The following is a 57,671-nucleotide window of genomic DNA, read 5'->3' as shown; positions in this document are numbered from 1 at the left end:
TTTCTACAAGGGTGGCCGGATTATAGAAGGCATAAAGAACGAACTGGTAGAAGAATAAAACCATGAACGCCTTCAAGGGCATTTTTTATTGCCTTTTTCTTGTCTTACCGGCTTTTAGCTGCACAACTACCGGAAGCACTTTAAGTATCAGCAGACCGTCTTTTCTGGCGGACACTTCTTTAAACGATACAGATACCGTCACAATCACCGCAGCAGGTGACATCATGATTGGTTCTGCATATCCCTCAAAAACGAATCTACCCCCACATGATGGCAGGAACAGTTTCAAACATGTGGCTGAATTTTTAAGCGGCGACATCCTGTTCGGAAATCTTGAAGGTTGTTTTCTGGACACAGGCAAGTCATCCAAATGCAAAGACACAACCGGTAAAAGCTGTTTTGCGTTCAGGATGCCCGAACGATATGCATCCATCATTAAAGACGCTGGTTTCAATCTCCTGAGTATTGCCAACAACCATGTCGGCGATTTCGAAAACGCCGGAAGACGACGCACAGCGCAACTGCTGGATTCCCTTGGGATCAAGTACGCCGGACAAGTTTCCTCTCCGTATGCGCTTTTTGAAAAAGACAGCATCCGTTATGCCTTCTGTGCCTTCGCACCCAATGAAAATACTCTTTCCATCAACCAGCCCGATAGTGCCAGGGCACTGGTCGCTCGTTTGAAGGAGCAGGCGGATATTGTCATCGTTTCTTTCCACGGTGGTGCCGAAGGATCGAAATATGAACACGTACCCAGGCAAGACGAACTCTTTTTCAAGGAGAACCGGGGCAACGTCTATGCCTTCGCGCACAGTGTCATTGACGCCGGCGCAGATGTAGTCCTCGGGCATGGGCCTCATGTAACCAGGGCTGTCGAAGTTTACAAAAACCGCTTTATCGCCTATAGTCTTGGCAACTTCTGTACTTACGGCATGTTCAATCTCTCGGGCCCCAGCGGTATAGCACCTTTACTTCAGTTAAAAATAAACCGCCGGGGAGAATTTATCTGTGCCGATGTTGTCTCTGTGAAACAAACAAAAACAGCTGGTCTGCGCCCTGATCCGGAGATGCAGGCTTTCAAGAAACTCAGGTTCCTGACGGATACAGATTTCCCCGGCCACAGGCTCCGGTTTGAGCCGGGAGGACGCATCCGCCTGCTGGCAGACTGATCATTCCGCGTCCCTTGTATTCTTGACCAGGCCTATTCCCGAGAAGAAGAAAATAATGCCGATGATACCAATTACCAGCAGTTCCCTGGTCTGTACCGACTGGCTTACAAAGCTGTAGCCAGCATAAATTAGTCCGACAATTCCTAAAATAGTCAGGATTGTCCCAAAAGTCCGTTTAACATTCATAGTTATAGATTTAAAAGACCAATGCAATAAGTATGCCTGCACTTATTTAATCCGGTGTTAACCATTATCCATGTGAATCTTTGTATATTCAGGGGGACAAACAAGCTCACCTAAAAAACATCAATTTATGGCATTCTACATTTTTCTCTTTATTGTACTCGTTATTTTGCTTAGTTCCTTCGTAACGGTAAAACAGGGTACCATCGCAGTCATTACCGTATTTGGAAAATACCGCAGGTTACTCCGGCCAGGATTAAGCCTGAGAGTACCGCTTATCGAAGTGATCCACTCCCGGATATCTATACAGAACCGCTCCGTAGAACTTTCTTTTCAGGCTGTAACCCAGGACCAGGCCAATGTTTACTTCAAAGCCATGCTTCTTTATTCGGTGATCAACCATGATGAGGAAACCATTAAAAACGTCGCTTTTAAATTTGTTGACGCAACTAACCTGATGCAGGCGCTGATCCGGACGATTGAAGGCTCAATCCGGGCTTATGTTGCAACGCAAAAACAGGCAAACGTACTTGCACAAAGAAATGAGATCGTGGAACATGTCAAGCACCAGATAGACCAGGTACTGGAGAGCTGGGGATATCACTTACAGGACCTTCAGCTTAACGACATCACCTTTGACGAAGAGATCATGCGTTCAATGAGCCGGGTCGTCGCCTCACACAACCTGAAAGCAGCGGCTGAGAACGAGGGGCAAGCCTTGCTTATTACGAAGACCAAAGCTGCAGAAGCAGATGGTAACGCCATCAAGATTGCTGCAGCAGCAGAGCGGGAAGCCGCTCAGCTCAGGGGTCAGGGCATCGCACTTTTCAGGTCAGAAGTTGCACACGGCATGACCAAAGCTGCACAGGAAATGGAACAGGCAAACCTTGACATTTCTGTCATCCTCTTCACGATGTGGACAGAATCCATCAAGCAGTTTGCAGAAAACAGTGAAGGTAATGTCATCTTTTTGGATGGGTCTACAGAAGGAATGAACAAGACCATGAAAGAAATGATGGCTATGCAGACGCAAAAGAAAAGTCCTGGTCAATAAGACCAGGACTTCAGTAAATCCTTAAAGGCGGCCTGCCGCTGCTTTATTGCTTAAGCTGCATAAAATCAGCCATAACATGCAGACTCTCGTCCTCTACAAAGTCAAAGCTCTCCTCCTTGGTAATCTTCTCGCCTTTCTTAACTGCCGGCAAGCCCCGCTCTGCACGCAGCAGATTCGTTCGCTCAAGGTTCTTTGCTTCCAGGCTGTCACGCTCCGCCTTTAACTTTGCCATATTGAGCGAAACGGCCGTCTCCTTATCGCGCTTCTGAAGATCTGCGATATCCTGCTGCAGCAATTTATAGTCGAGAGACTTCGTCATACGTTCATTGTGACGTTTCAGCAATTCCTGCTTTAACGGGGCCAGGTCGGCTACAGGTGTAAAGTTCGATTTTTGGATCACGTCCCAGGGCAGCGCGGATTTCTCTGTGTCTTCTCCGATCTTGTCCATAGGATAGAGAGAAGGGAACTGAATGTCCGGCATCACGCCCTTATGCTGCGTACTGCTTCCGGTAACCCTGTAAAACTTCGCCATCGTCAGGTTGATCTGTCCAAGCTGGGCAGGCGCACTGCTTCCAAGGCTCACACTTGTCGCATCCTTACCGACCAGGGAAGCCAGTCTCTGCAATATGGAAGGATTCACCAACTGGCTCATATCAATTGACGACTGTACCGTACCCTTTCCGAAGGTCTGCGTACCCATCACTATCCCTCTTCCATAATCCTGTATGGCCCCCGCAAAGATTTCGGAAGCCGAGGCACTTAACCGGTCAACCATGACACCAAAAGGCCCGCTCCAGGCTACCCCGCTATTATTGTCCTCCTGCACATCAATATTCCCTTTAATATCCTTTACCTGTACCACCGGCCCGCGATCGATAAACAATCCCGTCAGATCGATGGCCTCAACAAGGGAGCCCCCGCCGTTCGCTCTTAAGTCCATCACGATCGCATCCACTTTATCGCGGTTCTTCAGGGTATCGATCAGTAACTTAACATCCCTCGTCGTACTCTTATAATTTGGATCTCCGGCTCTTGCAGCTTTAAAGTCCGCGTAGAATCCCGGAACTGTAATAACACCGACCTTATAAGTCTTTCCGTCTGACGTCACCGTCTTGACCTTCTTCTTCGCGGACTGGTCTTCCATTACGATACGCTCTCTGACCAGTTCGACGATGACAGGCTTGGCAGACATTTCCTGGCCTACAGGTATGATCTTTAGCCGGACCTTAGTACCCTTCGGACCCTTGATCTTAGCTACGGAACTCTCAATCCTCCAGCCAATAATGTCTTCAAATTCTGAACTGCCCTGGGCTACAGCGACAATCCTGTCACCCGCGCTTAACTGCTTGCTCTTAAATGCAGGGCCGCCGGGGATGATCTCAGAGATCTTCAATACTTCATTTTCAAGTTGTAACCTAGCACCGATCCCCTCGAACGACCTGGCCATGTCCTCATTAAAGGCCTGTGCATTCACCGGGTTAAAATAGTTGGTATGCGGATCTATCGTTTCCGTAAACGCATCCATGACCATCTGGAAAACATCCTGGTTGTTGATCTTGGCCGCCTGAGACTTCAGATTTGTGTAACGTTTGGTGAGTGTTTCTACATTCTTATCATCTGCTGTACCTGCAATTTTCAGGTTTACCAGTTCATACTTAACCCTCTTCTTCCATATATCATTAAGCTCGGAAACAGAACTGGCCCATGGCTTTTTTTCCCGGTCAAAAGTATAGGTGTCATTCTGATTAAAGTCAAACTTGGTCTTTACCTCGCCAAGTGCATAGCCAATAAACTCATTATAACGCTTGAGATAAACATTAAAGATATAAAAAGCAGCGTTAAGGTCTCCGGCCCTGAAATCATCATCCAGCCGATATCTGTACTTTTCGAACTCCTTTATATCCTGTGCCTGGAAATAATAACGATAGGGATCCAGGTCCTTAATGTATTTATCCAGCACCAGTGAAGAAATAGAATCATTTACCTTTTCACGCTTATAATTGTATTTTTCTATTAGCGTCACAATCTCCCTGCAAACCAGGGCCTGCTTTTCATCCGGCACAATATTAGTTACACCCTGCACCAGTGCCTGGGGCTTCGGAGAGGCCTGACAAGCAAGTACTGCTGCCGTAAAGGTTACCAATAATATTCTCTTCAACATTTCTTTAAAAATTTTAAACTCCATTTTTGTGATCCACACTAATATGATACCAATTTCACAAATAAACACAAAAGAGACAGCATTATTACTGTCTCCCAACTGTAAACTTAGAAAATTTGGTATCAGGACTTTTTCCTCGAAACTGAGATCTGTGACCTGACCTCCCTGATCTGGTCGCTGAACTGGCGGATATTGGCCGCCTTTGCCAGCAGCTCAGCATGATTAACATCCCTGGAGGCCATTACATATTCCTTCTTCTTTACCTTCACCTTCGCAATACCCAATACAGATTCAATGTTTCCGCTGCTGCTTCCAAGCTGGCGCGCCAGTATTCCCTGTTGTGTATAAAACCAAAGAGATTGGGTCAGTTTATTGGCTGCGAGATAGATTTTCCCCAACTGACCGTAAGACTCCATCTGCCCTGACCTGCTGCCCAGCTTAGTGTAGTTTTTCAAAGCTACATTCAGCACAACCTGCTCGGCTTCGGTATAATTATTAAGCAAATAATGTACATTACTAAGCCGCATTAATGCTGAGCCATATCTCGACAACTGCTTTGCGCTGTTATATTCAAAGGCGGCCTTACTGAAAAGCATAACTGCTTCGTTATAATCTCCATCTTTTTCATTTTGCTCAGCAGCGGAAAAAAAAGCATTCCCTTCACTGGCATCCAGGGCGGATACTGCTATGTTGATAGCCCCACCCGATACATAATAGGGATCGTCAGGATGATGGGGCACCTGAGCACTGGAATGCCAGCATAAGTGCATCAAAAAGATCAAAGCCAGGGACCTAATCATAATGTAAAGATAGGAGAAAATTACCAAACAATCACTTTCCCCTCATAATTAAGGTATTACACAATTATACCCGGGACCCCAGCCTTTTCATAGCTTCCGGACCAGAACTTCCGGGAGGAAGGAAACCTGTCTTAGTTCCTGTAGATATTGTTTAAGATACCAGCAAGGCAAATTCCTCCTTTCACCAGTTGACTATTCAGCAGATCGACGAAGTCAAAATTATACTTGTAGCTCAATTTGTCATCCGGCCTGGTCGCTGCATAGATTTTGTTACAAGCCTGATAAGAGCCATATACATAATCCTTCAGCGACATAGCTGACCATTCCTTCATCTGCAGCGCGGTTACGTGATCAATTGCCGCTGCATATTCCGTATAGCTCAGCTGCTGGTAATCAATCAGGGATTCGTCCCAAACCCGGTGCAGGTTCGATTTTTCACCAAACCAGGTTACATAGACTTTATTGCCACCAAGATCTTCCTTACGGGCAGTGTGCATCGGCTGATTAAGGTCTCCTACCATGTGGATCAGCATACGTATAGCCAGCTTCTTTTGCTCAGGCCTGCTTTTAGTATCCTTTAATACCGAAACCATCTCCCGTGTCTTATTGTAAACGTTAGGTGATTGTTCTTCATCCAGAAACCGGTAAACTCCCTGCTGGTCCAATCCCTCTGGAAGATTGACGAAGTGCCAGTTGTACAGGTAGTCATAGTCAGGATCAGACTTTATAAAGTCGCCCCAGTTACTGGCCAAAGCCAGGCTTTCTGTGCCCAATATTGCCCGAACGGCCTTCTTGGCCCGCGCCGTCAGGTGGTTTTCTGCAATCTGCCCGACAATTCTGTGCCCCAGCATCCCCCAGGCACTTGCTTCTACCGGAAAATAAATCAGCAATGCCACTACTAGCGGCATAACTTTTAAAAATTGGTTTCTGCTACTTCTCATATTATTCCCTGTTTCAATATGCTATAATGGCTGCGGCACACATTTGATCGGAGTTTTCAGTAATAACCGGAGTTCCCGCTGGTTTTCGGTGCTTTCAAGTATCAGGCTGTCCTTTCTGGATTCCAGTATCTTAAATCCCTTTATATATTGTCCGATCTGGTAGCATCCGGATATCTTTTGCTTGTAATTAGCCTTGGTATAAGTGCCCAGCAGAAAAATGGTATCTGACCTTACCCTGTAAGTGCCCTTGGCATATTCGCGCCATAAACCGTTATGATAACAAGAGTCCTCATAATAGTTCACTTTGGAATGCGTCGTCATCTCAATATAAAACGAATCACAGGTGAATTTGAACATATGTTCGGTATAGTTCAGCAGCCGGTCTGCATGTGCGATACTGTCCTGCTTCCAAACCCCTTGTAAAAAAGGCGCGCCACTACCCTGGACATCCGGCAGCCTTCTGCAGGCCGAGGACATCAATAAAGCCGCAAGCAAAAGAAACAAAGAACCCCGCACAGCTGCAGTTTATTTTAAACTTCCTACCATATCTTCAGGACGTACCCATTGATCGAACTGCTCTGCGGTCAGCAAGCCCAGTTCTACCGCCGCCTCCTTAAGCGTCTTATTTTCCTTATGTGCTTTCTTTGCAATCTTAGCCGCATTTTCGTAGCCTACATGTGGGTTCAGTGACGTCACCAGCATCAGTGAATTTTGCAGGTGTTTCTTAATTTCCGGAAGGTTGGGCTCGATACCCACAGCACATTTGTCATTAAATGACACACATGCATCACCGATCAGCCTGCCCGACTGCAGTACATTTGCAGCGATTAATGGCTTAAACACATTCAGCTCGAAGTGCCCGTTACTGCCGCCTATACTTACTGCCACATCGTTGCCGATGACCTGGGCGCAGACCATTGTCATTGCCTCGGGCTGCGTAGGATTTACCTTGCCGGGCATGATCGAAGAACCAGGTTCGTTATCCGGAATGATGATTTCCCCAATACCACAGCGAGGTCCCGAGCTCAGCATCCTGATGTCGTTGGCCACCTTCATCAGTGAAACCGCCACCCGTTTATAGGCCGAACTCAGTTCTACCATCGCATCATGTGCCGCAAGCGCCTCAAATTTATTAGGGGCAGAGACAAATGGCAGTCCCGTCAATTCGGCAATCTTTTTTGCCACCAGCAAGTCATATCCCTTTGGCGTATTTAACCCTGTTCCGACGGCCGTACCCCCCAGAGCCAGTTCAGTGATCATCACCAGCGCATTCCTTACCGCACGGATACCATTATCGATCTGCTGTACATATCCGGAAAATTCTTGCCCCAGTGTCAGCGGCGTCGCGTCCATAAGATGTGTCCTTCCTGTTTTTACGATATCCGCAAACAAGGCCGCCTTGGCATGCAGCGTTTCCCTCAGTTTTTCCAGGCCCGGAATGGTCACTTCCACGGCCTGCTTATAAGCAGCGATATGCATCGCAGTAGGATACGTATCGTTAGAAGACTGGGATTTGTTCACATCATCATTCGGGTGCAGTATTTTCTGATCGTCGCTCAGTTTACCCCCGTTCAGGACATGTGCCCGGTTCGCGATCACTTCGTTCCCGTTCATGTTGCTCTGCGTACCCGATCCTGTCTGCCAGATCACCAGCGGGAATTCGTCATCAAGCTGGCCGGAAATTACTTCATCGCAGGCCCTGGAGATCAAAATCGCCTTTTCCTCCGGCAATACACCAAGTTCATGATTAGCGAGTGCCGCTGCCTTCTTCAGGTAGCCGAAGGCATGGATGATCTCCTTGGGCATAGAAGCCTCAGGGCCTATCCGGAAATTATTTCTCGATCTTTCCGTCTGGGCACCCCAGTATTTGTCTGCGGGCACCTTCACCTCGCCCATCGTATCATGTTCTAATCTGAAATCCATTACTGTTATCTTTGATTAATAATTCCTAGTAAAATAGTATAAAGCGTGCATGCGCCCGCCACCCAGGCAAATTTAGCTTTTTTGGCAACTCAAAACTCTCCTTTTGCCAAGATATTTCAATCGTTACAATTGCGGAATCACCGGGTCAGGATCAATGTTTAAAACTCTTTTAAGCTAAAGCGCATGATAATCCTTATTTTTCCAGCTTTTTAAACCGCACATCATACAAATGAGATACTGTAATGCCCTAATCGTAGCCGTACTGGCTGCTTTTATTCTTTTTTCCTGCTCTAATGGCCAAAAGGGAGACCATTTGAAAACACCCTCCAAAGAAAGGACAGCAGAAGACGACAAGGCTGACAGTGTCCTTTTATCTTATAATCCGGCAAATGGCGATAAATGGATCGCTGACTTTGTTTATAACCTTCATAAGAAATACGGCTTTAACGGCAATATGCTTGTTGCAAAAGATGGCAGGATTCTCTATGAGAAAGCCATCGGCTGGGCTGACTATCTGCATCGGGACAGTCTGAAGATCAATTCCGAATTTGAACTGGCCTCCGTTACCAAGACCTTTACCGGCACGGCCATCATGCAACTTATCGAACAGGACAAGCTTAATCTGAATGATGATGTAAAGAAATTCTTTCCCGATTTTCCTTACGATGGCATTAATATCCGGCTTCTGCTTACCCACCGCAGCGGGATGATGAACTATGTCTACTTCACAGACGGCATCTGGAAAGACAAGAAAAAGCCCATGAGCAATATGGATGTCATGCGGCTCATCGCCGAGCACAAGCCTGCACGCTATGCCAAGCCGGATACGCGCTTCCATTATAACAACTCCAACTACATGGTCCTTGGTGCGATCATTGAAAAAGTGACCGGAAAGACCTATGCCGACTATATGATGGACAATATCTTTAAGCCGGCAGGCATGAAGCATACCCATGTTTATTCTACTACAGTTTATCCGAAGATACCGGTCGATGTTGTTGGCCATGACCGTACCTGGCGATATTCTGTCGTCCAGAACTTTCTCGACGGGCCGGTTGGTGACAAGGGCATTTACAGTACCATACACGATCTCGTCCTCTTCGACAAAGCCCTTAAAAATGGGCGGCTCCTTACCCAGAAAAGCCTTGATTCTGCCTATACAGGCCACAATAAAGCAGTCAACGGCCATTTCAACTATGGTTATGGCTGGAGAATATTCGATGGCGACAAAGGCGAAAAGGTAGTATATCATACCGGCTGGTGGCATGGCTTCAGGCACATTTATGTCCGTGATATTAAAAAGAACATCGTGATCATTTTCCTGGGCAATCTCACCAATGGGAGTCTGTTGCACCTGGATGAGCTTTATAAGTACATGAAGACGCCGATCATCCGTAAAGGGGCCTATTCCGGAAACGGTTCACTGCCCGGAAGCGATGAAGACTGATCTTTCAGGAAATTTTATCAAAGGCAATACCCGAGTGTCTTTTGGACAGATAGGTCCTGAGCAGACTGTGTTGGGGAAGCTCCAGTGAAGGGTCCTCTTTTAGTAACCCAAGGACCATATTCCTGGCTTCCTGAAGGATCAGCTGATCTTTGGCCAGGTCAGCCACTTTAAGCTCCAGCACGCCACTCTGCTGTGTGCCGGAAATATCGCCAGGGCCACGAAGCTGCAGATCGATCTCAGAGATTTCAAAGCCGTTATTGGTCCGCACCATGGTTTCCAGGCGCAGCCTGCCCTCCCGGGTCAGGTTGTTACCGGACATCAGTATACAAAACGATTGCTCCGCGCCGCGTCCCACACGTCCCCGCAGCTGATGCAATTGTGACAAGCCAAACCGCTCCGCATTTTCAATGATCATCACCGAAGCATTAGGCACGTTTACACCCACCTCGATTACAGTCGTCGCCACCATGATCTGGCTCCTGCCCTCCACAAAGCGCTGCATTTCATACTGCTTGTCCGCATTGCTCATCTTCCCGTGTACAATACTGATCTGATACTCAGGGCGTGGAAACTGGTAGCTCAACTGCTCTATCCCTGCCTCAAGGTGCAGTAAATCCAGTTTTTCACTTTCCCTGATCAAAGGATAAACAATGTAAACCTGCCTGCCCTTAGCGATTTCCTCCCTCATAAAACCGAACATTCTCAGACGCTGTCCTTCATAAAGATGTCTCGTCTCAACCGGCTTTCGTCCTGCCGGCAATTCATCGATTACAGAAACATCCAGATCGCCATAAAGTGTCATTGCCAGCGTCCTTGGGATAGGAGTAGCTGTCATGACCAGGATATGCGGCGGCACCACATTCTTCCTCCAGAGCCTTGCGCGTTGCTCTACACCAAAACGATGCTGTTCGTCAATGATTACCATGCCCAGATTCCTGAATTTCACTTTGTCCTCTATCAACGCATGCGTACCGATCAGCATATCGACCGCTCCCGACTCCAGGTCCCTATGCAACAGCGTACGCTCCTTTTTTGACGTACTTCCGGTTAATACCTCTACTCTTGCCAGTCTTCCCTTCAGTAAGCCAGTCACCGACTCATAATGCTGCCGGGCCAGTATCTCTGTGGGGGCCATCATACAGGCCTGGTAACCATTGTCCGCCGCGAGCAGCATGCTCATCAATGCTACGGCTGTTTTACCACTGCCGACATCACCCTGCACCAGCCTGTTCATCTGAGCACCCCGCTGTGTGTCCGCCCTGATCTCCCTGACTACCCGTTTCTGGGCTCCTGTTAGTTCAAAAGGCAGAATGTCGTTATAAAAAGCATTTACACGTTCACCTACAAGATTGAATAAATGTCCTTTAAACTTTCGTTCACGCTGCTGCTTGGTATAGAGCATCTGCAGCTGAAGAAAAAAAAGTTCCTCGAATTTGAGCCGCCGTTCCGCTTGCTTCAAAGCCTCAATATCCTGCGGGAAATGAATGTTCAATATCGCCTCCCGTTTGCCTGGCAGTTTATACCGGTCGAGAATATACGGGGGCATGGTCTCACGGATCTCCTTTAGCAACTGTTCCAGAACCAGCATTTGTAGTTTCTGCAAGCCCTTACTATCAAGAAAAGCCTTTTTTAGCTTCTCCGTCGAATGGTATACCGGCTGCAGGCTGAGATTTCCGGTTATCGTAGCCGGCCTTGGATAGTTTTCCAGTTCGGGGTGAGAAAAGCTGAATCCACCGTTAAAAACGGAAGGTTTACCAAAGACAACATATACCTTTCCCAGGAGCAGGTTATCGTCTACCCATTTCAGGCCCTGGAACCAAACCAACTCTACAGCTCCCGTGTCATCAGTCAGCTGGGCAACCAACCGGCGCTTGTACTTGTCGCCTACAATTTTTTTTTCGGTAATCCTGCCCAGCAACTGCACATAGGGTAGTTCCGGGTCAAGTTCTCTGATCTTATAAAACCGGGTACGGTCGATATACCGAAAAGGAAAATGGTTCAGCAAATCCTCACAGGTAAAAATACCCAGTTCTTTTTGCAGTAGCTCGGCCCGCTTAGGCCCAACCCCTTTCAAATACTCTATGCCTGTATCGAGCGTAGCCGCAAACAACCTTAATCTTTATAAGCAGTCATCGAAATTTCCACATTTACTCCTTTGGGAAGTCCCTTCACAGCGACGGTTTCCCGGGCCGGAAAGTGATCCTCAAAGTAACTCCCGTAAATCTCATTCACCTCAGTAAACAGGCCCATGTCCGAAAGAAAGATGGTCGTCTTTACTACATGTTCAAAACCGTACCCTGCTTCCAGCAATACGGCTTTCAGATTACGCATCACCTGGTGAGTCTCTTCCGACAGGGAAGACTGCGTCAATTCTCCAGTAGCCGGATTGATGGCCACCTGACCGGACATAAATAAAAAACCACCGGCAATAACAGCCTGGTTGTATGGCCCGATTGGCGCCGGGGCATTCGAAGTATTGATGATCTTGTTCATTTCAGTAAAAACCAATCGATTAATTTCCAGATAATCCCCAGTAAAAATACCGTTATCGCAATCGCATTGATGACATGCATTATCCTGATATTGATATTATCCGGTCTTGCCGGATCCTTTTTCCTGAAGAAATACATATGCTGCAAACTTAGATAAATTCGGGCCAACAAAAAAGACCACATAAAAAAAGCGGGCCTTTCGCAAGGCCCGCTTTTTTTATAATCCTAAGGAATTATTAGTTCCTTGCTGTTTCAACGCGACGGTTTTGGATACGACCCTCTTCAGTGTCGTTAGAAGCAATTGGGTTAGCTTCTCCGTATGCTTTGATACCTACTTGGCTAGAGTTTACACCAGTATTAACCAGGTAAGTTTTAACAGAATTAGCCCTGTCTTTAGAAAGCTTCATGTTGTATGCAGCAGTACCTTCGCTAGAAGCGTAACCTTTCAAGGTTACTTTACCACCGTTTTCACGCAAGATTGAAGACAATTTATCTAAAGTTGGGTAAGAATCAGTTTTCAGAACTGAAGAATTGAAATCGAACTGAATGTTTTCGAAACCAGATGCATTGCTTACTGCAGTAGGCTCAGGAGCTTTTGGCAGCGGGCAGCCAGATCCGTCAACAGCAGTTCCTGCAGGCGTACCTGGGCATTTGTCAAACTGATCAGAAACACCATCACCGTCAGAATCTTTCTTCAGGTCTTCAACAGCTTTCTCAACGTTAGCAACACGGTTTTTCAACGCTTCAACTTCCTGACGCAGTGAAGGATCCTTCAATTCGTCATACATCAAAGCAACTGGGTTTGCCCAATCCAGGTTTTGTTTTGCTTTAGAACCCAGAGAGAACTCAAGACCAGCATATCCGTAAGAGAACTTGTCTTTAGTAGTTCCTTTAGCGTATACTCCGTCAAAGTTATCACTGTCAATGAAGTGAAGGGTATAACCCAGGTTGAAAGATACGCGGTCAGAAACTTTGAATTTCACACCAGCACCTACAGGGATGTAAGCTTCTTTGATGTAATCCTTGTCTCCGTCATCACCCCAAGTACCTTTTTTGTCAACACCATTAACTTTCGGGTTGTAAGCAACAACACCGTAACCAGCAGTTACGAAGAAGTTAACAGAGTTTTCACGGTGCAGGAAGTCAACACTACCGATGTTAACAACACCCCTAAGGTCAGTTGCATAAGCGATATCAGTCTCAAAGTTAGAGATACCGTTTACAGTTCCGGCTGCGTTTGCATCTTTGTTGTCTCCGGAAACTTTTCCGCGGAACAAATTACCTTCCAGACCAAAAGCGTGGCTGATCTGCTTTCTCAATGAGATGCCGTAGCCCAACTCTGCCTTCCAGTTGGTAAAATCGTTAGATCCGCCGATCACCGCAAACGGAGACAATACACCGCCGTTTACGCCCAGAGACCATGTTCTGTACTGTCCCGCTCCGCCAAATACCTTGGCGGAAGAAGCTTCCTGTGCGCTTGCAATGGAAGTAGCCCCCACCAAAGCAGCAAAAGAAACCGCAAGACCCTTTTTTAAAGTAGAATAATCCATGTTTTCTTTTTTAAGGTTAAACAAATTTTAATTGTATAATTTTTTTTGTGTAGCAAAATTAAACAAATTTTTAATTTCTCAAAACACTTCTGCAAACTCTGTTCCAAACTAAAAAAACCGCAAAAAAAGCCTTTAATTAACCTAAAAAAGCCTTTTTTTCTATCGCAAAAAAAAGGCCCAACCGTGGAAGTCCTGTTTTTAAGACAGCTGCCATTCTTGCCATACCGCGTGAAAAACAATACTTTTACCGAAACTACCCGGAATGCCGATACCTAAGATCATACACCAGACCTTCCGCACCTCAGATCTTCCGCTACTGACCCGATGGCACATCTCCCGGTTCCGGAAACGCAACCCGGATTACATGTATGAATTTTATGATGATAACAGGATCGAGGACTTTCTCCGGGAATCCTTTGGAAGAGACATCCTGTCCGGCTATCTGAAGCTCAACATCGGTGCTGCCAAGGCGGATTTTTTCCGTTATGCTGTACTTTATAAAAAAGGTGGTGTTTATCTCGACATCGATAGTGATATATGCGGTAGCCTGGATGACTTCATTCGACCAGATGACCATGCCATTATCTCTGCGGAGCGTAATCCTGGTCTGCTGGTCCAGTGGGCCCTGGTCTTTGAGCCCAAACATCCCTTCCTGGAAAAAACGATGGCGCTCATTATGGATAACATAAGCCATAACCGCTATCCGAACGACGTACACCAGATGACCGGACCGAGTGTCTTTACCCATGCGGTCAGCGAATGTATTGCTGCCGACCCCAGTGTTTCCTACCGTAAGCTCGGCACCGATTATGAAGGCCACTTCAAATTCAAATACCCCTTAGGCAAGCTTCTTCTTTACCAGAAGGGTGGCCACTGGAAACAACAACAACGCCACACCCCTGTACTCAAGCCATGAAAGTCGCAGGTTTCACCTTTGTCCGGAATGCCATCATCAACGATTATCCCGTTGTCGAAGCCATTATCTCTATCCTGCCCATATGTGACGAATTTATTGTCGCAGCAGGTAACTCAACGGATGACACCCGGAAACTCATCGAAGATATTGGTTCTCCCAAAATAAAGATCATCGACACGACTTGGGACGAGCAGCTTCGCGAAGGCGGAGCCGTCTTTGCCCGGGAAACAGACAAAGCTTTCGCGCAAATCTCTCCGGAGGCCGACTGGGCCTTTTACATACAGGGTGATGAATGCGTGCATGAAGATGACTTACCCCTGATTCAACGGGAAATGGAACAGAATCTCAACAATCAGGCAGTAGAGGGCCTGCTGTTCAATTACCGGCATTTTTATGGTTCTTATGACTACATCGCCGAATCCAGGCGCTGGTACAGAAGGGAAATCCGGATTGTCCGCAGAAATCTTAGCGTACAGTCCTACAAAGATGCACAGGGCTTCCGCATAGACGGCAGAAAAATCCGTGTAAAACTTATTGATGCTTATATCAACCACTACGGCTGGGTAAAGCCTCCGAAGGGCCTGCTCCATAAAAAGCAAAACTTTAACCTCTTCTACGATAAAGATGCCACTCTGCAGCATATTCCGGAGGCTGCGACCTTTGACTATGATAATGCCGATAAGCTGGTGCATTTTAAAGGATCACATCCGGCCGTTATGCAAAAGCGCATCAATGCAGTTAACTGGAAATTCCGCTTCGACCCGACCACCCTGAAACGCAGACTTAGTCTCCGAAGGCGTGTCCTGGAAAAAATCTATGAACTGACCGGTATCCGGGTAAGTGAATACAAAAACTACAAGCTGATCAAATGACCAACCAAACGATGCACAGTTTGTCCGTGATCATTCCCAATTACAATGGCAGACATCTGCTGGAAGCCTACCTTCCTTCGGTGATCACCGCGCTACAGCAATCCGGGTCCGTTTACGAAATCATCATCGTTGATGACTGTTCAAAAGACGGAAGCATAACATTCCTGGAGGAGCACTATCCCGGAATTCTGTTACAGGCCAATCCTGAAAACAAAGGTTTTTCCTACACCTGTAACAAGGGTATTGCCATAGCCCGGTATGAACTATGCCTCTTGCTGAATTCTGACGTAAAGCTTGATCCCGACTACTTCAGCCATCAGTTTGCCTACTTTGACAAAGACGATACATTCGGAGTGATGGGCCGCATCATGAGTGCAGACGGGAGCCGCATAGAAGATGCTGCCCGCATACTTTTTTATCAGGGCTGTCGCCTCAAAGCCAATAGATTTTACTACAGTACCGCCCCGGGCGATGACCAAGTCTACACCGCGTACCTTTCCGGTGCCAATGCCCTGATCAGCACCAAAAAACTTCGGGAGCTTGGCGGCTTTGATGAGATATATTCTCCTTTCTCTTCGGAAGATTCTGATCTCAGTACCCGCGCCTGGCTACTGGGCTGGAAATGCTACTACGAGCACCGATCCGTATGCTATCATCAGGTCAGTGGCAGTACCAAGACACAAATCAAATCCGACTTCATCAAAAAAATCTATTATCGTAACCGTTTTGTTTTCCATCGTATACACCTGGAAGGCTTCCGGGCATTCATCTGGCCATTTTATCTCCTGCTGCTCGAAGTGTTACCTAAGCTGCTCAGTGGCAACTTCTGGGTACTTGAAAGCTATACCGACTATCTTAAGCTCGGTGATGCCGTCAAATCATCGAAATCTCTGTTTAAGTCCATGAAGCAAAAATATCATTCCAATCTGCGCATCAGCGACATCATGAACACCATCAACATGTCCATATCATCAAAATCGATCAAGAGACTGTAACCGTTACGGAAAGCCTGCTCCCGGTATTTGCAGATAAACCGTACCTTTGCCGTTAAAACTCTTTTCTTAATGAAGATTTATTTCAGACTGCTTGCTTTTGCACGACCGATTGAAAAATTTGCCATCCCATATATTGTTGCTACCCTGCTTTCTGTATTGTTCGGCGTTCTCAACCTGACTTTACTGGCTCCTCTGTTTGAGACATTGAATGCAGACGGGCCCAGGGACCGCCAGCTCCTCAATGCAACAACCTCTTCTTCGCTCGACATTACCGGGCACTTCCGTGAATTCGTGAATACCTCTATGATCGAAAACGGCCAGCAGAAAACCCTTACCTATATCTGTATCATTATCGTCGTCTCCGTACTCTTGTCCAATATATTCCGTTACTTTTCGCAGCGGTTTATGGAGGACCTGCGCGTACATACCCTGCTGAACATGCGGAAGGCCGTGTTTAACAATGTCATGAATATGCACGTTAGCTTTTTCAGCAACGAACGCAAAGGCGACATCATCTCCAAGGTCGCCTCCGATGTACAGGTAGTGCAGTTTACAGTGACCAATACACTGCAGGTCATTTTCAAAGAACCTGTGACACTGATCTTTTACATATTCGCCCTGCTTACAATTTCCGTAAAGCTTACGCTTTTTTCATTGATGGTCATCCCGATTTCTGCATTTATCATCAGCCGCATAGTAAAAAGGCTGAAACAGCAGGCCAAGGAAGCCCATGAATCTTTCGCAAAAATGATCGGCTTTCTCGACGAGGCACTGGGCGGAATCAAAATCATCAAAGCCTTCAATGCAACGGAAAGGGTTAAAGCAAAGTTCCATAGCGAAAATGTTTTCTACTCAAACATCAACCGAAAAATGGTCCGCAGGCAGCAGCTCGGTTCTCCCGTCTCGGAATTCCTGGGTATTCTCATGATATCCTTTATTGTCTGGTACGGCGGAACACTCATCATCAGCAAAGCCCCCGGCACACTTTCTGCCGCCCAGTTTGTGGCCTATATCGCTATTTTTTCGCAGGTGATGCGCCCTGCAAAAGCCCTTACAGATTCCTTCAGCGGCATTCATTCCGGAATCGCCGCCGGTGAAAGGGTGCTGTCCCTTATCGATTCAAAGCCCGAAATCACAAGTCCTGAAAAACCACAGCCACTGTCCGGGTTCCAGGATGAAATCCGGTTCAACCAGGTTTGTTTCAGTTATGGCAACATGGAGATTCTAAAAAACATCGACCTGTCGATTAAAAAGGGTTCAATCGTTGCCCTGGTAGGCCCTTCAGGTGGTGGAAAAAGTACGCTTATGGACCTCATCCCGCGGTTTCATGATCCGAAATCCGGAAACATCACGATAGACGGGCTGGACTATAAAACACTGGACACTGACCAGCTGAGGGTACAGATGGGCATTGTTAACCAGGAATCGTTCCTTTTCAACGATACGATCTATAACAACATTGCCTTCGCCAAGCCGGAAGCCAGCATGGATGAAGTTATTGCCGCAGCAAAAATTGCAAATGCACACGATTTTATCGGGGAAACCGAACAAGGATACGAAACTTATGTCGGCGACCGCGGCAATCGCCTTTCAGGCGGTCAAAAGCAGCGTATATGCATTGCCCGCGCTGTTCTGGCCAACCCACCCATTATGCTCCTCGATGAAGCCACCTCTGCACTCGACACAGAATCAGAAAGGCTTGTACAGGAAGCGCTTAATAACCTGATGAGAAACAGAACTTCTGTCGTGATCGCACACCGGCTCAGCACGATTCAGCACGCAGACGTTATCGTGGTCATTGACAAGGGCAGGATTATAGAGCAGGGCAGCCATGCCGAACTATTACAACATAACGGTCTTTACAAGCGTTTGATAGATATGCAAACCTTTACTTAGGCATGAATACAGGCAGTCCCCTCGTTTCAATCATTACCGTCACTTATAATGCCGGCGATTACCTGCAACGATGCATTAACAGTATAACCGCACATGCCCCGGCCGGAACAGAATATATTATCATCGACGGCAGCAGTACCGACAATACTTTGGATATCATCAGGAACAACGCTGCACATATCACTTACTGGGAAAGCGGACCTGATGAAGGAATTTATGACGCCATGAATAAGGCCCTTCGCTATGCAAAAGGGGCGTGGATTTACTTTCTGGGAGCCGACGACAGGCTGAAAGAGGGATTTACTCAGATGCTTCCAATGCTCAGGGACACGCATACGCTTTATCACGGGACCGCACTATGCGGAGATTCCATGATTGGCAGATCATCATACGATGCATATCAGGTAGCGAGCCTGAATTTGTGCCATCAAACCATCTTCTATCCGCGGCTGGTTTTCGACAAGTACCGTTACGAAACGAAGTATAAAGTAAGGGCAGACCACTATCTCAATATGCTTTGTTTTGCGGACCGGGAATTGAAATTACAATTCTATCCTTACACGATCTGCGATTACCATCCCGGAGGATTTTCCAGCGCAACAGCTGATCCCGCATTCGATAACGACCTGGAACATATCATCAGGGAAAATTTTGGTTACTGGACCTTATTACGGTACAAACTGCGCATCATCAGGCACCGGATCAAGGGCAAAAACTCCAGATAAACTTTATTCGCGCATGAAAATCAATATCATATTGCCTTATCTTTCGAAACGTCCCGGCGGTGGTCTGAAAGTAATGTATCAATATGCAAATCAGCTGAGCGAAAACGGACATGACGTTTGCATTTATCATTCCTCCAGGACAAAATGGACGCAACGGGCACCTAAATATTTTCTCTACCTGCTCGCTAGCTTGCGTCATTTTGTATTCGACGAGGCACAGGAGATACAACCTACATGGTTTGTCCTTTCACCGCGTGTCAAAAGTGTTGAAATTCCGAAGGTAAGGGACCGCTACATCCGCGACGCAGACATTGTTTTCTGCACATGGTGGGCGACCGCCATCGAGATTGCTCAGTTACATCCATCCAAAGGAGCTAAGTTCAATCTTGTCCAGGATTATGAGGTGGTTATGACCGACAAAAAGGAACTTGTTCACGAATCTTACAGCCCGTTGGTCAATCATATCGTTATTGCCACCTATTTGAAGCCCATTCTTCAAAAATATTCCAGCAAAATACCCGCTGTTATCCCGAATGCAGTTTCACATCAGGATTTTTTTACTGAGACGCCAGTGCAGGAGCGCAACCCGAAAAAGATTATCATGTTTTATTCGCGTGGTTCAAGAAAAGGCAGTAAATATGGGCTTAGAAGCCTGAGAGAAGTGGCCAAAGTATTTCCTGATATTGAAGTCATTCTTTTCTGCGCTGAAAACATCCCGCCCGAAAATCCCGGCTTCAAATTCAGTTTCCACCACCTGCCCGGAAACCTGCGCGAACTCTTCAACAGTGCCGCGATCTTCATTTCACCGAGCCTCCATGAAGGTTGGGGACTACCCGCGATGGAAGCGATGGCCTGCGGCTGCGCCTGCGTTTGCACTGAAGTTGAAGGCCATCTTGACTTTATGACGAATGGAGAAAATGCGCTCCTGGTTCAGCCCGGGAAGCCCTTGGAAATTTCAAAAGCTGTAATAGAACTCATCACTAACGATCAGCTCCGATGGCAACTTGCTGACACTGCAAGAAAGCACATACAAAGCTTCAGTTGGAAAAGCTCTACAAGCCTTTTGGAAGCAGAATTCCGAAGGGCGGTGAAGAAATCAGTTAATTAAATACAGCCGTTACTTCTTTTTTAAGTAATAGCCTCGTCCGGGTTCGTAAGCCAGTTTAGGTGGAACTAACATAATGCGGAAAAGCAACTTCTGCCGTAACCTGCCCAAAGGAAGTAGCATAAGGAGCAATTTTAGCAACTTAATCCAGAGTAGGTATGACCCTACTCGCCCTTGCTTCTTTTCACGCATTAGTAGTGTATGATATTCTTCAAAATACTCCCTCAGATGATCTTTGCTTTTCTGGTCACGCGTCCTTATCCTGAACCCGGATAAAAGAAACGTAGTAGAATACAGCAGCTCGTGCCTGAAAAACCGCACCCAAAGGTCCGCATCCCCTGCGTAAGATAAACTGCCGTCAATATACCCGCCTGCCTTTTCCCAAAGCTGTCGCTTCCAGAAAACCGATTCCTGTTGAATGAACTGTCCGTCATATCCGTACATCCGCCATTTTGACCATCGTTCCTGGAACAGATCCGGATCATTCAAAAAGATCCTTCCTTCTTCGTCAAAATAAGAATTGCGGCCCATAATCCAGCTCACCTGCGGAAAAGCATGGAATAATCCGGCTACTGTAAATAGTGACATGCGGTGGTACATATCATCGGAATTGATCCAAGCCATGATTTCTCCCGTAGCCTTACTGAAACCTTTTTGAAGTCCGTCGTAAAGCCCTCCGTCCGGCTCACTTACCCAATAGGCAAGCTGGCCGGCGTATTTCCTGATGATGTCCGGAGAATTATCCGTACTTCCTCCATCAATAATGATGTACTCAAGATTCGGATATCCCTGTCCAAGCACAGACAGGATCGTATCCTCAAGAAAGGCACCTTGATTAAAAGATGGCGTTACAATACTGATTCTGGGGTAACTTTTAAGCATTGCTTTGTTCTCGTTCTTTGAAGTATTCACAGATCTATGTTACCTTTGGCAAAGATAGATATTTGCTCGCAGCTCTTCCGACTATACATGAACAATTTGAAAACCATTTTCTATGACCCACAAATATTTGACATTCAGGATTTTGGAGGAATATCTCGGTACTTTTCAAATCTAATGTCAGGCGTAAAAGAAAGCGGAAGTTTTCATGTCAGGCTTCCTTTACTATATACCACAAACCATTACATTCAGAATCTTCCCCAGATCATGAACAGATCTTTTGGAAAACTGTTGTTAAAGAAAACAGCCAAAAAAAGTAATTGGAATAAACAGTACCTGCTCCGGCAACTAAAAACAGATAAATATGACCTCTTTCACCCTTCGTATTATGACCCTTATTTTCTTGATGTACTGAAGAAGCCTTTGATCATTACAGTTCACGACATGATCTATGAAAACTTTCCTGATCTTTTTCCTGATGCAGAGCATACCATTGAAAATAAGAAAAACCTAATGGACAGGGCAACGCTTATCATAGCAATTTCGGACTTCACACGGCAACAGATCATAAAATGGCACCCACAGTTTGAACGTAAAATCCGGGTAGTCCATCACGGCATCCCATCATCTTCAATAATAGCTGCGAAAAATTCGCTGCCCGAAAAATTTCTCCTATATATTGGAGACCGGAATGCAGCGTATAAAAACTTTGAACGATTTACAGTAGCCGTGGCGCCACTTTTACTGAAAACCCCCGGATTACACCTGGTATGTGCAGGAGGTGGAAGGTTCAATCAACAGGAAATATCGCATTTCAGCTCACTTCAGTTGCAAGAACGCATTATGCAGGTCAGTGCAACAGATTCCGTATTGAAACAATTGTATCAGAACGCGATAGCACTCGTCTATCCCTCCATCGAAGAAGGATTTGGCCTTCCGATTCTTGAAGCCTTTGAAAACCAATGCCCTGTAGCCTGTAGCAACACCTCGTGCCTGCCTGAAGTAGGTGGCAGTGCAGTTGTCTACTTCGATCCCACAGATCAAAACTCTATGCGGGAAACCCTCAGCCTTCTTTTGTCTGCACCAGAAATAAGACAAACGCTAAAGAAATCAGGACTCGGACAACTCCGCAACTTCAGTTTCGAAAACAGCCTGAATAAAACCATTGCTTGCTATCAGGAACTTATTTAATGAATATGAAAACCGTCGCAGTTGTCGTGCCCTTATATAAATCCAAGCTCACTGCAACTGAAGAAATATCCCTCAACCAGTGCTTCCGTATACTTTCCGATCATGATATTATTGCGGTTAAACCGCATCATCTGGACCTCGTCAATCATGCGGATTTCACTGATGTCATCTCCTTTGAAAACAGCTTCTTCGCCAGCATCTCCGGGTACAATAAACTCATGCTTTCCTCAGAATTCTATGGAAAGTTTCTCAATTACCAATACATTCTGATTTACCAGCCCGATGCTTATGTTTTCAAAGACGAGCTCATCAAATGGTGCTCCATGGGATATGATTATATAGGAGCACCCTGGTTAAGAGAAACGCCATATCCTGACTTGGTCAAAAAGATAAAAAGTAGGATTGTTAATTATATCCATGTCTATCGAAACATCAAGCAACCACATTCATCACTACCGACTGATAAACAATTAGAAAACCGGGTGGGTAACGGAGGGCTTTCACTCAGAAACACAAACAAATTTTATAACATCTGCCTGACCCACCAGGACGAAATTCAAAAGTATGTGCAGGAAATACATCATCGCTTCAATGAAGACGTTTTCTGGAGCCTGGAGGTAAACAGGAAACAGCGCCGGCTTCGTATACCGGATTACAGGAAGGCCGTATACTTTGCGATGGAGACTCAGCTTGATCATGCTTTCCAGATTACCAAAGGCCAGCTTCCTTTCGGTTGCCATGCCTGGGACCGGTACCCGGAATATTGGAAACGCTTCATCTGCCCCTAATCCGCTTCCACATCCTGGAAAGCAACGGTTTATTCCTTTCTACAGGACTTTTCGGAAGCCCGACAGTCTTAATAAGCTCAGATCCAAGGATATCCTTGATATCGCCCGGTAAAAATCCTAGTTTCGGCCAGAGAAGGGGATTTAATGGATGAAAATTACTAAGGGCATAGTAATTATTCTGATCGACAGCATCCCAAAGCCGATAAAAACTCATCACATTAAAATCGTTCTTATGGCTCCAGTTGTTTAGTTTAGTATAAATAGCTTCAGGACTTCTTGCCCAGCTTTGGTGCAATACCACATCGTCCCAATTTACATAAGTATACTCGGGCGCATTGTTTCTGGCTACATGATAAACAGGAGCGTTCGTTGCGAAATTTAGACTTTCCACAGAATCGTCAATGTAAAGAAAACCGTCCGGCAATACCTTAAATAAGGTAAGTACCCTGCAGGTTACAGTAGTAGGACTTTCGGATTTAAAGCGTTTAAGCTTTCCAATGAATGCCCCGAAATCGACAAAATATTCATCCGAATCGATCTGAATATACCAATCAGCTGTTCCCATCTCCTTAGACAGCATATTTCTTTCTCTCGTATCGCATTCCATAGGAGACATTCCTGATATATAAAATCGGTCCCTGTAAATACAGATTTTCTTTTCGGTATCAAAATCTTTTAACCATTCCCAAAACTCAACAGCTATGTGTAATGGTTCCCCGGACCAAGTGAGTCCTTCGGCGTCCACAGCAAGGAAAATTTCTGAAACATGATCATATATCCTAGGCAAAGACACCTTTATAAATTCATAATCATATGAAACCAGGAAACCAACTTTAATAACTACCATAGCACATTTATCTGTCGCTAAATTAAGCTAAAACTTGAATTCCTGCATCATTCCTCTATATCTTCGCAAACGCAGATTTCCAAACATGCCACAACCAACAGACTTACACTTTAATGGTAAAAAAATCAGGATACTCGAAGCCGTCAACCAGCTTGGCCTGGGCGGTACAGAATACGCACTTCAGCTCTACTGCAAATACTTGAACAGGGAGATCTTCGATGTTACTGTCGTCAGCCTGCTTAAAGGTGGCGAAAGAGTACAACTGATCGAAGCCGAAGGCACGAAAGTGATCGTTCTCGACGGTGATCTCTCCAGATTGCCGGAATTGCTCCGTGAAGCAGATGTGCTGCATTGGCATGGCAGCGGAAACTGCTATGGAGATGCTGCGTTTTTTGAAATGGTCAAAGCAAACAGGCCCCGGCTGGTCATACAAACTAATGTCTTCGGTGCCTACGACCGTTCTCCCTACTATGACCTCATCGATTATGATCTGTACATTTCCGAAATGATCCTGATCCGCAGGATGAAACAGGACAAAGCCTTAGCCAACACTTATGCCCCCAAAAGAAAAGTCCTGCCCTATCCGGTAGATACGGATCTTTTACATAACCTGGAGCCGACAGATGAACAAATATGCGAATTCAAAAAGCAGAATCAGCTGGAAAACCAGTTCCTTGTCGGCAGGATCGGCCGGGCAGACAACAACAAATTTGACCTCATCACCCTGGATGGCTTTGCCGTATTTTCCAGGAAGAACAACAAAGCCAGGTTCCTGCTTGTTGGTGCAACTCCGGAAATGAAGGCTCATGCGGATAAACTTGGCATCGCAGAAAAGCTCATCATTTTTGAAAATACCGCTGACCTACAAAGTCTGCTATTGTATTACAAAGTAATGAATGTCTTCCTTGCTGCCAGCAACATCGGTGAAAGCTTCGGAATGGTTATCGCAGAGGCAATGACCATGGGTACACCAGTAGTAACCATCAGCACTGAAGACCGGGATAACGCACAGATAGAACTCGTAGATAACCAAAGGTCAGGAATCGTTACCAGGCGCAACGCCAAAGACATCGCCTCAGCTTTAGCGCACCTCTATCAAAACAAAGAAACAGTCAAGCAAATCGCTACTGCTTCAGTCTCCAAAATAGAAGAAAACTATAAAGCTCAATACATTACGCGAAGCCTGGAAGGGCTTATCCTCAAAGCGCTAGGAAACCCAGTCGCTGGTTATACAGATAACACCGGCGCCGTTAAAGAGTTTTCAAGTGAAATGATTAGCAGCTACAACAGAAGATGTACCGATATTTTCGGTAGACCAAAATGGCTCAAAAAACTGCTTTGGAAATTGAGGAAGCTGTAAAATTAATTACAGCTTCCGTTTCACTTCTACCTGTTCGTAGGCTTCTACAATGTCACCTACCTCAATATTGTTGAAGTTATTAATATTCAGACCGCATTCATAACCACGGGATACTTCTTTTACATCATCCTTGTAACGCTTCAATGAAGCCAGTTCACCGGTATAGATCACCACCCCGTCACGGATGATGCGCACCTTGCTGTTCCGGTTGATCGTACCGTCAAGTACCATACAACCTGCAATCGTACCCACCTTGCTGATTTTGAAAGTCTCCCTGATCTCTACGTTCGCAGTGATCTTCTCCTCAAACTCAGGGGCAAGCATGCCTTCCATCGCAGCCTTGATCTCGTTGATCGCATCATAGATGATCGAGTACAGCCTGATATCAATCTGCTCTGCCTCTGCCAGTTTACGGGCTCCCGATGACGGACGTACCTGGAAACCGATAATGATCGCATCTGATGCCGAAGCCAGCAATACATCCGATTCAGATATCTGTCCTACACCCTTGCTGACAATATTTACCTGGATCTCAGGAGTAGATAGTTTCAGCAGGGAATCAGAAAGGGCTTCAATCGAACCGTCCACATCACCTTTAATGATCAGGTTCAGTTCCTTGAAGTTACCAATCGCCAGACGACGACCAATCTCATCAAGTGTAATATGTTTCTGCGTACGCAAGCCCTGCTCACGCATCAGCTGTAAACGCTTATTGGCAATATCCCTGGCTTCCGGCTCACTTTCCATCGCATTGAAACGGTCGCCCGCCGTAGGGGCCCCGCTCATACCCAGCACCTGTACCGGTACTGAAGGGCCAGCCTTGTCTACCTTCTGTCCACGCTCATTGAAAAGGGCTTTAACACGGCCGCTATAGCTTCCCGCAAGGATCGGGTCACCGATCTTCAGCGTACCGCCCTGCACCAGCACCGTAGTCACGATACCACGTCCCTTGTCCAGGGTCGCTTCGATCACACTACCAGTTGCCCGCTTGTTCGGATTTGCTTTAAGGTCCAGCAATTCCGCTTCCAGCAGTACTTTTTCCAGCAGCAGGTCTACGTTCAGACCGCTCTTTGCCGAAATCTCCTGGCTCTGGTACTTACCACCCCAGTCCTCTACAAGGATATTCATGATCGAGAGCTGCTCACGGATCTTGTCCGAATTCGCTCCCGGTTTGTCAATTTTTGTAAAGGCAAATACCAACGGCACACCGGCGGCCTGCGCATGGTTGATCGCCTCCTTCGTCTGCGGCATCACTGCATCGTCCGCAGCCACCACGATGATCGCGATATCCGCTACCTTCGCACCACGCGCACGCATCGCTGTAAAGGCCTCGTGGCCAGGTGTATCCAGGAAGGTTACCTTTTTACCTGTAGAAGTCGTTACCATATAGGCACCGATATGCTGCGTGATACCGCCTGCTTCACCGGCAACCACGTTCGCCTTACGGATATAATCCAGCAAGGACGTCTTACCATGGTCGACGTGGCCCATAATGGTCACCACCGGTGCCCTTGGCAGCAGGTCCTCCTCAGCATCTTCCTCCTCAATCACTACATCAGCCTCTTCGTCAGGTTTTACAAACTGTATCTCATAACCGAACTCATCGGCTACGATCGTCAGCGTTTCCGCATCCAGGCGCTGGTTGATTGAAACGAACATACCCAGGCTCATGCAGGTACCGATGATCTTGGTCACCGGTTCGTTCATCATAGCCGCCAGTTCATTGGCCGTCACAAATTCTGAGACCTTCAGTACCTTAGACTGAAGTTCCTGTTCCAGCGCCGCTTCATCTGCCGACATGGCCACATCATCACGTTTCTGTCTGCGCAGTTTTGCACGCTGTGCAAATTTGCCAGACTTACCGGCGCCGCTCAACCGGGCCAGCGTAGCCTTAATCTGGTCTTGTATTTCTTTCTCTGAAGGTTCCTCTTTAGGAGCTCCGGCAGGTCCGCCCGGCCTGTTGTTATTACCACGGAAATTAGGCCGGCCACCGGCATTTCCCTGACCGCCCCTGAAATCGGGACGACCTCCTGGCTGCCCTGGCCTTTGCTGCCCTGGCGTGCCGCCTTGTCCCTGATAACCTCCCTGTCCGGGCTGTCCAGGTGTTCCCGGAGTCTTTTTACGCTTCCGCTTCTTCCTGGCATCTGCACTGTCCGCTGAAGAAGCCACAGGCTGCGATCTCCGCTCAGGAGTCACCGGAAGCGTGATCTTGCCCACAATATTTGGACCCGACAACTTCACTGACCGAGCCTTAATCACCTCATCTTCAGGCTTATCAGCCGCAGGGGTTGCCGGGGCAGCAGCAGGCGTCTTCGCTGCGGGAGTTTCCTCCTGCTTTGGCTGCTCAGGTTTAGGCTCAGACTTAGGCTGCTCTGCTGCAGGTACCGCGGCCGGACGTTCAGCAGCAGGCTCAGGCCTTGCCTCCGGAGCCGCAGGTCTTACCGGAACTTCCGCTGCAGGTTCTTCCTTTTTAACCTGTCTTGGCCTGTTCAGGTCATCCAGGTTAATCTTGCCTACTACCTTTACACCAGGTAAGGATTGTTCGTCGGCCTTCTCCTCCTGTACAGGAGCCGCCGGCTTTGCCGGAGCTTCTTCCCGCGCCTTTTCAGCCGGAGGTGTATAAGAACTCAGGTTTTTGATCAGGATGCCTTCATTTTCGAATTCAACATTCTTTCTCGGTGGTTCCGGAGCCTTTTCGGGCACTTCAGGTTCATCACGACGTATTTTACCAATGACAATCTGATTGGCCTCTTCCTTCATGATCTTATCGCCCTGAAACTCCTTCAGCAGCGCATTGTACATATCGCGCGTAAGCTTAGTAGTGGGTTTATTCTCAACAGAATAGCCTTTCTTTTCCAGGAACTCCACAGCCGTAGCGATGCCTACGTTAAGTTCCTTAACTGCCTTGAATAAAATAATTGGTTTGTCGTCTGACATTGATCTCCTTATCTTTTAATCTTATACAAAAGTAACGTTTATTCTCGTTTATTTCATGCGCATGACAATTTAGTTTTGTCAGTATTTTCTGCACCCGGCTTATTCAAACTCTGACTTTAAGATGCTCATTACCTCTTTGATGGTCTCCTCTTCGAGATCGGTACGCTTTACCAGTTCATCGATTGAAAGTGCAAGCACGCTCTTCGCAGTATCCAGGCCGATCCCCTTCAGTTCGTCGATGATCCAGCTGTCGATCTCATCAGAAAATTCTTCGATGTCTACATCCTCATCTTCCTCTCCGGCAGTCTCGCGGTATACATCAATCTCGTATCCGGTCAGTTTACCTGCAAGTTTAATGTTATGCCCACCACGTCCTATCGCCAGAGACACCTGGTCAGGCTTCAGGTATACCGCCGCATGTTTGCGGTCCTCATCGAGCTTGATCGAAGTGATCTTTGCAGGGCTCAGCGCACGGGTAATGTACAGTGAAATATTGTTGGTGAAATTGATCACGTCAATATTCTCATTCTTAAGTTCCCGAACGATACCATGTATACGTGAACCTTTCATACCCACGCAGGCTCCTACAGGATCGATCCTGTCGTCATAGGACTCAACAGCCACCTTGGCACGCTCACCTGGTTCACGCACAATCTTGCGGATCGTGATCAGCCCGTCAAAGATCTCAGGTACCTCAATCTCGAACAGGCGCTGCAGGAATTCCGGAGCGATCCTCGAAATAATGATCTTAGGCGTCGCGTTCACCATATCCACCTTCAGGATCACAGCCCTTACAGAATCACCCTTCTTGAAATAATCCGCAGGTATCTGCTCCGACTTCGGCATCAGCAGCTCATTGCCCTCATCGTCCAGTACCAGCGTCTCCTTCTTCCATACCTGGTATACTTCTCCCGTTACGATCTCTCCCACACGGTCCTTGTATTTCTTGAAGATCTCGTCTTTTTCCAGTTCCAGGACTTTGGACACCAGCGTCTGACGTGCCGCCAGGATTGCCCTGCGCCCAAAGCTTTCAAGGGTGATCTGTTCAATGTAATCGTCGCCTACTTCCAGATCAGGGTCCAGTTGCTTGGCTTCCGCCAGTTCGATCTCCAGATCGTCGTCTTCAGAGAAACCATCTTCCATCACCTTGCGCGTACGCCAGATCTCCAGATCCCCGTTGTCCGGGTTTACGATCACATCACAGTTTTCATCCGTACCATACTTCTTGCGCAACATGCTGCGGAACACCTCTTCCAGCACACTGATCACCGTAGGACGGTCGATGTTCTTGAAATCCTTAAACTCCTGAAAGGAATCAATTAAGTTAATATTGCTCATTTTATTTAAATGAAATTAAAACCTTTGTTTCTGTTATATCTTTAAAAGCGATGGCTGTTTCGGCCACCGTAGCCTTCTTTCCTTTTTCCTTTATCTTAGCCGCTATGCGGATGCCTTCTTCACTGACCTCCAGTAATTCCCCTTCCTTTTGCGTGCCGTCGGCCAGCTTCAGGCCCAGTTCCCGCCCAACATTCTTGTCATACTGACGTTTCAGCTTCAGCGGTTCCCCGATGCCCGGAGAGGAAACCTCCAGGTTATATGCTTTTTCGATCACATTTTCTTCTTCCAGATGAAAGCCCACATGCCTGCTGATGGCCGCACAATCCTGAATATTAATCCCCTGATCTCCATCCACATGGATCACCAGCTTATTGCCCGGGAGCATCTTAACATCGACCAGAAACAATTCCGGCCGGTCCGCGATCTTTTCTTCAACCAGTTCTTTTACTCTGTTTTCTACCTGCATACCCGATCTGATTTAACAGAAAAGAGGGGACTATTGCCCCCTCTTTCTGTTTGTGTTACAAAGGTAAAGATAATTTTTGAAAATCAAAATCCTCATGTTCTCATCCGTTTTGCCCTGTATCGATTAGGGCCTGTTCTGCGGCTGACCTGACTCCGTCTTCAGAGGAAGACAAATCCACGTTGAGTCCACGTTTTATGTGTAAAAACGTGGACTCAACGTGGACTCAATATGGACTCAACATGGAGGGAGTAGCAATTAAGTACAGCCGGAAGTCAGTCTCAGTACTACCTCAGGACTTCCCGGGAAATGACCAGCTTTTGTATCTCAGAGGTCCCCTCGTATATCTGCGTAATTTTGGCATCGCGCATCAGGCGCTCAACATGGTATTCTCTCACATAGCCGTATCCTCCGTGGATCTGAACGGCTTCGGTTGTCACTTCCATCGCTACCCTGGAAGCGTATAGTTTGGCCATAGAACCTGCGAGGGTGTAAGGCTGCCCCTGGTCTTTGAGCCATGCGGCTTTATAAACCAGTAAACGGGCAGCTTCGATCTGAGTGGCCATGTCAGCAAGCTTGAAGGCAATGGCCTGGTGGTCCGCAATGGGTTTGTCAAAAGATCTGCGTTCCCTGGCATAAGCAAGTGCGAGTTCGTAAGCTCCGGCAGCAATGCCCAGGGCTTGGGCTGCAATGCCGATACGGCCGCCTTCGAGGGTTTTCATCGCGAACCTGAACCCGAAGCCATCTTCGCCGATACGGTTCTGCCTGGGCACCTTTACATCGCTGAACATCAGGGAATGGGTATCGGAACCACGGATACCCATTTTATTTTCCTTAGGTCCTACGGTAAAGCCTTCCATCCCCTTTTCCACGATAAAGACATTGATGCCTTTGTGGCCCAGTTCCCTGTGGGTCTGGGCGATGACGAGATAAGTGGAGGCGGTGCTTCCATTGGTGATCCAGTTCTTTGTTCCGTTGAGGAGGTAATAGTCTCCCATATCCGTAGCAGAAGTATGCTGCGACGTAGCGTCGGAACCCGCCTCGGGTTCCGAAAGGCAGAAGGCACCGATCTGTGTGCCCGCCGCGAGGGGCTTCAGGTATTTCTCTTTCTGTTCCGGGCTCCCATATTTCTCGAGTCCGTAACAGACCAGCGAATTGTTGACGGAGACGACCACTGACGCAGATGCGTCTATTTTAGAGAGCTCTTCCATTACCAGGACATAAGACAGGGTGTCAAGCCCGCCGCCATTGTATTCAGGTGCCACCATCATGCCGAGGAAGCCAAGTTCTCCAAGCTTTCTTACCTGCTCGGCCGGAAATTTCTGATGTTCGTCGCGTTCAATGACGCCCGGCCTGAGCTCCTGCTGGGCAAAGTCTCTGGCAGCCTGACGTATGAGTAGCTGTTCTTCGCTAAGTTGAAATCGCATAAGTTTTTATGAATAAAAAGTCTGTATTTCAAATGTAACGAATACGGAGCAAATTACTATGCTGCCATAATAATATTCACCGGCGGTTATTTCAGCAGGCGGTTGTTGTCGTCCGGAAAGACCAGAACAGGCTTATAAGTGCGTGCTTCTTCAACGGGAAGGGAACCGTAGGACATAATGATCAGGATATCTCCGACCTGCACCTTGCGGGCTGTGGCACCATTGAGACAGACCATCCCGGTTCCGCGTTCGCCTTTGATGACATAGGTTTCAAACCGCTCACCATTGTTGTTGTTGACGATCTGTACTTTTTCGTTGGCGATGATCTGTGCGGCATCCATCAGGTCTTCATCTATGGTGATGCTGCCGACGTAATTGAGTTCGGCCTGGGTGACCTTGACACGGTGGATCTTCGATTTCAGTATCTCGATTATCATGAAGGCAAAGTTAGTTAATTTAAATGAATGAATAAGTCGGTGATGTTCAGCTCAATATCATATTATCGATAAGCCTCGTACTGCCGACTTTGGCGGCGACGAGGGCGACGAGCCCTGTTTCGAGCCCCTCCGGGGGAGGCATGAGGGTCTTGCCGTCGGCGATGATAAAATAGTCAAGTTCGACACCGGGGGTTGCGGAGATCTGCCGGCGGGCTTCCGCCTCCAGGGTTTCGAGCATCAGGCGGCTGAGGCCGTCCGGATTACTGCGGGCCTGCTCAAAGCTGGCTTTGGTGTCGTAAAGCGCTTTGCTAAGCACAGCAGCGTGCCTGCGGTCTTCGGGCATCAGGTGAATGTTTCGGGAGCTCATGGCCAGGCCATCCTCTTCCCGGACGATAGGACAGGTAATGATGCGTACAGGAAGTCTGAAACGGGCGACCATCTGCTCGATCATCAGCACCTGCTGAAAATCCTTCTGCCCGAACAGGGCGATGTGGGGCTCGACGGCATCAAACAGTTTCTTGACGATCTGGGTAACACCCTGATAGTGCCCCTTGCGGAATTCACCCTCAAGGACAAACTCCGCAGGACCCAGATCAATGTGCCATTGTTCGGGTCCTGGGTACATTTCCTGCACGGCGGGCATAAAGACGACATCGCAGCTGGCCTCACTCAGCATGCCCAGGTCATGTTCCAGCGGCCGGGGGTATTTTTCCAGGTCCCTGGGATCGGTAAACTGTGTGGGGTTGACGAAGATGCTGCATACGACGATATCTGCTTCTTCCTGTGCCCGGGAGATGAGCGAAAGATGGCCTTTGTGCAGGGCACCCATGGTGGGTACCAGCGCAATTTTCTTTCCGGCTTCCCTGAGCGGGCGGAGCAGCGCTCCGAGCGCCGCTATCGTGTTGATAAGTTCCAAAACTGCTTGTAAAAATTTCAGCTGGCAAAGTTGGTGTTTTATCCATTGGGAACAAAACATCTGGCCCGATATCTTGATAAATGTGATTATTTTGATTACCTTTGCACCTTGATAATCTTTTCTTTAACATAAATATTTTATTTACGAATATGGAGATGGCTAAAACGAAGCTACTGATTGTTACCCACGAGATGTCGCCTTTCCTTGAACTAACTAAGATTTCAGAAATTACCCGCCAGTTGCCACAGGCCATGCAGGAAAAAGGATTTGAAATCCGGATCCTGATGCCGCGCTTTGGCAACATCAATGAAAGAAGGAACAGATTACACGAGGTGATCCGCCTTTCGGGCATGAACATCATCATCGACGATAACGACAACCCGCTCATCATTAAAGTGGCTTCGATTCCCGCGGCACGCATGCAGGTCTATTTCCTGGATAACGAAGATTATTTTCAGCGTAAGCATGTCTTCAGGGACAAGGAACAGAAGTTTTATGCAGACAATGATGAACGTACCATCTTCTTCTGCAAGGGCGCCCTGGAAACCGTAAAGAAACTGGGCTGGTCTCCTGACATTGTGCACTGTCATGGATGGATGACTGCACTGGTGCCTGCATACATCAAAACTGTATATAAGAACGATCCTACTTTCAAGAACTCAAAAGTAGTTTATTCTATTTATGAGCAGTGCTTTGGCGAAAAACTGAATGCAGACCTGCACAGAAAAGCCGTAATGAACGGCATGTCCTCAGCAGATACGAAGGTATTTGAGAACGCGGATTGCAGTGCCATGCATATCGGCGCGGTAACTTATTCTGACGCAGTGGTTTTAGCCGACGAAAAACTGGAAGCGGATGTGTTAAAATTTGTTAAAGATTCCAATAAGCCAACTTTAGCCTATAACTTAACCGAGAATTTCGACAACTTCTACAGTTTGTATGAAGAGATTTCGAATGAGGATTTGGTTACTATTGCATAAAACTGAGGCATATCATTATATGAAATTAATAAAACAAGACTTATTGACGCTGTTGATAGGTCTTTTTCTTTTCCCGGCCTGTAAGAGTTCGAACACTATCGGCATTGAGCCCGAAGATGGTTATTCGATCAAGGGTGATTTGGCGGTAACTGAAGTCGGGCTGACAACAGTTCCTGAAGAGGCTACAAATACAGTAGGACTGACCAAATATCCGCTGGGCTGGGTATCTGCCGATCCGGTATTCGGAAGCTCAGAATCGAGCCTTTCGTTTTCGGTGGCACTGGCAGCCAACAATTACAGTTTCGGCGATGATCCCCTGGTGGATTCCGCGGTATTGGTACTGCCTTATTCGCTTCCTGTGGACTCTTCGGTGTCCTCACATTTCTATGGGGATACTGCAACGACGGTATATGCCTTTGATGTACGCCAGTTAAAAAATGATCTTTCCCTGGAAACCACCTTTCCGAGCAATAAGGACTGGCCTGCAAAAGATGAGGTCGTTGGCAGTTTTAAGGCTAAACTGCGTCCGAATACCCGGCCCAAGATTGTGGATATCGTTGCAGGGGCCGCGGACACTGTACGCCAGGTCCCCACACCGCAGATCAGGATCAGACTGAACCCGACTTTCATACAGAATAACATTGTCAACCTGGATTCTGCTACCTACATGACCCGGAATTCGAGGTTTACTTCGTCGTTTAAGGGCTTGAAGGTGAGTGTAAACAAAGAAAACATGAGTGGCCCCGGTGGCTTTGCCTTCCTGAACTTTACCTCTACAGATCAGCTTGCCCAAGCTTGCGTGGCGATCTACTATAAAAAACTCCAGTCGAACTCACTTATCAACAGGGATACCGCAGTGGTTTACTTTCCAATATCAGCGACCAGCGGGCCGATAGCTGCGAAGGTAAGCCATGATTATACCGGGACGGATGTAGAGAACCAGCTGAATGTGCCGAATCCCGCGACTCCTTATCAGCGGACATACCTGCAGGGCATGGGTGGTTTGAGGAACAGGATCTCCTTTCCGAAACTGGATGATTTTGTGACTACGGCCACTGGTGGAAATAAAAAGGTCAGAGTAGTAATCAACCGCGCTGAACTGGTAGTGAATGTAGAGGGCGGTACTGACGTAGCACCATGGACACCTGCGGAACGGCTTTCGTTATACAGGCTGGATATTGCGGGGCAGCGTGCCAATCTCGTGGATAATGCCGCACCGGCATCTGGTACTTCGAACCCTTATTATGAGGGGGCATTCGGAGGAAATTACAGCAAGAGCCGGAAACGCTATATTTTTATAGTAACCGGTTATATTCAGCAACTGGTTGACGGTACCACCAAGGATTATGGAACCTACCTGGCGCCGGCTCCCTATGCTGCATTCAGCCTGACGCCTGCGATTAACACTGCGGAGCGGAGTGTGATCGTTACGGGCTCGGCTGCTTCAGGAAATACGGCCACCAAGCTCAACATTTATTATACGCTGGCAGCGCAGAAATAATATAAAAATTACCGATTAATTAATTCTCCGGGAATCACTATTTTCGGGGAATTTTTTATTTCATTTCTACTTATTCAAATCTACTAACTATGTGCGGAATCGTGGGTTATATTGGTTATCGTGAAGCGTGGCCGGTTGTACTTAAAGGATTGAAAAGACTGGAGTACCGTGGCTATGACAGTGCGGGCATTGCACTGATCAATAAAAGCGGCATGAATATCTATAAAAAGGCCGGAAAGGTTTCCGAGCTGGAGGCTTTCGCTGAAAATAAGGACCGCAGCGGCCCTGTAGCTATAGGGCATACCCGATGGGCAACACACGGGGCACCATCAGACCGAAATTCTCATCCTCATACTTCGAATGACGGAAGACTGGCCATTATACATAACGGGATCATTGAAAACTATGCCACATTAAAAGAGGAGCTGCTGAGGCGGGGCCACCAATTTAACAGTGATACAGATACCGAGGTGCTCATTCACCTGATCGAGGAAATTTACAAGAACGAAAAAACAGATTTACTTGAAGCGGTAAGACTGGCATTGCATGAGGTGAGCGGCGCCTATGCGATTGTCGTAATGGACAGCCAGCAGCCTGACCAGCTGATCGCTGCCAGGAAGGGCAGCCCTATGGTAATCGGTGTAGGACAGGGAGAATATTTCATTGCTTCTGACGCCACGCCCATTGTGGAGTACACAAAAAATGTGATCTACATGAACGACAATGAAATTGCGTATGTAAAACGTGATGAGCTGCTGATTAAACGCCTGGACAATGTGATACAGACGCCTTATGTACAGGAACTGGAATTAAAGCTGGAAATGCTGGAAAAAAGCGGCTATGAGCACTTTATGCTGAAGGAAATCTATGAGCAGCCACGTTCGGTGAGGGATTGCCTGAGGGGCCGTATTTACCCAAATGAAGGCAGGGTACAATTGGGTGGTATCAATGAGTATGCGCACAAGCTAAAAAATATTGACCGGATCATTATCGTGGCCTGCGGTACTTCATGGCATGCCGGGTTGGTGGGGGAATATCTGATTGAAGAATTTGCCCGTATACCTGTTGAGGTGGAATATGCTTCTGAATTCCGTTACCGCAACCCGATCATTACGGAAAAGGATGTGGTCATTGCCATCTCGCAATCGGGCGAGACGGCGGATACAATGGCGGCGATAGAAATGGCTAAGGAAAAGGGCGCAACGATTTTTGGCGTATGTAATGTGGTAGGCGCTTCCATACCCCGCATTACACATGCGGGCGCCTATACGCACGCCGGGCCTGAGATTGGCGTGGCATCTACCAAGGCCTTTACCGCACAGGTAACTGTGCTGACGCTGATTGCCCTGCACCTGGCACAGCAGAAAGGAACGGTTGGCAGCTCTAAACTGACCGAACTCCTGACCGAACTGGACCATATTCCGGAGAAAATAGAGCAGGCGCTGAAATCGGATACCCTCATCAGGGAGATCTCAGAAAAATTCAAGGACTCCCGGAACTGCCTGTTCCTGGGACGCGGGACCGGTTTCCCTGTTGCTCTTGAAGGTGCGTTGAAGCTGAAGGAGATTTCTTATATTCATGCTGAAGGCTATCCGGCGGCGGAAATGAAGCACGGACCTATTGCCCTGATCGATGAAGAAATGCCTGTGGTCGTGATCGCAACAAAGAATTCTTCTTATGAAAAAGTGATCAGCAATATCCAGGAAGTAAAGGCAAGAAAAGGCATTGTCCTGGCAATTGTTACCGAAGGAGACACTGAGGTACGCAGGATGGTGGACTATTGTATTGAGATACCTGATGCTAACGAGGCTTTTCTGCCGCTTCTGGCAACCATTCCTCTGCAGTTGCTTTCCTACCATATCGCCGTTTTACGTGGCTGCAATGTAGATCAACCCAGGAACCTGGCCAAATCGGTTACAGTAGAATAAACTAAAAAGGGCTGCTTATGAAAGCAGCCCTTTTTTTGTGGAATAACCGGCTGGTTTGGTTACGGGCATCTCAAAACGGAAGATCTCCGGACGGGTCTTCGTGATCTGTGTATTCATTTTCTACCTTATGGGACGTATTTTCACGTTCAGATGGAGCCTCAAAATCACTTTTGCGTCCCAGTATGGTGAAATTCTCAGCTACCACCTCTGTCACATATTTCTTGATTTTTTCACGGTCTTCGAAAGAACGGGTACGCAACTTCCCTTCAATGTAGACCAGCTTACCTTTTTGCAGATATTTTGACGCAACTTCGGCCAGTCCGCGCCACAATACAATGTTGTGCCATTCGGTCTGTTCGACACGCTTACCTTCTTTGTTGTAAGTCTCCGATGTTGCCAGGGGGAAACTGGCCACGGTTACGCCTCCGTCCAAATGTCTGACTTCCGGGTCTTTCCCCAGGTGTCCGACTAAAATCACTTTGTTAATGCCTGACATGTATATCTCTGTTATTTGGTTAGGTGTATGCTTTGATAAAATCGGCGATCACTTTGGGTTGAGGAAGCGCCTCAAAATCGTTTAGCGAAACCCACTTTATGTTTGCATGTTGATTAAAGTTAACGATATAATTGTCTAAAGCAAAAAATTGAATATATATAGTTTGGTGGGTCAACAGGTGCTTTCTATGGGAAAGCAGCATCATGCGGTAGTCTTCGCCAAAGTGCGCTTTAAGGGCATTACTAAACGCTGCATCGCCCTGTTCAGGGCTCCCCTCAGTCTCCAGGAGCGGGAAATCGTAAAGCTCCTGCCAGATATCACCTGGCATTCTCCTCTTCACGAGTATTTCCTTTGTTTCCGGGTTGACACAGAAGAAATAATTGAAATAGCGCGTACGCTTTTTGAGTTTCCTTTCTTTGACAGGAAGACTTTCAGTAACCTTATGCTGGCGGGCAAAACAGCCTTCAGCCACGGGGCATCCGGCACACCGGGGTGACCTGGGTCTGCACCAGAGCGCTCCGAACTCCATGATGGCCTGGTTGTACACCGCTGGTTGCTGCCCTTGCAGCAGCGAAGCGGCGAGCGCGGTAAATTCCTGCTTGCCCCTGGTACTGTTGATAGGCGTATGGATACCGAAATACCTGGACAGCACACGGAATACATTTCCGTCTACCACGGCCCTCGCCTCTCCGGAGGAAAAAGAAGAAATGGCGGCAGCCGTATAGTCGCCGATGCCTTTGAGCCGGATGAGCTCTGCATAGCTAACGGGAAACTTACCTCCATATTCCTGGTGGACCTGCACTGCAGTCTTGAGCATATTCCTTCCGCGCGAATAATAACCCAGGCCCTGCCATAGTTTCAGGACTTCGGTTTCGGAAGCCGAGGCAAAATGACCGACAGTAGGGTATTGCGCCAGAAAGCGGTTGAAATAGGGAAGCCCCTGTTCTACACGGGTTTGCTGCAGGATGATCTCGGATAGCCAGATGGTATAGGCATCGGTCGTATTGCGCCAGGGAAGGTCTCGTTTATGCTGATGGTACCACTCTACTATCTTGGATTGAAATGACATATTTTACAAAAATACTCTTCTTTTTATTTTCCTATCTCACTAAAAAGCAATACTTTTGCAACCCCAAAACAGTGATAAAGTTAAAGTACATTATTAAATAAATAAAGGAGAGTTATGACTAAGGCAGATATTATTTCAGAAATATCGACGAAAACAGGAATTGAAAAAGTAGATGTGCAAGAGACCGTTGAGGCGTTTTTCAAAGTGATCAAGAACAGCATGATCGGAGGAGAGAATGTTTACGTAAGAGGTTTCGGCAGCTTTGTTGTAAAGAAAAGGGCCCAGAAAACTGCAAGGAATATCTCAAAGAATACTGCAATCATTATACCGGAACACTTCGTTCCCAGCTTCAAACCTGCCAAGGTCTTTGTAGATAAAGTAAAAAATAACTCCAAAAAAATCAGCGTAGAAGCTTAATCAGGTAATGGCAGGACGGGTGAGAAATCAGCAAATCGGTATCGTCACAGCTATAGTGCTGCTGGTGGCCTTTTTGTTTACCCGCGACATTAAGGGTTTGGTAAAACCTAAAGCAGAGAATGGGAAAGGCAATCCTGCTGCCCAGATGGGCCAGCCTTCCGGAGCTCCTGAGATTAGCCTGACCGAAGTTTCCGCTGCTGCCAAAAACTTGATCGGTGCAAGCGTTGCTGCTGAGATTACTGCGCTTGAAAACACCTACAACAGTGCTGCTGAGCAGGATAAGGCAAAAACGGCAAAGGTACTGGCCCAAAAATGGAATGACCTGGAGCAGGCAGTACCAAGTGCACTTTATCTGGAAGCAGTAGCCGGATACGAACCTTCACTGAATAACTGGCTTGCTGCCGGGGACCAGTTCCTGAAAGGCTTCGACAATACCCGGGATAGTTTGCTGCAGCCCGCTTTGCTACAGAAGGCAAACAGTGCCTTTAATAACGCGCTCCGTATTGATTCCTCAAGCAACGATGCGAAAACCGGAATGGGCATTACCATCGTGAATGGAATGGGCATGCCGATGCAGGGGATCGCAATGCTGATGGATGTAATAAAGAAAGATCCAAGGAACCTCAGAGCGATCATGAGCCTTGGTACTTTTGCGATCAAATCAGGTCAGTTCGATAAAGCTATCGGCAGATTTAAGGATGCGATTGCAATCAAACCTACACCAGATGCTTATTTCTACCTGGCAACGGCTTATGAGAACCTGGGCAGAAATTCCGAGGCAATCACAGCCTATGAAGAAAGTAAAAGACTGGCCGGAAACCCCACCTTGTCCAAATTCATTGATGAGCGTGTGGAGGCCCTTAAGAAATAGTAGTTAATAAACAGATTTTTAAAAAAATTTAAACTTTAAAATTATGCCAAGCGGTAAAAAAAGAAAAAGACATAAGATGGCTACACACAAACGCAAGAAGCGTTTAAGAAAAAACAGACATAAGAAGAAGTAATTCCTTTTATTGTTCCACATGCAGATAAGGCTAGGGTAAAGATCATAGCCTTATTTGCTAATGTGCTGTTTTTATTGTCCATGTGTTAATAGGGCCTGATAGGGCCTTAAAATCTGTAGCTTTGGTAAAAGAACTCATTATAGATTCCTCTCCTTTGGGAGTGACCATAGCTTTAATCGAAGACAAGCAACTTGTTGAACTTCACAAGGAGCAGATCAATAATAATTACGCTGTAGGCGACATTTATCTAGGCCGCATAAAGAAAATCATGCCCGGCCTGAATGCTGCGTTTGTAGATGTTGGTTATGAAAAAGATGCTTTCCTGCATTATTTTGATCTGGGCCCCCAGGTGCAGTCTTTGATAAAGCTTACAAAAATCAAGCGTAATGGCTCTGTGAACGGTACGCTACTGGATAACTTCAAACTCGAAACCGACATTAATAAAGCCGGGAAGATTTCTGAAGTGGTCAGCAAGAATTTACTGCTGCCGGTCCAGATTGCCAAGGAGCCTATTTCTACTAAAGGGCCAAGATTAAGCTCGGACCTTTCCATTGCCGGCCGGTACACTGTGCTGGTGCCTTTTTCCAATGTAATTTCTATTTCAAAAAAGATCAAGAGCAACACCGAGCGGAACAGGCTGAAAAAGATCATTGAAAGTATTAAGCCGAAAAATTTCGGTGTGATTATCAGAACGGTATCTGAAAGCAAAGGTGTAGCCGAACTTCAAAAAGACCTGCTGGACTCTATAGCGAAATGGGAGAATTTCATTAAGAAATTACCGGAAGCGGAACCTTCCAGAAGGGTCTGGGGAGAAATGGACAGGACTTCGACGTTAATCCGTGACATCCTCAGTACCGATTTCACCAATGTGCATGTCAGCGACCCACGTCTTTTTGAAGATATTAAATCGTATGTACACGAGATCTCTCCGGAGATGGAAAAGATTGTAAAACTGTACCGGCATAAGGAGCCGATCTTTGAGCATTTCGGAATTGAGAAGCAAATTAAAAACTCCTTTGGGAAAACGGTGAACCTTGCTGGTGGGGCTTATCTCGTAATAGAGCATACAGAAGCTTTGCACGTAATAGATGTGAACAGTGGTAACCGTACTGCGAGCAAAGAAAACCAGGAGGACAATGCGCTCCAGGTGAACAAGGAGGCAGCGAAGGAAATCGCGCGCCAGCTTCGTTTACGTGATATGGGGGGAATTGTGGTCATCGATTTCATCGACATGCACAAGCCCGCCAACCGGAAGGTGCTGTTTGATCACTTGAGGGATATGATGGCGCATGACCGTGCCAAGCATACGATCCTCCCGCCGAGTAAGTTCGGCCTGGTACAGATTACCCGGCAGCGTGTACGACCGGAAATGAATATCGTAACCAGCGAAAAATGCCCTACCTGTGATGGTACGGGAGAAATTAAGGCCAGTATCGTTTTGATGGATGACATCGAGAATAATCTGACCTATATTTTGCAGGAGCAAAACGAAAAAAATATTACGCTGCGGGTACACCCCTATGTCGCAGCTTTCATTAAAAAGGGACTGGTATCACTTCAGTGGAGATGGTTCTTCAAATTCGGACAGTGGATTAAAGTAAAGCCGGTGTCATCGCATCATCTGACGGAATTCCACTTCCTTTCGGCAAAGGACGAAGAGATTAAGTTATAATGTAGTCGTTATGTATTAAAAAGGCGGTAGTTTAAGCTACCGCCTTTTTTTTTATTCTTTATTTTCCGGTCGTCGCCGGAAGTTGAAGCAAAGGAATTAAACCGTAAATTGCTGACCCTAAAAATCCACAAATTGGCTAAGACAAAATCTGCTTATTTCTGTCAGAATTGCGGGTATGAATCTGCAAAATGGATGGGCAAGTGCCCTTCCTGTAACGAATGGAATACCTTTATAGAAGAGGTTCTGGACCGTACTCCTTCAAAAGTACCTGCCTGGAAGTCCGCTTCGGCATTGCAAAGACAAAATAAACCGACCCGCGTGGATGAGATCAGGACGATAAGGGAGGAGCGGATAACTACGGGTGACCAGGAACTGGACAGGGTATTGGGCGGTGGTCTTGTACCTGGATCGGTAATCCTCATCGGAGGTGAGCCAGGCATTGGAAAATCGACGCTGATGCTACAGCTGGCACTGACCATACAGGCAAAAAAAGTATTGTACGTTTCAGGCGAAGAGAGCGAACAACAGATCAGGATGCGCGCAGAGCGGATCACGAGCAGTGCGGTTACAGACTGTTATATCCTTACTGAAACGCTTACTCAGAATATCTTCAAGCAAATAGAGCCGTTGGCACCCCAGCTGGTCATTGTCGATTCTATACAAACACTCCATTCCTCTCATGTTGATGCTACGCCGGGCAGTGTTTCACAAGTAAGGGAATGCGCCGCGGAATTACTGAGATTTGCAAAAGAAACAGATACCCCGGTCTTCCTTATCGGCCATATTACCAAGGACGGCGCTATCGCGGGACCAAAGATATTGGAGCATATGGTAGATACCGTGCTCCAATTTGAAGGGGACAGGCATCATGTATACCGTATACTGAGGTCCGTTAAGAACCGTTTCGGTGCCGCTGCAGAAATGGGAATATATGCCATGCATGGCAACGGACTGCGGCAAGTGACAAACCCTTCAGAGATATTGCTGCTCCAACGCGAAGACAACCTGAGTGGCATTGCCATCGCTGCGACATTGGAAGGCGCCAGACCGATGCTGATTGAAACCCAGGCCTTGGTCAGTGCAGCTGCCTACGGAACACCTCAGCGCTCTGCAAATGGCTTTGATACCAAAAGAATGAATATGTTACTTGCAGTACTGGAGAAACGCTGCGGATTCAGATTGAGCAGCAGGGACGTTTTTCTCAATATTGCCGGCGGCATTAAGGTAGAAGATCCTGCCATAGACCTGGCTATAGTGGTTGCCATTATTTCCTCTCATGAAGATATCGCCGTTCCGGCAAAGACCTGTTTCGCAGCAGAGGTGGGGCTTTCGGGAGAGATCAGGGCTGTCAACCGCGTGGAACAACGAATTTCCGAGGCAGAGAAACTGGGATTTGAAAAGATTTTTATTTCCAGTTATAATTTGAAAGGTATCTTACGAGATAAATATAAGATCGAAATCGTAGCTGTGGGTAAAATAGAAGACGTTTTTTCCGCTTTATTCGGATAGCTCATCAAAGTGTGGTGTGTAGATCCCCACAAATATTTCTACGTTTTGTAGAAATATTTTCACAGCCGAATTTACCAAGGAACAGACACGGACTTTATAAAAACCTGTAATACACCAAATTGCATATTGAAACATGCAGTTCTAAGACTTGGCCCTGATATTGCAATAAATGAAACATCAGGTGCAATTCCTGATATAACAATAGGGATGATTATCCCCGTCACTGAAAAAGTGGCGGGGATTTTTTTTGATTTAAAGTCTGATGGTCTTCTAATAAAAAAGGCCCTGTGAAAGGACCTTTAGATATTTTGAAGAATACCTTTTATTTTGACAGATACATAGACTTGTCCTTGATCAGCTTCCTGAAATACGGGTCTTCCAATGACTTGATAAACCTGATCGCTTCTCCGGTTGATTTCATTTCCGGACCAAGTTCTTTGTTGACCTCAGGGAATTTTTCAAAAGAGAATACCGGTTCTTTAATGGCATACCCTTCCAGCTTACGCTCGATCTTGAAATCCTTCAGCTTGTTTACTCCCAGCATGACCTTAGCAGCGATATTGATATACGGCACATCGTAGGCCTTTGCAATGAAAGGAACGGTCCTCGATGCCCTTGGATTGGCTTCTATCACATAAACCTTATCGTCTTTTACTGCAAACTGGATGTTTAGCAGACCGATTACATTCAGTGCTTTTGCAATCTTTTTAGAATAAGCCTCCATATCCTGGATCACCTTATCAGACAAGCCAAATGGTGGCAATACCGCGCTGGAATCTCCGGAGTGAATACCCGCCGGCTCAATATGCTCCATTAAACCGACGATATGTACGTCTTCGCCGTCACAGATGGAATCTGATTCACTTTCCTCGGCCCTGTCCAGGAAGTGGTCGATCAGTACCCTGTTGCCCGGAAGATCTCCCAGTAGTTTTACCACTGCTTTTTCCAGGTCCTCATCGTTGATCACGATACTCATTCCCTGTCCACCAAGTACATAACTTGGTCTTACCAGAACAGGGTAACCTACTTCGTTAGCCACTTTGATCGCTTCTTCAGCATTTTCAGCGACACCATATTTCGGATATGGAATATCCAGTTCCTTCAGCAGGTCAGAGAAACGGCCCCTGTCTTCCGCAACGTCCATATCCTGGTAAGCGGTACCAATGATCCTGATACCATGTTCATGCAGCTTTTCCGCCATTTTCAGCGCTGTCTGGCCGCCAAGCTGTACGATGACACCCAATGGCTTTTCCAGTTCGATGATCTCGCGCACATGCTCCCAGAACACCGGTTCGAAGTACAGCTTGTCGGCCATATTGAAATCGGTGGATACCGTCTCAGGGTTACAGTTGATCATGATCGCCTCAAACCCGCTCTCTTTCGCAGCCAGCAAGCCGTGCACACAAGAGTAATCAAATTCGATACCCTGTCCGATACGGTTAGGCCCTGAACCCAGTACGATCACCTTTTGCCGGTCTGACGGCAACGATTCATTTTCTTCCTCAAATGTGGAGTAATAATATGGCGTCTGCGCGGCGAACTCAGCTGCACAAGTATCTACCATCTTGTAAACACGGCGGATACCAAGTTCCTTTCTGCGGTCATAAACCTCGTCCTCCGTAACATTACCCAGCAGATAAGCAATCTGTACATCAGAGAAGCCTTTCTGTTTCAGTGTAAAGAAGAAATCCCTAGGGATATTGTTCAGCGAATAGCGCTTGAGCTCTACTTCCAGGTTTACCAGCTCCTGTATCTGCGCAAGGAACCATTTGTCAATGCGGGTCACCTTACGGATAGATTCCAGCGGCACACCCATACTCATGGCATCCTTGATCAGGAACAGGCGGTTCCAGCTGGCATGCTCCAGGCCATACATGATCTCGTCGATGCTGCGGTTATGCCTGCCGTCTGCGCCAAGGCCCGAACGGCCGATCTCCAGACTCTGACAAGCCTTTTGCAGTGCTTCGATAAAGGTACGCCCGATGGCCATAACCTCTCCCACAGACTTCATCTGCAGTCCAAGCTCCATATTGGCACCCTTGAACTTGTCGAAGTTCCAGCGTGGCACTTTCACGATCACATAATCAAGCGTTGGCTCGAAATAAGCCGATGTCGTTTTGGTGATCTGGTTTTCAATTTCATCTAAGTTATAGCCAATGGCCAGTTTAGAGGCGATCTTTGCGATCGGATATCCTGTGGCCTTACTTGCCAGTGCAGAAGACCTTGACACACGGGGGTTGATCTCGATGGCAATGATATCTTCATTTTCAGGGTTTACAGAGAACTGCACATTACATCCGCCGGCAAAATTACCGATGGCGCGCATCATGCGGATCGCCTGGTTGCGCATATTCTGATAACACCTGTCGGAAAGGGTCATTGCAGGGGCAACTGTGATCGAGTCTCCGGTATGGATACCCATCGGATCAAAGTTCTCGATCGAACAGATGATGATGACGTTGTCATTGCCGTCCCTCAAAAGTTCCAGCTCATACTCCTTCCAGCCCAGCACAGCCTGTTCTACCAGTACCTCATGGGTAGGAGAAGCTTCAAGCCCGCGCTTAAGTGCAGCATCGAAATCTTCCTTCTTATGGACAAAGCCCCCGCCTGTACCCCCCAGTGTATAGGAAGGCCGGATCACCAGCGGATAGCCGATCTCCTGTGCAGCCTCCTTGCCTTCAAGGAAAGAATTGGCAATCTTGGATTTCGCTACACCCACACCGATGTCTACCATCAGCTGACGGAAAGCTTCCCTGTTCTCGGTCTTCTCGATAGCGTCCACGTCCACTCCGATCACCCTTACGCCATGTTTTTCCCATACCCCGCGTTCTTCCGCCTCCTTGCAAAGGTTCAGCGCGGTCTGGCCACCCATAGTAGGCAGCACGGCGTCGATCTTGCGTTCTGAAAGAATCTGCTCGATCGAGTCTACGGTAAGTGGTCTCAGGTAAACATGGTCCGCGATCACTTTATCTGTCATGATCGTTGCGGGGTTGGAATTGATGATGGATACTTCGATCCCTTCATCTTTAAGGGACAATGCAGCTTGCGATCCCGAATAGTCAAACTCGCAGGCCTGGCCGATAATGATAGGTCCTGATCCGATGATTAATACTGAGCGTATGGAGGTGTCTTTAGGCATAAGGCTTTTAAAAGTCTAAAGTTTTATAGTGTATTTTCAGACAGGAAGGCCTAAGAGAAGCAAGATAAACCGTAAACGACCCCGACTCTTCTGTCGGGATGCAAAGTTACGCTTTTACCACATAAAAATACCGTCTTTTTTTAAAAAGGCTGTCAGTTGTAGAGCCTGATCTCGCCAACGTCTGTTATTGCGCTGTCAATGACGGCGACATTCTCTAAAGAAGTATCTTTATACGGCGGCCTGGCCTTTACCCGGAGTGTATAGGTTGCCTTCTTTACCTGATTAAAAGCAAACTTTCCATTGCTGATTTCCGCTTGCAGGGTATCCTTTCCTGTAATGGCAAATACCTGCACCGCACTTTCTGCCGGAGCTACCGTTCCCCTGATGCCGCCCTGTCTTACCGGGATAAATCCAGGCAGTGCGACGCTGAATAAGGTTACTACCGCCAGGAAAAAAGATCTTTTCTTATTCATAATCTTTACGCTGTTCCTTCTATAGACAAGTGGAGCCCCCAATTGTTTGAGGCCCCACGTACCTTTGGAACAAGATTTGCACCCGGTTCTGTATGAAAAAGCTCCTATTTCTTACAGCAGCCTTTGCGGCGATACTGACCGGCTGTGCAACCATGCAGTCAATCATCAAATCTACCTTCCCTTACACCGCAACACTGATCGTTCCTGCAGCAACCAAGGCTGGTACAACGGCTACTGCGACTTCTTCTGCTTCCAGCTTCGACGAAATATTCGGCAATCAGAACGGTACCAGCTACATCAAAGAAGTGCGGATCGCAGCGGCAAAAGTTACCGCGAATAACCCGGCAAACCAAAGTCTGGGAATATTCAAATCGGTGAAACTCTTCATCTCCAGCGGAAGCAGCGGGGAGATCATGGTGGCTTCCCGCAGCGATGTTCAGGAGAATATAGGCAATAGTCTCGTACTTGACATTGACAACTCCAAATTCCTTGACAACTATATCAGGGGGAGTAACCTGAAGGTACGCATGGAATATGTACTCCGGAATAACACCACTTCAGACATCAGCCTCCGCACCGCGCTGAGTTTCACCGCGGCCCCTGACCCCAAATAATTTTTATACTTTTGGGCATGCCGTTGCTCCACTCGTTTCTGGAACTCCTGTCTGACCAATTCCACCATACCACATGGCCGGAATGGCTTGGGGTGATCACAGGTTTCGCCTGCATTTACCTTGCGGCCAGAGAAGCGGTGCTCAGCTGGCCGGTTTCCATCATCAGCGTACTCTGTTATGCCTGGGTATTTTTCGATGCCCGGATGTATGGTGACATGGCCCTGCAGTTTTACTTTCTCTTCACGGCCTTCTATGGCTGGTATTTCTGGGTCCTTAAAAAAGCGGAACACCAGGAGCCGGTATCCGCACTCAGGGGTTCTCAGTGGGTCGTGGTCATCATGGCTATATTGCTGCTTTCCGGCATACTGGGACTTTTCCTTGACAGGTTTACCGATTCCGATGTGCCTTATGCGGATGGTTTCTGTACAGCCGTCAGCTTCGTGGCCCAGGTACTGCTCACCAGAAAGATCCTGCAAAACTGGCTGCTCTGGATCTTTGTAGACATCTGTTACGTACCACTCTATATTTATAAAAACCTTAATTTGAGTGCCGTCTTTTATGCATTTTTAGTTGTCATTGCGCTGAAAGGCTATCTGGACTGGAAAAAGACCTATCGTGAACAAGCCCATTAAGAAAATAGCCATTGTAGGCCCCGAGAGCACAGGAAAATCGACCATCACGGCGCAGCTGGCCAGACACTACCATACACTTTGGGTACCCGAATATGCGCGCTATTACTGCGCCGCGCTGAAAGGTGACTGTACTTTACAGGACGAGGCCAATATGTTCCACGGCCAGGTCGCCCTGGAAAGTTCCATCCTTTCCATACTTGAAAAGGACCTCGTTTTTTGCGATACGACTTTTCTGACCGTAAAAATCTGGAGTGACGAAATGCTGGGTGAAACTCCGGAGGCCGTACTTGAAGCACTGCCGCTCTACCACTACGACTTTTACCTGCTGATGGACATCGACCTGCCCTGGGAAGAAGACCCGCTCCGCGACTTTCCGCACAAAAGGGAGTATTTTATGGACATATGGCATCGGGAGCTCCAGGCACTGAACGCAGATTACCAGGTGATCGGGGGTATAGAAAACCGCTTTCAGAATGCACTCCAGGCAGTCGGCGCCTTCCTTAGCAGGGCTTAAACACACGTCAGCGAAGGCCTGACTGCAGGTTTTTTTGCAATCCAACATTGTTTCCTATATTTGCCTCATCAACACGGGGTGCCTTGTTTTGCACAAAAACACAAAATCAGGCTGAGAGTATACCCGTCATACCTCCAGGTATGAGCACCTGATCCGGATAATGCCGGCGTAGGGATTAACATTATGGGAAATTTAAATTACAGAAAATTGAAAAGATCAATCTTCGCAGCTTTAGCTGTACTGCTATCGCCATTGCTGTCTATGGCACAATCTGTCCTCTCTGGTACCGTATCCGATCCTTCAGGAAAACCCCTTGCCGGGGCAACTGTACTGCTCAGAAACCAGGCCCGGGGTGCCAACACCGATAACAACGGTCAATACCGGATCACCGGCCTCAATAATGGCCGCCATGTCATCACCGTAAGCTTTGTCGGTTATCAAAGTGTTGAAAAAACGATCAGCCTGGATGCTGACAAGACTGTTGATTTCCAACTGTCTGCCAATACGTTCCTTGCCGATGAGGTGATCGTGAAAGCCACCAGGGCCGGTGAACGCTCAGCAACCACCTATAAGAACATCAGCAGGGAAGAGATCGAAGCGAACAACTTTGGTCAGGACCTGCCCTTCATCCTCAGCAATACACCCGGTGTAGTGGTTACCTCAGATGCGGGGGCAGGAGTTGGTTATACCGGCATCCGCATCAGGGGAAGTGATGCCAGCAGGGTCAATGTGACCATCAATGGCATTCCCTACAATGACAGTGAAAGCCAGGGCACGTTTTGGGTGAATATGCCCGATTTTGCTTCCTCGGTAGACAACATCCAGATTCAGCGCGGCATAGGCACCTCTACCAACGGTGCAGGCGCATTCGGCGGAAGCCTTAACCTGCAGACCGCGCCACCGCAGACCGCGCCCTATGCGGAACTGAACAACACTTATGGCTCCTTCAATACCCTGAAAAATACGGTCCGCGTAGGTACCGGGCACATCGGGGGCGGGTTTTCCTTTGACGGCCGCCTGTCAAGGATCAAATCTGACGGTTTTATCGACCGGGCAGCCTCAGACCTCAAGTCCTATTTCCTATCGGGGGCTTACCAGGGAAACAAAGACTTATTACGTGTAAACGTCTTTGCCGGCAACGAAAAAACCTACCAGGCCTGGAACGGCATCCCCGAATCCAGGTTAAATGGCGATCAGGCGGGCATGCAAGCCTACATTGACCGCAATTACCTGAGCGAAGCCGATGCCGCCAACATGCTCAGTTCCGGCAGCAGGACCTATAATTCCTTTACCTACAAAGACCAGAATGACAACTACTGGCAGAACCACTATCAGGCACTCTATGCAAGGCAGATCAGTGATAAGTTCTCTTTTAACGGTGCATTACACTACACCGATGGCAGAGGTTATTTTGAAGAGTTCAAATCCGGAGCAAAGTTCTCTAAATATGGCCTGCCCAACGTACCGGTAAACGGAACAGACATCAAGTCAACCGACCTGGTACGGCGCCGCTGGCTGGACAATGATTTTTATGGGCTCACTTATGCATTTAACTATCAGCCACAGGCCAACCTTAGTTTTACCCTTGGCGGAGCCTATAACCAATACCGGGGCAAACATTTCGGAGAGATCACCTGGGCGCAATTTGCCGGCAGCATACCTGAAAACTACCACTATTATGACGGTAAGGGCAGCAAAGACGACTTCAATATTTTCGGTAAAATCAACTATACACTTGCTGAGAAACTCAGCCTTTTTGCCGACCTGCAATACCGGAACGTAGGTTATCAGATCAGCGGGACCGACAAAAACCTGAAATCGCTGAATTTTGACAACAATTACAACTTCTTCAACCCGAAGGTAGGTGCAACTCTGCTGCTGGATGCGCAAAGCAATGTTTATGCTTCCTACAGTGTCGCTGGTAAAGAACCCAACCGCGATGATTTTACCAACCTCAAAACCGGGCTCCCGGTTCCAAGGCCCGAGAAAATGCAGGACATTGAGGCCGGTTACCGCTTTAAAAACAACAATATAAACGCCGGGGCAAATATCTACGGTATGTTTTATAAAGACCAGCTCATCTTTACCGGGGAGATCAACGAATTTTCCGACGCTTATCGTCAAAACGTAGATAAAAGCTACAGGCTGGGCCTGGAACTGGATGCTTCGGTCGTGCTCAGCAGGCAATTTGCACTTAATGCCAATGCCGCCTTCAGCCGCAACAAGATCCGGAACTATGTAGATTACGTTCCAGAATACGATGACAACTTTGACATCGCCCGGCTGGTAGCCACTACCTACAAAAGCCCCGACATTGCCTTTTCTCCGAACACGGTGCTTTTCGGCGAACTGGTGTATAAACCGCTTAAAGGCCTGGCTGCTGCATGGCAGGCAAAATTTGTCAGCGCGCAATACCTGGACAATACCCAGAATAACAGCAGGCGACTGGACGCTTATTTCGTCAACAATATCAGACTGGGTTATGATTTCAGCATTGCCGGGATCAGGAACATCAATCTTGCCCTGCTGGTCAACAACATCCTTAACGAAAAGTATGAAAGCAATGGCTACACCTACAGCTCCATCTATCAGGGTGCTACAACCACTGAAAATTTCTATTTTACACAAGCGGGCACCAATTTTCTGCTGTCTCTTAACCTGAAATTCTGAATGAGAAAATTCATTGAAAAACTCCACTTCATTACTCATGACCTGCCGGGACTGAGCCATATCCAGCAGGCCGGCACGGCCTGCCAGGCGGGGGCCAAGTGGATACAATACCGTTGTCTCAGCAAGACAGATGAAGCCTTACTGGAAGACATCAGGCAAATCGCAGACATTTGTGACGATTGGGGTACGACCCTGATCGTCACAGATCATATACACCTGCTGGGCCAGGCAGACATCCAGGGCTTTCATATTGAAGATATGCAGGCAGACTTTAAGGCCATACGCAGGCAGGTCGGTGAAGACATCACGCTGGGCGGTTCCTCAAATACTCTGGAAGGGCTCCTCAGGCTGGCTGCCGAAGGTGCAGATTACGCAGGCTACGGCCCTTTTTCAGAAACCGCTACCAAGCCCAACGATTATCCTCACATCTCTGCTGAAGGGTACCGTAAGGCTGTTGAACAGTTGCAGGACCTGGGACTTCAACTTCCCATACTTGCAGTGGGCGGGGTTACCGAAAAAGACATAGACCTGCTGATGTCCACAGGTGTCCATGGCATCGCAGTTTCGGCTGCAATCAACCTCGCTCCTGACAGCGCTGCGGCTTACAGGGCATTTTATGACAAGATCGTGTAAGTACCCGGGTACTTTTTACCCGGACCTTTTCAGAAAAGCCCTAACTTTGTCCAAAATTTCTCCCTTTGGACCGTACAGAAATTATAGAAAAACCTGATCCCTTTGCCGCCTTAAGATACAGGGAATTCAGGTCTTATCTCGGCATGAGGTTTTTCTTCACCTTTGCCTACCAGATGCAGGCTGTGATCATCGGCTTTCACATTTATCACCTTACAAAGGATCCGCTTGCTTTAGGCTTTGTAGGCCTTTGCGAGGCCATCCCGGCTATCGGTATCGCTCTCTATGGCGGCTATGTGGCAGATAAGTCGGAAAAAAGAGGTTTACTACTGAAGATCTTTTCGGGAGTCTTCCTGTGCACCCTGGTCATGCTTATCTCCACTTCCGGGCAAATGCATGTCTACGTACCCTCAAAATATATCGTGAACATCATGTACCTTATGGTATTCGGTATCGGCATCGCGCGCGGCTTCTTTGCTCCGGCCACCTTTTCACTCATGGCACAGATCATCCCCAAAAAGCTCTATCCAAATTCCAGTACCTGGAACAGTTCCAGCTGGCAGGCGGCATCTATACTCGGTCCAGCCACAGGCGGGCTCATTTACGGGTTCTATGGCATCACGGTGACCTATATCGTTATCATCATCTTTATAGCCACCGCACTGGTCTGTATTTTCTTTCTTAAACCACATCCGCCTACTTTCATCCCGGGACAAGACATTGTCAAAAGCCTGACAGAAGGAGTACGCTTCGTGTTCAAAAGCAAGATGATGCTCGGCGCCATGAGCCTCGACCTGTTCTCGGTATTCTTCGGCGGAGCCGTGGCCTTGCTTCCCGTATTTGCCAACGACATTCTGAAGGTCGGTTCTGAAGGGCTGGGCCTGATGCGTGCGGCAGCTTCCGGCGGAGCGGTAGTGACCATGCTGCTCATGACCCGCTTCTCGCCCATGAACAGACCCTGGAGAAACTTGCTGATCGCCGTAACCGGTTTCGGCACCAGCATCATTTGTTATGGCTTGTCCAAAAACTTTTACCTGACGCTTTTCCTGCTCTTTATGGAAGGTTCATTTGACAGCATCAGTGTTATCATCCGTTCCACCATTATGCAATTGCTTACACCAGATGACATGAGGGGGCGTGTTTCTGCGGTAAACAGTATGTTCATCGGCTCTTCCAACGAGATTGGTGCCTTCGAATCCGGACTTACTGCTAAACTCATGCGGACCGTACCTGCGGTAGTATTCGGCGGCAGCATGACCATTCTTGTCGCCGGCATCACTTATCTGAAGACCAAAGGTCTTACCAGGCTAAGTCTCCAGGACATCAACGAGCAGAAGGTCTGATCATCTTTCGCCAACTTGCTGTCTCCACATGGCATAGTACAGTCCATTTTGCTTTAACAGTTCATCATGGGTACCCTGCTCAATGACATTGCCCTTTTCGAGTACATAGATCCTGTCTGCATGACGGATCGTGCTCAGCCGGTGGGCAATCAGTATGGTAATGTGGTTAGCTATGTCCGAAACATCCCGTATCGTTGCGGTGATCTCTTCCTCGGTAAGGGAATCCAGTGACGAAGTCGCCTCGTCAAACACAAGGATATCGGGCTTCCTCAGCAATGCACGTGCAATCGACAAACGCTGCTTCTCTCCGCCCGATACCTTCACCCCGCCTTCACCGATCAGCGTATCCAACCCCTTATCTGCCCTGGCCAGCAAGTTCTGACAAGCCGCCTGTTGCAATACCTGCATACATTCCTCATCAGTAGCACCCGGTCTTACAAATTGCAGGTTCTCCCGTATCGTTCCTGAAAACAACTGCGTATCCTGAGTTACAAAACCAATCTTTTCCCTCAGCACATCCAGGTCAAGCTCCGATTCCGAAATCCCATTGTAGCGGATGCTGCCGATCTTTGGCTGGTAAAGCCCGACCAGCAATTTCACTAGGGTCGTTTTACCGGATCCTGAAGGCCCTACGAAAGCGATCGTCTCACCGATCTCCGTCTCAAAGCTGATCCCGTTAAGCGCATTATTGGTAGCAGACTGATGCTTAAAACTTACTGCTTCAAAATCCAGTTTCCTGATTTTATCTATACTTTTCGGATGTTCCGGCTTTTTGTCTCTCGGGATCGACATGATCCGCTCGAAATTATTCAGGGAGACTTCCGTTTCCCGGTAGATATTAATGATATTACCCAGCTCCTGCAAAGGTCCGAAAATGAAAAAGGAATAAATGAACAATGAGAAAAACTCACCCACGGTGATCCGGCCCGCAAAGATCAGGTACATCATCAGGAACAATAATCCGTTCCGTAACAAGTTCACAAACGTACCCTGGATAAAACTCAGGCTCCTGATGTATTTGATCTTCTTCAGCTCAAGCCCCAGTATCTTCGTCGTCGTCGTATTCAGCCTGTTGATCTCCTGATTGGCCAATCCCAGACTTTTCACCAGTTCAATGTTCCTCAACGATTCCGTTGTAGACCCGGCCAGGGCAGTGGTCTCCGCCACAATATTCTTCTGCACCCGCTTAATCCGCTTGCTTAAGAAAGAACTTAAAAAGCCCAGCAAAGGGATTGCAGAGAAGTAGACGACCGCAATTACCCAATATACCGATATGGCGTACACTGTCACGAAGATAATCCCGATAATGCTGGTAAAGAGCACATTGATCACGGCCTGTACCAGCTTCTCAGTATCGATCCTTACCTTTTGCAGGATACCCAGCGTCTCACCGCTCCGCTGGTCCTCAAAAACCTGGTAGGGAAGCTCCAGAGAATGAGCAAGGCCATCGGAATAGATCTTCGCACCCAGGCGCTGGGTAATCACATTCACATAATAGTCCTGAAAGTTCTTCGCGATCCGCGATACCATCGCCGCACCCATAGCCAACAGGATCAGCACCCCCGCCCCCCTGATGAACTCCTGGGTCGTATACTCCTTGTAATTCGTTACGTACTTGTCAATGATCAGCCGGAACACATAAGGGTCCAGAAATGAAAATATCTGGTTTACAGCCGCTAAAAAAAGGGCCAGCACAATCAGCCCTTTATAGTTCCGCAAATAACTATATAAAATCTTCATAAAATACTAAGTCTTGTCTGACCGCTTAAAAAAGCAGCGTCCAAAAATAAACAAAGGGAACAAAGCATTCGCCTCATTCCCTTTATATTACTTGCAGATTATAAATTCTGACTTAAACAGTCATAATATCTTTCTCCTTAGCTTCTGCATGCTTATCCACTTTCACGATATAGGCATCTGTGATCTTTTGTACTTCAGCCTCTCCGGTTTTGATCTCATCATCGGAAACACCTTCGCCCTTCAGCTTCTTGATCTTCTCGTTAGCGTCTTTCCGGATATTCCTGACCGTGATCTTGCCTCGCTCTGCTTCTTCCTTCACCTTCTTCACCAGGTCCTTACGGCGCTCCTCTGTCAGCGGCGGCACCACCAGGCGGATGATCGTACCGTCGTTCTGAGGATTGATGCCAATATTCGCCTCCATGATCGCCCGCTCGATAGGTACCAGCAAAGCCTTTTCCCAGGGCTGGATGAGCAGCGTACGCGCATCTGGCGTATTGATACTTCCTACCTGGCTTAGCGGAGTAGGGCTTCCGTAATAGTCAACCATAATTCCATCCAGCATTCCGGCAGACGCCTTCCCCGCGCGAATCTTGGTCAGTTCAGATTCACAGTGCAGAATGGCCCTATCCATTGAAGCCTGTGCGTCCTGAAGTTGCTTCTTTATGAGGTCGTTCATATATCTATATTTTCAACAAGTTAATCCCAGTATTTCTTTTGGCCGGATAGCCTTAGCTAACCAACGTACCTATAGCATCCCCGCTTGCGATCTTCATGAAATTACCGGCCTTGTTCATGTCAAACACGATGATCGGCAATTTGTTCTCCTCACAAAGCGTAAAGGCCGTCATGTCCATCACATTCAGCCCTTTGGCATAGACCTCCTTAAAGGAAATCTCTGCATATTTTGTTGCTGCAGGGTCCTTCTCCGGATCAGCAGTATAGATGCCATCTACCCTTGTTCCCTTCAGCACTACGTCTGCCTTGATCTCTATAGCCCTTAACGCAGCAGCAGAATCGGTAGTAAAATAAGGGTTTCCAGTACCCGCACCAAAGATTACCACTCTTCCCTTTTCCAGGTGGCGCATCGCTCTCCTTCTGATAAAAGGTTCACAGATCTGCTCCATTTTGATCGCAGTCAGCAAACGGGTCTTCAGGCCAACCTTCTCCAGGGCATCCTGTAAGGCCATACTATTGATCACCGTAGCCAGCATCCCCATGTAATCAGCCTGTGCGCGGTCCATGCCGGACTTCTCCGCGCTTAAACCTCTGAAAATATTCCCCCCACCGATAACTATAGCAATCTGAAGTCCTTGTTCGTGAACTGCTTTAATGTCTTCCGCGTATTGTCTTACAACTTCATTATCAATGCCATATTGCTTTTCGCCCATCAGCGATTCGCCGCTTAGCTTCAGTAGGATACGTTTATATTTCATGGCCCCAAACTTAGCTAAAATTGGAAAAAAAAGCAATTATTGTTCCTTTTACACTAAGCCCTGAAAACATGTACAGTTCGAAGGTCTTCGGACAACAACATCAGGCCGGCATTCGCTCCGACATCTATTCGCCCGTAGTGATCTGCCATATTCATTAGCTTCGCAGGATAAAGCGAGGCCATTCTTAATGCCTCGGCTAATGTAATTCCACAATGCATCACACAGTTTCTTACTGCGTCGAGCATACTGATCGAAGACCCAGACATTGTACCATCCGGGGTAACATACCGCCCATTTTCCAGGCGGTGCCGGTAAGGCCCTTCATCGCACGGGACAACGGCATCAGTAATCAGGAACAGGCGCTCCCCCAATAGCCGGTGGGCCATACGTACTACCTCGAAATCAATATGAAAGCCATCCGCTATAATGCTTGACATTGCAGAGTGATGACCAAATAACGCCACAGGAATTCCAGGAGCACGATGGTGTATGGGAGACATTGCATTAAAAAGGTGTGTAGTCGTTCTGAACCCGCGATCGTACGCAGCGGTGGCTTGGTCGAACCCGGCATCACTATGGCCAAGTGAAAGTATAATACCTGTATCCAGCAAATAATCAATGACATCGTCATCCTGTTCTTCAGCAGCCACAGTCATCATTTTTACGACACCATCAGCGTGATCTATTAAACGCTTCAACTCATCTAACTGTGCCTTTCTGATGTATTCCGCAACATGGGCGCCCCGGCGCTTCACATTTAAATAAGGTCCCTCCAGGTGCAGTCCCCAGAGTGCTTTCGCCTCAGACCGGTATGCCTTCGCTGCCGAAATCGACTGCCATAAGACTTCATCCGTATTTGTCGCTATGCAGGCAAGAAAACCGGCAACCCCCTGCGATGACAGGTCCTCGTCCATTAATCTAAGGCTATCTGGTTCAGGATAAGCAGAGAACAACCGGCCGCCGCCGCCATAAACCTGCAAGTCAATAAACGCAGGTACAAGGTAAGCGCCCGCAGCGTCCACAACTTCACAATTCTCAGGAACTTGCAATGCATTGACAGCAGTGATCGCGCCATCGTTAATCAGGACGGTCCTT

At 47.4% G+C, this 57,671-nt stretch carries 54 protein-coding genes (1 of these 54 running past the window's edge); 28 read left to right on the top strand and 26 right to left on the bottom strand.

Annotated elements, in window-relative coordinates; translation table 11 throughout:
- A protein-coding gene (locus tag P2W84_RS07010; protein ID WP_276089406.1) for an NlpC/P60 family protein crosses the window boundary here: on the top strand, nt 1-58 show its final stretch. Its footprint begins 497 nt before the window's first position; the window shows 58 of its 555 coding nt (coding positions 498-555); its start codon lies beyond the left edge, outside the window; it ends in the stop codon at nt 56-58.
- A 4-nt stretch (nt 59-62) separates the two neighbouring features.
- Nucleotides 63-1,169, top strand: coding sequence for a CapA family protein (locus P2W84_RS07005; RefSeq protein ID WP_276089405.1), 1,107 nt, complete (start codon nt 63-65; stop codon nt 1,167-1,169).
- Here the strand turns inward: P2W84_RS07005 and P2W84_RS07000 are convergent, their stop codons facing one another.
- Nucleotides 1,170-1,355 (bottom strand): hypothetical protein, encoded by a 186-nt coding sequence (locus tag P2W84_RS07000; protein WP_276089404.1) that lies wholly within the window; start codon nt 1,353-1,355, stop codon nt 1,170-1,172. It abuts the gene before it with no gap.
- A 127-nt stretch (nt 1,356-1,482) separates the two neighbouring features.
- Between P2W84_RS07000 and P2W84_RS06995 the strand changes: the two genes are divergently transcribed.
- Entirely contained in the window at nt 1,483-2,406 is a 924-nt protein-coding gene (locus P2W84_RS06995; RefSeq protein ID WP_276089403.1) for an SPFH domain-containing protein, read from the top strand.
- Between the two features lie 43 nt (nt 2,407-2,449).
- Here P2W84_RS06995 and P2W84_RS06990 read toward each other — a convergent pair whose 3' ends face one another.
- The 5 genes from P2W84_RS06990 to fumC form a co-directional block, all read right to left on the bottom strand.
- The gene (locus tag P2W84_RS06990; protein WP_276089402.1) at nt 2,450-4,591 is read right to left on the bottom strand and encodes a carboxy terminal-processing peptidase; all 2,142 of its coding nucleotides are present in this window, start codon (nt 4,589-4,591) and stop codon (nt 2,450-2,452) included.
- Between the two features lie 98 nt (nt 4,592-4,689).
- Nucleotides 4,690-5,367, bottom strand: a complete 678-nt coding sequence (locus tag P2W84_RS06985; RefSeq protein ID WP_276089401.1) for a hypothetical protein — start codon at nt 5,365-5,367, stop codon at nt 4,690-4,692.
- A 131-nt stretch (nt 5,368-5,498) separates the two neighbouring features.
- On the bottom strand, nt 5,499-6,275 hold the full coding sequence (locus P2W84_RS06980) for a S1/P1 nuclease (RefSeq protein ID WP_276089400.1): 777 nt from the start codon (nt 6,273-6,275) through the stop codon (nt 5,499-5,501).
- A 54-nt stretch (nt 6,276-6,329) separates the two neighbouring features.
- Nucleotides 6,330-6,824: a fumarate hydratase gene (locus P2W84_RS06975; RefSeq protein ID WP_276089399.1), complete on the bottom strand. Its 495-nt coding sequence runs from the start codon at nt 6,822-6,824 to the stop codon at nt 6,330-6,332.
- A gap of 9 nt (nt 6,825-6,833) precedes the next feature.
- Nucleotides 6,834-8,231 (bottom strand): class II fumarate hydratase, encoded by a 1,398-nt coding sequence (gene fumC, locus P2W84_RS06970; protein WP_276089398.1) that lies wholly within the window; start codon nt 8,229-8,231, stop codon nt 6,834-6,836.
- A 229-nt stretch (nt 8,232-8,460) separates the two neighbouring features.
- Between fumC and P2W84_RS06965 the strand changes: the two genes are divergently transcribed.
- On the top strand, nt 8,461-9,678 hold the full coding sequence (locus P2W84_RS06965; protein ID WP_276089397.1) for a serine hydrolase domain-containing protein: 1,218 nt from the start codon (nt 8,461-8,463) through the stop codon (nt 9,676-9,678).
- A gap of 4 nt (nt 9,679-9,682) precedes the next feature.
- Here P2W84_RS06965 and recG read toward each other — a convergent pair whose 3' ends face one another.
- From recG to P2W84_RS06950, 4 genes are all read right to left on the bottom strand, one after another.
- Nucleotides 9,683-11,788, bottom strand: coding sequence for an ATP-dependent DNA helicase RecG (recG, locus tag P2W84_RS06960; RefSeq protein WP_276089396.1), 2,106 nt, complete (start codon nt 11,786-11,788; stop codon nt 9,683-9,685).
- Nucleotides 11,789-11,790: 2 nt separating this feature from the next.
- Entirely contained in the window at nt 11,791-12,171 is a 381-nt protein-coding gene (locus P2W84_RS06955; RefSeq protein ID WP_276089395.1) for a RidA family protein, read from the bottom strand.
- Entirely contained in the window at nt 12,168-12,308 is a 141-nt protein-coding gene (locus P2W84_RS17995; RefSeq protein WP_346348953.1) for a DUF6728 family protein, read from the bottom strand. The genes P2W84_RS06955 and P2W84_RS17995 overlap by 4 nt, the downstream gene beginning before the upstream one ends.
- A gap of 98 nt (nt 12,309-12,406) precedes the next feature.
- Complete coding sequence (locus P2W84_RS06950; RefSeq protein WP_276090071.1) at nt 12,407-13,720, bottom strand: OmpA family protein; 1,314 nt, start codon at nt 13,718-13,720, stop codon at nt 12,407-12,409.
- A 262-nt stretch (nt 13,721-13,982) separates the two neighbouring features.
- Between P2W84_RS06950 and P2W84_RS06945 the strand changes: the two genes are divergently transcribed.
- The 6 genes from P2W84_RS06945 (at nt 13,983) to P2W84_RS06920 (ending at nt 20,232) form a co-directional block, all read left to right on the top strand.
- On the top strand, nt 13,983-14,636 hold the full coding sequence (locus P2W84_RS06945) for a glycosyltransferase (protein WP_276089394.1): 654 nt from the start codon (nt 13,983-13,985) through the stop codon (nt 14,634-14,636).
- Nucleotides 14,633-15,508 carry a glycosyltransferase family 2 protein gene (locus P2W84_RS06940; RefSeq protein ID WP_276089393.1) on the top strand — a complete coding sequence of 292 codons (876 nt, stop codon included), beginning with the start codon at nt 14,633-14,635 and terminating at the stop codon, nt 15,506-15,508. Before P2W84_RS06945 ends, P2W84_RS06940 begins: the two co-directional genes overlap by 4 nt.
- Nucleotides 15,505-16,503, top strand: coding sequence for a glycosyltransferase family 2 protein (locus P2W84_RS06935; RefSeq protein ID WP_276089392.1), 999 nt, complete (start codon nt 15,505-15,507; stop codon nt 16,501-16,503). The genes P2W84_RS06940 and P2W84_RS06935 overlap by 4 nt, the downstream gene beginning before the upstream one ends.
- Before the next feature lie 69 nt (nt 16,504-16,572).
- Nucleotides 16,573-18,399: an ABC transporter ATP-binding protein gene (locus P2W84_RS06930; protein ID WP_276089391.1), complete on the top strand. Its 1,827-nt coding sequence runs from the start codon at nt 16,573-16,575 to the stop codon at nt 18,397-18,399.
- 2 nt (nt 18,400-18,401) lie between these two features.
- On the top strand, nt 18,402-19,124 hold the full coding sequence (locus P2W84_RS06925; RefSeq protein WP_276089390.1) for a glycosyltransferase family 2 protein: 723 nt from the start codon (nt 18,402-18,404) through the stop codon (nt 19,122-19,124).
- A gap of 13 nt (nt 19,125-19,137) precedes the next feature.
- Complete coding sequence (locus P2W84_RS06920; RefSeq protein WP_276089389.1) at nt 19,138-20,232, top strand: glycosyltransferase family 4 protein; 1,095 nt, start codon at nt 19,138-19,140, stop codon at nt 20,230-20,232.
- 9 nt (nt 20,233-20,241) lie between these two features.
- On the opposite strand, the gene P2W84_RS06915 is transcribed toward P2W84_RS06920, so the two are convergent.
- Nucleotides 20,242-21,141 carry a glycosyltransferase family 2 protein gene (locus tag P2W84_RS06915; RefSeq protein WP_276089388.1) on the bottom strand — a complete coding sequence of 300 codons (900 nt, stop codon included), beginning with the start codon at nt 21,139-21,141 and terminating at the stop codon, nt 20,242-20,244.
- 6 nt (nt 21,142-21,147) lie between these two features.
- On the opposite strand from P2W84_RS06915, the gene P2W84_RS06910 reads away from it, so the two are divergent.
- Together P2W84_RS06910 and P2W84_RS06905 are read left to right on the top strand one after the other, a co-directional pair.
- A complete protein-coding gene (locus P2W84_RS06910) occupies nt 21,148-22,299 on the top strand; it encodes a glycosyltransferase family 1 protein (RefSeq protein ID WP_346348952.1) in 1,152 nt (383 codons plus the stop codon).
- 5 nt (nt 22,300-22,304) lie between these two features.
- Entirely contained in the window at nt 22,305-23,087 is a 783-nt protein-coding gene (locus tag P2W84_RS06905) for a DUF5672 family protein (protein ID WP_276089386.1), read from the top strand.
- On the opposite strand, the gene P2W84_RS06900 is transcribed toward P2W84_RS06905, so the two are convergent.
- Nucleotides 23,074-23,694, bottom strand: coding sequence for a hypothetical protein (locus P2W84_RS06900; RefSeq protein WP_276089385.1), 621 nt, complete (start codon nt 23,692-23,694; stop codon nt 23,074-23,076). The two genes, P2W84_RS06905 and P2W84_RS06900, sit on opposite strands and share 14 nt — an antisense overlap.
- Before the next feature lie 325 nt (nt 23,695-24,019).
- Between P2W84_RS06900 and P2W84_RS06895 the strand changes: the two genes are divergently transcribed.
- On the top strand, nt 24,020-25,294 hold the full coding sequence (locus tag P2W84_RS06895; protein ID WP_276089384.1) for a glycosyltransferase: 1,275 nt from the start codon (nt 24,020-24,022) through the stop codon (nt 25,292-25,294).
- Nucleotides 25,295-25,300: 6 nt separating this feature from the next.
- Here P2W84_RS06895 and infB read toward each other — a convergent pair whose 3' ends face one another.
- The 6 genes from infB to panC form a co-directional block, all read right to left on the bottom strand.
- Nucleotides 25,301-28,231 (bottom strand): translation initiation factor IF-2, encoded by a 2,931-nt coding sequence (gene infB, locus P2W84_RS06890; RefSeq protein WP_276089383.1) that lies wholly within the window; start codon nt 28,229-28,231, stop codon nt 25,301-25,303.
- A gap of 99 nt (nt 28,232-28,330) precedes the next feature.
- Nucleotides 28,331-29,569: a transcription termination factor NusA gene (gene nusA, locus P2W84_RS06885; protein WP_276089382.1), complete on the bottom strand. Its 1,239-nt coding sequence runs from the start codon at nt 29,567-29,569 to the stop codon at nt 28,331-28,333.
- A 1-nt stretch (nt 29,570) separates the two neighbouring features.
- Complete coding sequence (gene rimP, locus P2W84_RS06880; protein ID WP_276089381.1) at nt 29,571-30,035, bottom strand: ribosome assembly cofactor RimP; 465 nt, start codon at nt 30,033-30,035, stop codon at nt 29,571-29,573.
- Between the two features lie 284 nt (nt 30,036-30,319).
- Complete coding sequence (locus P2W84_RS06875) at nt 30,320-31,459, bottom strand: acyl-CoA dehydrogenase family protein (RefSeq protein ID WP_276089380.1); 1,140 nt, start codon at nt 31,457-31,459, stop codon at nt 30,320-30,322.
- Between the two features lie 86 nt (nt 31,460-31,545).
- On the bottom strand, nt 31,546-31,896 hold the full coding sequence (panD, locus tag P2W84_RS06870; RefSeq protein WP_276089379.1) for an aspartate 1-decarboxylase: 351 nt from the start codon (nt 31,894-31,896) through the stop codon (nt 31,546-31,548).
- Between the two features lie 46 nt (nt 31,897-31,942).
- A complete protein-coding gene (gene panC, locus P2W84_RS06865; RefSeq protein WP_276089378.1) occupies nt 31,943-32,812 on the bottom strand; it encodes a pantoate--beta-alanine ligase in 870 nt (289 codons plus the stop codon).
- 155 nt (nt 32,813-32,967) lie between these two features.
- On the opposite strand from panC, the gene P2W84_RS06860 reads away from it, so the two are divergent.
- The 3 genes from P2W84_RS06860 to glmS all read left to right on the top strand — a co-directional run bounded on the left by P2W84_RS06860 (nt 32,968) and on the right by glmS (nt 37,221).
- Nucleotides 32,968-33,792 (top strand): glycogen/starch synthase, encoded by an 825-nt coding sequence (locus P2W84_RS06860; protein ID WP_276090070.1) that lies wholly within the window; start codon nt 32,968-32,970, stop codon nt 33,790-33,792.
- A 43-nt stretch (nt 33,793-33,835) separates the two neighbouring features.
- Nucleotides 33,836-35,293, top strand: coding sequence for a DUF4270 family protein (locus tag P2W84_RS06855; RefSeq protein ID WP_276089377.1), 1,458 nt, complete (start codon nt 33,836-33,838; stop codon nt 35,291-35,293).
- A gap of 89 nt (nt 35,294-35,382) precedes the next feature.
- A complete protein-coding gene (gene glmS, locus P2W84_RS06850) occupies nt 35,383-37,221 on the top strand; it encodes a glutamine--fructose-6-phosphate transaminase (isomerizing) (protein ID WP_276089376.1) in 1,839 nt (612 codons plus the stop codon).
- 70 nt (nt 37,222-37,291) lie between these two features.
- Here glmS and ssb read toward each other — a convergent pair whose 3' ends face one another.
- Both ssb and mutY read right to left on the bottom strand, forming a co-directional pair.
- Nucleotides 37,292-37,717, bottom strand: coding sequence for a single-stranded DNA-binding protein (gene ssb, locus P2W84_RS06845; RefSeq protein ID WP_276089375.1), 426 nt, complete (start codon nt 37,715-37,717; stop codon nt 37,292-37,294).
- Nucleotides 37,718-37,736: 19 nt separating this feature from the next.
- Entirely contained in the window at nt 37,737-38,786 is a 1,050-nt protein-coding gene (gene mutY, locus P2W84_RS06840; RefSeq protein ID WP_276089374.1) for an A/G-specific adenine glycosylase, read from the bottom strand.
- Between the two features lie 114 nt (nt 38,787-38,900).
- Here mutY and P2W84_RS06835 point away from each other — a divergent pair, with 114 nt between their 5' ends.
- The 6 genes from P2W84_RS06835 to P2W84_RS06810 all read left to right on the top strand — a co-directional run bounded on the left by P2W84_RS06835 (nt 38,901) and on the right by P2W84_RS06810 (nt 43,679).
- Nucleotides 38,901-39,203 (top strand): HU family DNA-binding protein, encoded by a 303-nt coding sequence (locus P2W84_RS06835; protein WP_108552488.1) that lies wholly within the window; start codon nt 38,901-38,903, stop codon nt 39,201-39,203.
- 7 nt (nt 39,204-39,210) lie between these two features.
- Nucleotides 39,211-40,074 carry a tetratricopeptide repeat protein gene (locus tag P2W84_RS06830; protein ID WP_276089373.1) on the top strand — a complete coding sequence of 288 codons (864 nt, stop codon included), beginning with the start codon at nt 39,211-39,213 and terminating at the stop codon, nt 40,072-40,074.
- 43 nt (nt 40,075-40,117) lie between these two features.
- The gene (locus tag P2W84_RS06825; RefSeq protein WP_008506795.1) at nt 40,118-40,207 is read left to right on the top strand and encodes a hypothetical protein; all 90 of its coding nucleotides are present in this window, start codon (nt 40,118-40,120) and stop codon (nt 40,205-40,207) included.
- A 121-nt stretch (nt 40,208-40,328) separates the two neighbouring features.
- The gene (locus tag P2W84_RS06820; RefSeq protein ID WP_276089372.1) at nt 40,329-41,879 is read left to right on the top strand and encodes an Rne/Rng family ribonuclease; all 1,551 of its coding nucleotides are present in this window, start codon (nt 40,329-40,331) and stop codon (nt 41,877-41,879) included.
- A 132-nt stretch (nt 41,880-42,011) separates the two neighbouring features.
- Nucleotides 42,012-43,388 carry a DNA repair protein RadA gene (gene radA / locus P2W84_RS06815; protein WP_276089371.1) on the top strand — a complete coding sequence of 459 codons (1,377 nt, stop codon included), beginning with the start codon at nt 42,012-42,014 and terminating at the stop codon, nt 43,386-43,388.
- A gap of 126 nt (nt 43,389-43,514) precedes the next feature.
- Nucleotides 43,515-43,679, top strand: coding sequence for a hypothetical protein (locus tag P2W84_RS06810; protein WP_276089370.1), 165 nt, complete (start codon nt 43,515-43,517; stop codon nt 43,677-43,679).
- Between the two features lie 31 nt (nt 43,680-43,710).
- Here the strand turns inward: P2W84_RS06810 and carB are convergent, their stop codons facing one another.
- Both carB and P2W84_RS06800 read right to left on the bottom strand, forming a co-directional pair.
- A complete protein-coding gene (carB, locus tag P2W84_RS06805) occupies nt 43,711-46,527 on the bottom strand; it encodes a carbamoyl-phosphate synthase large subunit (protein WP_276089369.1) in 2,817 nt (938 codons plus the stop codon).
- A gap of 152 nt (nt 46,528-46,679) precedes the next feature.
- Nucleotides 46,680-47,000 (bottom strand): carboxypeptidase regulatory-like domain-containing protein, encoded by a 321-nt coding sequence (locus P2W84_RS06800; RefSeq protein ID WP_276089368.1) that lies wholly within the window; start codon nt 46,998-47,000, stop codon nt 46,680-46,682.
- Nucleotides 47,001-47,092: 92 nt separating this feature from the next.
- Here P2W84_RS06800 and P2W84_RS06795 point away from each other — a divergent pair, with 92 nt between their 5' ends.
- The 6 genes from P2W84_RS06795 (at nt 47,093) to P2W84_RS06770 (ending at nt 53,403) form a co-directional block, all read left to right on the top strand.
- Nucleotides 47,093-47,614 (top strand): hypothetical protein, encoded by a 522-nt coding sequence (locus tag P2W84_RS06795; protein ID WP_276089367.1) that lies wholly within the window; start codon nt 47,093-47,095, stop codon nt 47,612-47,614.
- Nucleotides 47,615-47,631: 17 nt separating this feature from the next.
- Complete coding sequence (pnuC, locus tag P2W84_RS06790; RefSeq protein WP_276089366.1) at nt 47,632-48,246, top strand: nicotinamide riboside transporter PnuC; 615 nt, start codon at nt 47,632-47,634, stop codon at nt 48,244-48,246.
- The gene (locus P2W84_RS06785) at nt 48,230-48,760 is read left to right on the top strand and encodes an ATP-binding protein (RefSeq protein ID WP_276089365.1); all 531 of its coding nucleotides are present in this window, start codon (nt 48,230-48,232) and stop codon (nt 48,758-48,760) included. The genes pnuC and P2W84_RS06785 overlap by 17 nt, the downstream gene beginning before the upstream one ends.
- Nucleotides 48,761-48,967: 207 nt before the next feature.
- The gene (locus P2W84_RS06780) at nt 48,968-51,430 is read left to right on the top strand and encodes a TonB-dependent receptor (RefSeq protein ID WP_346348951.1); all 2,463 of its coding nucleotides are present in this window, start codon (nt 48,968-48,970) and stop codon (nt 51,428-51,430) included.
- Nucleotides 51,431-52,063: a thiamine phosphate synthase gene (locus tag P2W84_RS06775; RefSeq protein ID WP_276089363.1), complete on the top strand. Its 633-nt coding sequence runs from the start codon at nt 51,431-51,433 to the stop codon at nt 52,061-52,063. It begins immediately after the preceding gene.
- 65 nt (nt 52,064-52,128) lie between these two features.
- Nucleotides 52,129-53,403, top strand: coding sequence for an MFS transporter (locus P2W84_RS06770; protein ID WP_276089362.1), 1,275 nt, complete (start codon nt 52,129-52,131; stop codon nt 53,401-53,403).
- Here the strand turns inward: P2W84_RS06770 and P2W84_RS06765 are convergent, their stop codons facing one another.
- From P2W84_RS06765 to nagA, 4 genes are all read right to left on the bottom strand, one after another.
- Complete coding sequence (locus P2W84_RS06765; RefSeq protein ID WP_276089361.1) at nt 53,404-55,143, bottom strand: ABC transporter ATP-binding protein; 1,740 nt, start codon at nt 55,141-55,143, stop codon at nt 53,404-53,406. It abuts the gene before it with no gap.
- Nucleotides 55,144-55,255: 112 nt separating this feature from the next.
- Nucleotides 55,256-55,819, bottom strand: coding sequence for a ribosome recycling factor (frr, locus tag P2W84_RS06760; protein WP_276089360.1), 564 nt, complete (start codon nt 55,817-55,819; stop codon nt 55,256-55,258).
- A gap of 52 nt (nt 55,820-55,871) precedes the next feature.
- A complete protein-coding gene (pyrH, locus tag P2W84_RS06755; RefSeq protein WP_276089359.1) occupies nt 55,872-56,576 on the bottom strand; it encodes a UMP kinase in 705 nt (234 codons plus the stop codon).
- Between the two features lie 53 nt (nt 56,577-56,629).
- A partial coding sequence (nagA, locus tag P2W84_RS06750; RefSeq protein WP_276089358.1) for an N-acetylglucosamine-6-phosphate deacetylase occupies nt 56,630-57,671 on the bottom strand: 1,042 nt, incomplete at its 5' end.

This window comes from Pedobacter sp. JY14-1, assembly GCF_029269825.1.
GTDB lineage: Bacteria > Bacteroidota > Bacteroidia > Sphingobacteriales > Sphingobacteriaceae > Pedobacter.
This window is presented reverse-complemented; position numbering and strand designations above follow the sequence as displayed.

What these genes read in the sequence shown, in the direction of transcription:
- P2W84_RS07005 (WP_276089405.1), top strand. Translation starts at nt 63, where the DNA reads ATGAACGCCTTCAAGGGCATTTTTTATTGCCTTTTTCTTGTCTTACCG.
- P2W84_RS07000 (WP_276089404.1), bottom strand. Translation starts at nt 1,355, where the DNA reads ATGAATGTTAAACGGACTTTTGGGACAATCCTGACTATTTTAGGAATT.
- P2W84_RS06995 (WP_276089403.1), top strand. Translation starts at nt 1,483, where the DNA reads ATGGCATTCTACATTTTTCTCTTTATTGTACTCGTTATTTTGCTTAGT.
- P2W84_RS06990 (WP_276089402.1), bottom strand. Translation starts at nt 4,591, where the DNA reads ATGGAGTTTAAAATTTTTAAAGAAATGTTGAAGAGAATATTATTGGTA.
- P2W84_RS06985 (WP_276089401.1), bottom strand. Translation starts at nt 5,367, where the DNA reads ATGATTAGGTCCCTGGCTTTGATCTTTTTGATGCACTTATGCTGGCAT.
- P2W84_RS06980 (WP_276089400.1), bottom strand. Translation starts at nt 6,275, where the DNA reads ATGCCGCTAGTAGTGGCATTGCTGATTTATTTTCCGGTAGAAGCAAGT.
- fumC (WP_276089398.1), bottom strand. Translation starts at nt 8,231, where the DNA reads ATGGATTTCAGATTAGAACATGATACGATGGGCGAGGTGAAGGTGCCC.
- P2W84_RS06965 (WP_276089397.1), top strand. Translation starts at nt 8,461, where the DNA reads ATGAGATACTGTAATGCCCTAATCGTAGCCGTACTGGCTGCTTTTATT.
- P2W84_RS06955 (WP_276089395.1), bottom strand. Translation starts at nt 12,171, where the DNA reads ATGAACAAGATCATCAATACTTCGAATGCCCCGGCGCCAATCGGGCCA.
- P2W84_RS17995 (WP_346348953.1), bottom strand. Translation starts at nt 12,308, where the DNA reads ATGTATTTCTTCAGGAAAAAGGATCCGGCAAGACCGGATAATATCAAT.
- P2W84_RS06950 (WP_276090071.1), bottom strand. Translation starts at nt 13,720, where the DNA reads ATGGATTATTCTACTTTAAAAAAGGGTCTTGCGGTTTCTTTTGCTGCT.
- P2W84_RS06945 (WP_276089394.1), top strand. Translation starts at nt 13,983, where the DNA reads ATGCCGATACCTAAGATCATACACCAGACCTTCCGCACCTCAGATCTT.
- P2W84_RS06940 (WP_276089393.1), top strand. Translation starts at nt 14,633, where the DNA reads ATGAAAGTCGCAGGTTTCACCTTTGTCCGGAATGCCATCATCAACGAT.
- P2W84_RS06935 (WP_276089392.1), top strand. Translation starts at nt 15,505, where the DNA reads ATGACCAACCAAACGATGCACAGTTTGTCCGTGATCATTCCCAATTAC.
- P2W84_RS06930 (WP_276089391.1), top strand. Translation starts at nt 16,573, where the DNA reads ATGAAGATTTATTTCAGACTGCTTGCTTTTGCACGACCGATTGAAAAA.
- P2W84_RS06925 (WP_276089390.1), top strand. Translation starts at nt 18,402, where the DNA reads ATGAATACAGGCAGTCCCCTCGTTTCAATCATTACCGTCACTTATAAT.
- P2W84_RS06920 (WP_276089389.1), top strand. Translation starts at nt 19,138, where the DNA reads ATGAAAATCAATATCATATTGCCTTATCTTTCGAAACGTCCCGGCGGT.
- P2W84_RS06910 (WP_346348952.1), top strand. Translation starts at nt 21,148, where the DNA reads ATGTTACCTTTGGCAAAGATAGATATTTGCTCGCAGCTCTTCCGACTA.
- P2W84_RS06905 (WP_276089386.1), top strand. Translation starts at nt 22,305, where the DNA reads ATGAAAACCGTCGCAGTTGTCGTGCCCTTATATAAATCCAAGCTCACT.
- P2W84_RS06900 (WP_276089385.1), bottom strand. Translation starts at nt 23,694, where the DNA reads ATGGAATGCGATACGAGAGAAAGAAATATGCTGTCTAAGGAGATGGGA.
- P2W84_RS06895 (WP_276089384.1), top strand. Translation starts at nt 24,020, where the DNA reads ATGCCACAACCAACAGACTTACACTTTAATGGTAAAAAAATCAGGATA.
- infB (WP_276089383.1), bottom strand. Translation starts at nt 28,231, where the DNA reads ATGTCAGACGACAAACCAATTATTTTATTCAAGGCAGTTAAGGAACTT.
- nusA (WP_276089382.1), bottom strand. Translation starts at nt 29,569, where the DNA reads ATGAGCAATATTAACTTAATTGATTCCTTTCAGGAGTTTAAGGATTTC.
- rimP (WP_276089381.1), bottom strand. Translation starts at nt 30,035, where the DNA reads ATGCAGGTAGAAAACAGAGTAAAAGAACTGGTTGAAGAAAAGATCGCG.
- P2W84_RS06875 (WP_276089380.1), bottom strand. Translation starts at nt 31,459, where the DNA reads ATGCGATTTCAACTTAGCGAAGAACAGCTACTCATACGTCAGGCTGCC.
- panD (WP_276089379.1), bottom strand. Translation starts at nt 31,896, where the DNA reads ATGATAATCGAGATACTGAAATCGAAGATCCACCGTGTCAAGGTCACC.
- P2W84_RS06860 (WP_276090070.1), top strand. Translation starts at nt 32,968, where the DNA reads ATGGCTAAAACGAAGCTACTGATTGTTACCCACGAGATGTCGCCTTTC.
- glmS (WP_276089376.1), top strand. Translation starts at nt 35,383, where the DNA reads ATGTGCGGAATCGTGGGTTATATTGGTTATCGTGAAGCGTGGCCGGTT.
- ssb (WP_276089375.1), bottom strand. Translation starts at nt 37,717, where the DNA reads ATGTCAGGCATTAACAAAGTGATTTTAGTCGGACACCTGGGGAAAGAC.
- mutY (WP_276089374.1), bottom strand. Translation starts at nt 38,786, where the DNA reads ATGTCATTTCAATCCAAGATAGTAGAGTGGTACCATCAGCATAAACGA.
- P2W84_RS06835 (WP_108552488.1), top strand. Translation starts at nt 38,901, where the DNA reads ATGACTAAGGCAGATATTATTTCAGAAATATCGACGAAAACAGGAATT.
- P2W84_RS06830 (WP_276089373.1), top strand. Translation starts at nt 39,211, where the DNA reads ATGGCAGGACGGGTGAGAAATCAGCAAATCGGTATCGTCACAGCTATA.
- P2W84_RS06825 (WP_008506795.1), top strand. Translation starts at nt 40,118, where the DNA reads ATGCCAAGCGGTAAAAAAAGAAAAAGACATAAGATGGCTACACACAAA.
- carB (WP_276089369.1), bottom strand. Translation starts at nt 46,527, where the DNA reads ATGCCTAAAGACACCTCCATACGCTCAGTATTAATCATCGGATCAGGA.
- P2W84_RS06800 (WP_276089368.1), bottom strand. Translation starts at nt 47,000, where the DNA reads ATGAATAAGAAAAGATCTTTTTTCCTGGCGGTAGTAACCTTATTCAGC.
- P2W84_RS06795 (WP_276089367.1), top strand. Translation starts at nt 47,093, where the DNA reads ATGAAAAAGCTCCTATTTCTTACAGCAGCCTTTGCGGCGATACTGACC.
- pnuC (WP_276089366.1), top strand. Translation starts at nt 47,632, where the DNA reads ATGCCGTTGCTCCACTCGTTTCTGGAACTCCTGTCTGACCAATTCCAC.
- P2W84_RS06775 (WP_276089363.1), top strand. Translation starts at nt 51,431, where the DNA reads ATGAGAAAATTCATTGAAAAACTCCACTTCATTACTCATGACCTGCCG.
- P2W84_RS06765 (WP_276089361.1), bottom strand. Translation starts at nt 55,143, where the DNA reads ATGAAGATTTTATATAGTTATTTGCGGAACTATAAAGGGCTGATTGTG.
- frr (WP_276089360.1), bottom strand. Translation starts at nt 55,819, where the DNA reads ATGAACGACCTCATAAAGAAGCAACTTCAGGACGCACAGGCTTCAATG.
- pyrH (WP_276089359.1), bottom strand. Translation starts at nt 56,576, where the DNA reads ATGAAATATAAACGTATCCTACTGAAGCTAAGCGGCGAATCGCTGATG.